The sequence below is a fragment of the Gordonibacter sp. 28C genome (genome assembly GCF_003339845.1).
Classification (GTDB): domain Bacteria; phylum Actinomycetota; class Coriobacteriia; order Coriobacteriales; family Eggerthellaceae; genus Gordonibacter.
This window is the reverse complement of the sequence record NZ_PPTR01000019.1, coordinates 1-45,419: the sequence shown is the minus strand read 5'-3', so window position 1 is coordinate 45,419 and position 45,419 is coordinate 1. Positions and strand designations below refer to the sequence as shown.

The 45,419-nt window shown below is 65.2% G+C and carries 42 protein-coding genes; 26 read left to right on the top strand and 16 right to left on the bottom strand.

Features of this window, described 5'->3' with window-relative positions:
- The 19 genes from C1878_RS15805 to C1878_RS15720 form a co-directional block, all read left to right on the top strand.
- A partial coding sequence (locus tag C1878_RS15805; protein WP_114516677.1) for a SpaA isopeptide-forming pilin-related protein occupies positions 1–3,430 on the top strand: 3,430 nt, incomplete at its 5' end.
- On the top strand, positions 3,427–3,705 hold the full coding sequence (locus C1878_RS15800; RefSeq protein WP_009307248.1) for a protein kinase: 279 nt from the start codon (positions 3,427–3,429) through the stop codon (positions 3,703–3,705). The genes C1878_RS15805 and C1878_RS15800, both read left to right, overlap by 4 nt.
- A gap of 3 nt (positions 3,706–3,708) precedes the next feature.
- Entirely contained in the window at positions 3,709–5,610 is a 1,902-nt protein-coding gene (locus C1878_RS15795; RefSeq protein ID WP_015539644.1) for a hypothetical protein, read from the top strand.
- On the top strand, positions 5,610–7,499 hold the full coding sequence (locus tag C1878_RS15790) for a VirD4-like conjugal transfer protein, CD1115 family (protein ID WP_015539643.1): 1,890 nt from the start codon (positions 5,610–5,612) through the stop codon (positions 7,497–7,499). Before C1878_RS15795 ends, C1878_RS15790 begins: the two co-directional genes overlap by 1 nt.
- A gap of 108 nt (positions 7,500–7,607) precedes the next feature.
- Entirely contained in the window at positions 7,608–7,955 is a 348-nt protein-coding gene (locus tag C1878_RS15785) for a hypothetical protein (RefSeq protein WP_015539642.1), read from the top strand.
- Between the two features lie 7 nt (positions 7,956–7,962).
- Positions 7,963–8,403: a PrgI family protein gene (locus C1878_RS15780; protein WP_015539641.1), complete on the top strand. Its 441-nt coding sequence runs from the start codon at positions 7,963–7,965 to the stop codon at positions 8,401–8,403.
- A gap of 13 nt (positions 8,404–8,416) precedes the next feature.
- On the top strand, positions 8,417–10,957 hold the full coding sequence (locus C1878_RS15775) for a VirB4-like conjugal transfer ATPase, CD1110 family (RefSeq protein WP_015539640.1): 2,541 nt from the start codon (positions 8,417–8,419) through the stop codon (positions 10,955–10,957).
- 3 nt (positions 10,958–10,960) lie between these two features.
- Positions 10,961–12,874, top strand: coding sequence for a lysozyme family protein (locus tag C1878_RS15770; RefSeq protein ID WP_114516675.1), 1,914 nt, complete (start codon positions 10,961–10,963; stop codon positions 12,872–12,874).
- Between the two features lie 5 nt (positions 12,875–12,879).
- Positions 12,880–13,464 (top strand): hypothetical protein, encoded by a 585-nt coding sequence (locus tag C1878_RS15765; protein ID WP_154270805.1) that lies wholly within the window; start codon positions 12,880–12,882, stop codon positions 13,462–13,464.
- Positions 13,461–14,585: a hypothetical protein gene (locus C1878_RS15760; protein WP_226844602.1), complete on the top strand. Its 1,125-nt coding sequence runs from the start codon at positions 13,461–13,463 to the stop codon at positions 14,583–14,585. Before C1878_RS15765 ends, C1878_RS15760 begins: the two co-directional genes overlap by 4 nt.
- Before the next feature lies 1 nt (position 14,586).
- On the top strand, positions 14,587–15,096 hold the full coding sequence (locus C1878_RS15755) for a hypothetical protein (protein ID WP_015539638.1): 510 nt from the start codon (positions 14,587–14,589) through the stop codon (positions 15,094–15,096).
- Between the two features lie 13 nt (positions 15,097–15,109).
- On the top strand, positions 15,110–15,529 hold the full coding sequence (locus C1878_RS15750; RefSeq protein ID WP_021409116.1) for a TM2 domain-containing protein: 420 nt from the start codon (positions 15,110–15,112) through the stop codon (positions 15,527–15,529).
- Between the two features lie 111 nt (positions 15,530–15,640).
- Entirely contained in the window at positions 15,641–22,375 is a 6,735-nt protein-coding gene (locus C1878_RS15745) for an AAA family ATPase (protein WP_035586660.1), read from the top strand.
- Complete coding sequence (locus C1878_RS15740) at positions 22,372–23,091, top strand: hypothetical protein (RefSeq protein ID WP_114516674.1); 720 nt, start codon at positions 22,372–22,374, stop codon at positions 23,089–23,091. The genes C1878_RS15745 and C1878_RS15740 overlap by 4 nt, the downstream gene beginning before the upstream one ends.
- Entirely contained in the window at positions 23,088–24,008 is a 921-nt protein-coding gene (locus C1878_RS15735) for a hypothetical protein (RefSeq protein WP_015539663.1), read from the top strand. The genes C1878_RS15740 and C1878_RS15735 overlap by 4 nt, the downstream gene beginning before the upstream one ends.
- Positions 24,005–24,313 carry a hypothetical protein gene (locus C1878_RS15730; protein WP_021409103.1) on the top strand — a complete coding sequence of 103 codons (309 nt, stop codon included), beginning with the start codon at positions 24,005–24,007 and terminating at the stop codon, positions 24,311–24,313. Before C1878_RS15735 ends, C1878_RS15730 begins: the two co-directional genes overlap by 4 nt.
- Positions 24,310–24,636: a hypothetical protein gene (locus C1878_RS15725; RefSeq protein WP_015539661.1), complete on the top strand. Its 327-nt coding sequence runs from the start codon at positions 24,310–24,312 to the stop codon at positions 24,634–24,636. Before C1878_RS15730 ends, C1878_RS15725 begins: the two co-directional genes overlap by 4 nt.
- Complete coding sequence (locus C1878_RS16490; RefSeq protein WP_147270999.1) at positions 24,630–25,190, top strand: hypothetical protein; 561 nt, start codon at positions 24,630–24,632, stop codon at positions 25,188–25,190. Before C1878_RS15725 ends, C1878_RS16490 begins: the two co-directional genes overlap by 7 nt.
- Positions 25,191–25,388: 198 nt before the next feature.
- On the top strand, positions 25,389–26,618 hold the full coding sequence (locus C1878_RS15720; RefSeq protein WP_021409099.1) for a hypothetical protein: 1,230 nt from the start codon (positions 25,389–25,391) through the stop codon (positions 26,616–26,618).
- A 76-nt stretch (positions 26,619–26,694) separates the two neighbouring features.
- On the opposite strand, the gene C1878_RS15715 is transcribed toward C1878_RS15720, so the two are convergent.
- Together C1878_RS15715 and C1878_RS15710 are read right to left on the bottom strand one after the other, a co-directional pair.
- Complete coding sequence (locus C1878_RS15715; protein ID WP_035586669.1) at positions 26,695–27,111, bottom strand: hypothetical protein; 417 nt, start codon at positions 27,109–27,111, stop codon at positions 26,695–26,697.
- A 26-nt stretch (positions 27,112–27,137) separates the two neighbouring features.
- On the bottom strand, positions 27,138–27,488 hold the full coding sequence (locus C1878_RS15710) for a helix-turn-helix transcriptional regulator (RefSeq protein WP_009307222.1): 351 nt from the start codon (positions 27,486–27,488) through the stop codon (positions 27,138–27,140).
- Between the two features lie 137 nt (positions 27,489–27,625).
- Here C1878_RS15710 and C1878_RS15705 point away from each other — a divergent pair, with 137 nt between their 5' ends.
- The gene (locus C1878_RS15705) at positions 27,626–27,847 is read left to right on the top strand and encodes a helix-turn-helix domain-containing protein (protein WP_035579227.1); all 222 of its coding nucleotides are present in this window, start codon (positions 27,626–27,628) and stop codon (positions 27,845–27,847) included.
- Here C1878_RS15705 and C1878_RS15700 read toward each other — a convergent pair.
- The 6 genes from C1878_RS15700 to C1878_RS15675 all read right to left on the bottom strand — a co-directional run bounded on the left by C1878_RS15700 (position 27,844) and on the right by C1878_RS15675 (position 31,534).
- Positions 27,844–28,122, bottom strand: coding sequence for a hypothetical protein (locus tag C1878_RS15700; protein ID WP_009307220.1), 279 nt, complete (start codon positions 28,120–28,122; stop codon positions 27,844–27,846). The two genes, C1878_RS15705 and C1878_RS15700, sit on opposite strands and share 4 nt — an antisense overlap.
- Before the next feature lie 11 nt (positions 28,123–28,133).
- Complete coding sequence (locus C1878_RS15695; RefSeq protein WP_015539657.1) at positions 28,134–29,411, bottom strand: DNA polymerase IV; 1,278 nt, start codon at positions 29,409–29,411, stop codon at positions 28,134–28,136.
- Between the two features lie 347 nt (positions 29,412–29,758).
- A complete protein-coding gene (locus tag C1878_RS15690) occupies positions 29,759–29,959 on the bottom strand; it encodes a chaperonin (RefSeq protein ID WP_114602528.1) in 201 nt (66 codons plus the stop codon).
- Between the two features lie 263 nt (positions 29,960–30,222).
- The gene (locus tag C1878_RS15685) at positions 30,223–30,513 is read right to left on the bottom strand and encodes a hypothetical protein (RefSeq protein ID WP_021409105.1); all 291 of its coding nucleotides are present in this window, start codon (positions 30,511–30,513) and stop codon (positions 30,223–30,225) included.
- Positions 30,514–30,607: 94 nt separating this feature from the next.
- The gene (locus C1878_RS15680; protein WP_021409113.1) at positions 30,608–30,991 is read right to left on the bottom strand and encodes a hypothetical protein; all 384 of its coding nucleotides are present in this window, start codon (positions 30,989–30,991) and stop codon (positions 30,608–30,610) included.
- A gap of 228 nt (positions 30,992–31,219) precedes the next feature.
- Positions 31,220–31,534, bottom strand: coding sequence for a hypothetical protein (locus tag C1878_RS15675; RefSeq protein WP_015539654.1), 315 nt, complete (start codon positions 31,532–31,534; stop codon positions 31,220–31,222).
- Positions 31,535–31,659: 125 nt separating this feature from the next.
- On the opposite strand from C1878_RS15675, the gene C1878_RS15670 reads away from it, so the two are divergent.
- Genes C1878_RS15670 through C1878_RS15660 form a run of 3 tightly spaced genes read left to right on the top strand, consistent with a single transcriptional unit; the run spans position 31,660 to position 32,808 of the window.
- Positions 31,660–31,863, top strand: coding sequence for a type II toxin-antitoxin system Phd/YefM family antitoxin (locus C1878_RS15670; RefSeq protein WP_009307274.1), 204 nt, complete (start codon positions 31,660–31,662; stop codon positions 31,861–31,863).
- Positions 31,847–32,371, top strand: coding sequence for a hypothetical protein (locus C1878_RS15665; protein WP_021409101.1), 525 nt, complete (start codon positions 31,847–31,849; stop codon positions 32,369–32,371). Before C1878_RS15670 ends, C1878_RS15665 begins: the two co-directional genes overlap by 17 nt.
- Positions 32,368–32,808 carry a hypothetical protein gene (locus C1878_RS15660; protein ID WP_021409119.1) on the top strand — a complete coding sequence of 147 codons (441 nt, stop codon included), beginning with the start codon at positions 32,368–32,370 and terminating at the stop codon, positions 32,806–32,808. The genes C1878_RS15665 and C1878_RS15660 overlap by 4 nt, the downstream gene beginning before the upstream one ends.
- A gap of 5 nt (positions 32,809–32,813) precedes the next feature.
- On the opposite strand, the gene C1878_RS15655 is transcribed toward C1878_RS15660, so the two are convergent.
- The 8 genes from C1878_RS15655 to C1878_RS15620 all read right to left on the bottom strand — a co-directional run bounded on the left by C1878_RS15655 (position 32,814) and on the right by C1878_RS15620 (position 40,727).
- Positions 32,814–34,868 (bottom strand): relaxase/mobilization nuclease domain-containing protein, encoded by a 2,055-nt coding sequence (locus C1878_RS15655; RefSeq protein ID WP_035586674.1) that lies wholly within the window; start codon positions 34,866–34,868, stop codon positions 32,814–32,816.
- A 2-nt stretch (positions 34,869–34,870) separates the two neighbouring features.
- Positions 34,871–35,236 carry a hypothetical protein gene (locus tag C1878_RS15650; protein WP_021409100.1) on the bottom strand — a complete coding sequence of 122 codons (366 nt, stop codon included), beginning with the start codon at positions 35,234–35,236 and terminating at the stop codon, positions 34,871–34,873.
- Positions 35,237–36,464: 1,228 nt separating this feature from the next.
- Positions 36,465–36,749 carry a CopG family transcriptional regulator gene (locus C1878_RS15645; RefSeq protein ID WP_015539653.1) on the bottom strand — a complete coding sequence of 95 codons (285 nt, stop codon included), beginning with the start codon at positions 36,747–36,749 and terminating at the stop codon, positions 36,465–36,467.
- A gap of 5 nt (positions 36,750–36,754) precedes the next feature.
- Positions 36,755–37,015, bottom strand: coding sequence for a hypothetical protein (locus C1878_RS15640; protein ID WP_015539652.1), 261 nt, complete (start codon positions 37,013–37,015; stop codon positions 36,755–36,757).
- Positions 37,016–37,262: 247 nt separating this feature from the next.
- Complete coding sequence (locus C1878_RS15635) at positions 37,263–37,694, bottom strand: single-stranded DNA-binding protein (protein WP_015539651.1); 432 nt, start codon at positions 37,692–37,694, stop codon at positions 37,263–37,265.
- 192 nt (positions 37,695–37,886) lie between these two features.
- Positions 37,887–39,464 carry a hypothetical protein gene (locus C1878_RS15630; protein ID WP_021409104.1) on the bottom strand — a complete coding sequence of 526 codons (1,578 nt, stop codon included), beginning with the start codon at positions 39,462–39,464 and terminating at the stop codon, positions 37,887–37,889.
- Between the two features lie 4 nt (positions 39,465–39,468).
- A complete protein-coding gene (locus tag C1878_RS15625) occupies positions 39,469–39,894 on the bottom strand; it encodes a hypothetical protein (RefSeq protein ID WP_015539649.1) in 426 nt (141 codons plus the stop codon).
- Positions 39,894–40,727, bottom strand: a complete 834-nt coding sequence (locus C1878_RS15620; protein ID WP_015539648.1) for a ParA family protein — start codon at positions 40,725–40,727, stop codon at positions 39,894–39,896. The genes C1878_RS15625 and C1878_RS15620 overlap by 1 nt, the downstream gene beginning before the upstream one ends.
- A 496-nt stretch (positions 40,728–41,223) precedes the next feature.
- Between C1878_RS15620 and C1878_RS15615 the strand changes: the two genes are divergently transcribed.
- From C1878_RS15615 to C1878_RS15605, 3 genes are all read left to right on the top strand, one after another.
- Positions 41,224–42,372, top strand: coding sequence for a hypothetical protein (locus C1878_RS15615; protein WP_114602527.1), 1,149 nt, complete (start codon positions 41,224–41,226; stop codon positions 42,370–42,372).
- 148 nt (positions 42,373–42,520) lie between these two features.
- Complete coding sequence (locus C1878_RS15610) at positions 42,521–43,684, top strand: hypothetical protein (protein ID WP_015539646.1); 1,164 nt, start codon at positions 42,521–42,523, stop codon at positions 43,682–43,684.
- 33 nt (positions 43,685–43,717) lie between these two features.
- The coding region (locus C1878_RS15605) for a collagen binding domain-containing protein (protein ID WP_255417936.1) at positions 43,718–45,419 on the top strand (1,702 nt) is incomplete at its 3' end.

The following is a 45,419-nucleotide window of genomic DNA, read 5'->3' as shown; positions in this document are numbered from 1 at the left end:
CGACGGCGTGGCGCAGACCGCGAGCGACCTTCTGCCCTACGGCACCTACGAGCTGCGCGAAACCGTCCCGCCGGAGGGCTACCTGCTCTCCGACGAAGTATGGCGCTTCGAGATCCGCGAGGACGGCAAGGTTGTGGAGGCGACCACCGAGCAGGCCATCGACGACCAGGTGAAGGCCGCGGAGTGCTTCATCATCAAGGTAGGCACGAAGATAGGCGATGACGTCACCGAGGGCGACAAGGCCGACGCGATACCCTTGCCGGGGGTCGAGTTCAGCATCTACGCCTCCAAGGACTTCGTGGATAACGGCGACGGAACCTACACGGTGCGCGACGGAGCCGCGCCCTATGCCACTATCGTAACCGATGAGAACGGCATAGCGGACACGTCCTACAACCCGCGACCGGACGATCAGCACGGCGCGTTGCCCTACGATGACTACCTGGTGATCGAGACGGGGCCGAAGCCGAATTACGATCCCATAGAGCCGTTCACGTTCTCTGCCCGCGAGGACAAGAAGGTGTACCACTTCTTCGCCAACAACACGTACGTCACTGCGGGCGTCGAGCTCGTCAAGGTGGACGCCGAGTCGGGCTTGCCCGTGCTGGTTGCGGGAACGCAGCTGCAGGTGCTCGATGCGTCTAAGACCCCCATTGTGTGGCACGAGACGTATCCCGAGGCGATCAGCTACGACACTCTCACGGTCGGCGATACGGGCCGCGTGTACCTGCCTCAGAAGCTCAACGCCGGATCCTACTACCTTCGCGAGGTGTCCGCCCCCGAGGGCTACCTGCTCGGCCATGCCGACGTGCCCTTCACGGTGTCAACCACGACGGACTGGGATGATCCGCTTGTGGTCGAGTACGCCAACATGCCCCAGAAGGGCTCTGTAAAGGCGATGAAGGTGGACGCCGAGACGGGCGAGCCCGTACCCGCTGCCGGCATCGAGTTCGACCTCGTCGCCGCGTCTGACATCAAGACCGGCGACGGCGTGGTGCACGTGCCCGCCGGCGAGATCGCCGCGCACATTGTCACGGCCGCCGACGGCACCGCAACGGCCGAAGATCTGTACTTGGGCAGCTACCGCATCGTCGAGACGCTCGCGCCGGAGGGCTACGTGCTCAACGGCGAGCCCGTCGATGTAACGCTCTCATACGCCGGCCAGGAGGTCGAAGCCGCCTACGCCGAGTCCGAGTTCGGCGACGTGCCCCAGAAGGGCATCATCGAGGCCCACAAAGTCGACGCCGAGTCGGGGCTGCCCGTCGCGGTGCCCGGCATCGAATTCCGCGTGACCGCCGCCGCCGACGTGGTGACGCCCGACGGCACCGTGCGCGCCCATGAGGGCGACGTGGTGGCCGAGGTCGTGACCGGGGATGACGGCAAGGCCGAGACGCCGGAGCTGTACCTGGGCCGCTACGAGGTCGAAGAAACGCTCGCGCCCGACGGGTACGTGCTCAACGGCGAGCCCGTCGATGTAACGCTCTCATACGCCGGCCAGGAGGTCGCGGTGACGCGGGCCGGGGCCGTCGTGGAGGACGCGCCCCAGAAGGGCGTCATCGAAATCGTCAAAACCGACGAGGCCGACGGGCGCGCCGTGCCAGGCGCGGTCTACGAGGTGACGGCAGCCGCGGACATCGTGACCCCCGACGGCACGGTGCATGCGAGCTCCGGCGACGTGGTGGCCACCGTCACCACGGGCGATGACGGCAAGGCCGAGACGGATGAGCTGTACCTGGGCGATTACAACGTGCGTGAGACGGCCACGCCCGACGGCTGGGCCATCGACCACGAGACGCACATGGTCGAGCTCTCATACGCTGGCCAAGAGGTAAAGGTGACGCGTACCGTGCTCGAGACGGCCGACGCGCCCACCACGTTCATATTGCTCAAGAAGGCCGAGCTGATCGACGGCGAGCTTGTCGACTATGCAGGCTCGGAGTGGCACGTGTGGGCCGAGGACGCGGCGGGCGAGATAGCGTACGATGCCACGGCCACGACCGGCGAGGACGGCAGCTTCGTCCTCGAGCGCATCCCCCACGGCGACGGGCTCGCCTACTACTGCCAGGAAACCAAGACAGGCGATGACTACATCCTCGACCCGGAGGTTTACGAATTCTCCGTCGACGAGGAGGGCCTGATCGCAGGCGAGCCGGCCTACGTGTTCTTGAACACGAACTACCACAAGCGCATCATCGAGGCCCACAAAGTCGACCAGGACACAGGCGAGCCGGTTGGCAAGACCGGATTCGGGCTGTACCGCTGGATCGGGGAGGGGGAGCCCGACCCGACGTTCGGCGGCCGTCAGGGCTTCCATGGCGTGTTCGCGGATGATCCCGACGGCGAGGTGGACGGGAGCCTGTGGGAGATGGTCGCCGAGGGGACGACCGACGACATGGGCGCCGTCATCTTCGAGGGCCTGGAGTTCGGCTGGTACATGATGGTCGAGGCGGTGCCGAACCCCGATTACGCCGAGTGGTGGGAGTCGGCGGGATCCACCTGGGGACGCTACCTTTTCAAGGCCGACAAGGACAGCGACGTCCGGCAGACGCAGACGTACGGCAACATGGCCATATCGCTCGAATGCAACGTGAGCAAGGCGACCATCGACCGCACGAGCGCGGCGTTCCAGTCGGATGAGCGCGCACCCGTTCGCGTCGACAACGTGGGCAAGGAGCGCTACCGCTACGACGTCGCGTTCGACGCGGGTTCCACCAACGTGAGGGCAGACCAGTACGCGGTCGTCGATCCTTGCGAGTTCGTCAACCTGGGAATCAGGCTCGACACGCTGGTGACGCCTGCAGCCTATGGCGACACCGACGGGTTGGTCAACGTATGGTACCGGACGAACATGACCGATACGTCGGCCGTGTACTCGACCGCCAGCGCGACCGCCGGCAACCCCCCGAACCAGATGGCCGACGGAACCGACCGCATCGGCACGGTCGGGTGGCGCCTTTGGAGGGAGGGCGTCGCCGCCGGCGCCCGCACGCGCCTCGACGTCGACGGGCTCGGCCTCGCCGCCGGCGAATACGTCACGGGAATCATGCTCGAATACGGGTCGGTCGAGGTAGGGTTCCGCACGCTGCAGGACATGAGCTACCTGGTGTACGCAACGGAGCCCCTGGACAACAGCAACGGCGAGGTGGTCATCCCCAACAGCGTGACGAGCCATATCACCCGCAACTGGAGAGACGGGCAGGGGCTGTACGACGACGCGCATGACAACGTGATCACGCGGGTCATCGACACCTTCGGCTTCGCATCCTCCTATCACGGGTTCTCGACGGGCACGGCAGGCAACGGTGGCGCGCTCACCGCGACGGGCGACCGCGTCCCGGCCCTGGAGGGCGTGGCCATGCTCCTCGCCGCGGTGGCCGCCGTCCTGCTGGGCATCTGGGCCACGAGGCGCGAAGAAGGGGAGGGGGCATGAGGAGGGCCCTGGCCGAGCATGCAGAGGACATGCTCCGCTACATGCTGGACAACTCCGACGACGTGCGGAGGATCGTCGTCGGCCGGAAGAAGCTCGTGAGGGACCTGCAGATGAACCCGACAACGGTGTCCGTCGTCCTCGGCTACCTCAAAGAGCTCGGCCTGGTCGAGGTGAACGGCCGCTATGCGGAGAACGGCGCGCAGTTGGAGAACGGGTACACGGTGACCGAGGCAGGATGCGAGTTCGTCGCCGAATCCCCCAAGGCTAGGAGGTAGCGAATGGCATCGGAGGAAGAGGTCGTACGGTTCATCTTCAACGGTGCGAACGAGATGGCCGAGCTGATGTACCAGCTCATCAAGTGGGCCCTCGAGCGCCGCGAGAAGGGGAGGGACGACGGCCGGCGCGACCCCTCGAAGATCAGCGGCCGCATAGCCCCGGAGGACGCGGCGAGCTTCGCCGCCGACCTCGCCGCGGCGGGCATAGGGGCCGAGTACGTGGCGCAGGCCGACGGCGGCCTCGTCTACTCGTGCGACGCCAAGCACTTCGAGACGCTCAAGGCGCTCACCAAGGGCTACGCCGCGAAGTACGACGCCATGCACCCGGAATCCGTTGACAACGTCTACTACGAGACGCTGCGGGACTGGCGCGGCTGCTCGCTCAACGAGTGCTTCGAGGTGGCGTCCACCGTGGAGGTGGCCGCCGTGAACAAGATGCGCGCCGACCTCGCAGCCATGGGGGTCTACTTCGAGGTGGCCCGCCGCCCGGAGAACCTCGGCTACGTCGTCAAGTTCAACGCGAAGGACGCGAGCATGGTGGAGCGCGCCCTGTGCGAGCTCGACCAGGCGTACGGGCATCCCCAGAGCGCCCAGGACGTCGCGCGCGCCGTCGCGGGCTACCTCCCGTCTCCCGCCGAGGGCGTATGGAAACGGGAGGGAGCCCGCTCGACGCTCGAGGCGAGGAACGCCGGCCAGGACGAGGTGCTGGCCGCCGCCCACGTGTACCCGGAGAACGGGGGATGGCACGTTTACGGCGAGGCGGCGGGGGAGCGCTTCGGCGACGGCGTCTACGGCACCGAGCGCGAGGCCGTGCAGGCGGGCGAGCTGCTCGTGGAGCAGAGGGCCGCCGAGCTCGGCTCGAACGTCGAGATCCCGCGCCAGGGAGCTGCCGCGCGCGACCTCGACGGGCGCAAGGCGGGCGACTACACGCTGACCATGACCACGGTCGAGTGGGACCGGGCCGCGAACATCATGGGAGGCCCAATGGAGGAGGACGGCATCCCCTTCTCCCTGTCCTTCGACGAGGCGGCGGAAACCGCTTCGCTCACCTTCGCGTCCGAGCACGCCGCCGGCGTCAAGGCCATCGCAGACCGCTATATCAAATCGTCGAAGGAGAACCTCAAGGACTTCACCACTGCGCGCTTCGAGGATTGGGACGAGTTCTGCGAAGTCGCCGAGACGGGGATGGTGAGGGACGACGCCCTGCAGGCGATCAGGGCGGAGTGGATCGACGTCGGCGATGGCAGGTACAGCCTGGAGGCGTACGCGAACGCATGGGACGCCGAAGCCGTCGTCGGCGTGTCGGTGTACGCCAAGGCCGTCGTGGAATCCGACCCGTCCCTCGAGGGATGGGAGGTATGGGGGAACGCCGACGGGCCCAATTTCGGCGAGCGCGGATTCGATGACCTCGCAGAGGCCATGGAGTACGCGGAGTCCCTGGCGGCGGGGGAGCTCGCCGAGAGGGGCTACGAGGTCGCCGTGGGATCGCGTCCCGAAGCGCCCGCACAGGAGCGCGGCGAAGCCGCTCCCGAGCTCGACGCCCCAGCACGCCAGGAGCGAACCGTGGAGCAGGCGGACTACGTCGTCGAGCCGCGCGACGTCGGCCCGTCGGAAACGGTAGAGACGGTGGTCGCCGCCACCAAGTCGGCGGAAGTGGCCGACGATGCGGGCGAGGCGCACATCGGAAGCTCCTTGGAGGAGATGACGAACCCTGACGGGCTCGATCTGCCGAGCATCGAGCGGTTCGGCTCCGCCGAAAAGCTGGACGGCGCGAAGATCGGCGACGTCCTGCAGGCATGCTCCAAAGACGTGAAGATGATCAAGGCGCAGCTCGAGGCCAAGCGCCAGCAAGGCGTGGAACGCGGGGCGAAGGCGGCCGTGCAATCTAAGGGCGCGGCGCGCTGATGGCCAAGAACGGGAAAAACGGGGTGCCCGTCGCAACGACGGCGCGCAAGCGGGAGGCGAGCCAGGGGTTCATCGCCCTCATGGCCGGCATCTCCTTGGTCGCGTTCGTTGCGGTCAACCATGTGGCGGGCTACGTCATCCCCGTCGCCTCGTCGCGCGGGCCCGCGGCGGCGCTCACGAGCATCCCGGTAGCCCTGCTCGACTTCGCGCGGAGCCCTTGGGCGCTGAGCCTCGACCCGGCCGCCGTGGCCGTCGGGCTCGCGGGGCCGGCGGCCGTCGTTCTCGTGTACCTGCTCGGCGGCAAGAAGGCCGACAAGCCGACCATGGCGGGCATGGAGCACGGCACCGCGCGCTGGGGCGAGGAGGACGAGAAGGACAGGCACGCCGACACGGATAACCCGCTGAACAACATACCGCTCGCCCAGGGCGTCGAGCTCTGCCTCGACCCCGATGCGATAGGGACGCGCCGGAAGGGCTTCGTGGAGATCAACCGCAACGTGATGTGCTTCGGCCCGCCAGGCACGGGCAAGACGTTCTATCTGTTCGTCCCCGCGCTCCTGCGGTTCTGGCGGCCCACCGACCCGTCGAGCATCACGAGCGACACGAAGGGCACGACCGTGAAGCGGATGCTGCCGTACCTCATGAGGCACGACCGCGTGGTGAAGGTTCTCAACACCAAGGATCCGTCCAACAGCCACGGCTACAACCCGCTCAAGTACACGCGCAACGATTTGGAGGTGCTCATCGCCGTCGACACCATCATGGGCAACACCACAGGACGCAAGCCCGATGAGGGCGTCGACGGGGACTTCTGGGAGAAATCCGAGAAATCGGTGTTCGTGTCCATCATCGGAGGCTTGCGCGAGCTGAAGGAGATAGCTCCGGGGCTCGACGTCGAGGTGAACATACCGACGATGGCGGACATCCTGCTCACCGCCGAGGCTTCGAGCGACGACGAGGATCCGAACACGCCCACGACCATCGACCGTTTCTTCGCGCTGATCGAGCATCTGAAGCCGGACAGCTACGCCTGCCGCACCTACAAAGGCCTGAAGCTGGCCGGCAAGGGCCGGACGATGAACTCCATCCTGGTGTCGTGCGCGGTCAGGCTCATGCCCTTCAACCTCCCCGTCATCCGCGAGCTCATGTGGCGCGACGAGATGGAGATCGACCGCATACCCTTCGAGGGCACCAACTTGTTTGTCGTGGCCGACGATGCTGGCGGCCAGCTCGACTTCGTCTTGGCCATGTTCTACCAGCAGACGTTCCGCACCCTCTACAACATCGCCGACAACCTGCCGGGGGAGAGGTTCCCGGTCCCGGTCGTGTCGTTCATCGACGAGATGTTGAACATGGGCAACATACCCTACAAGGAGAGGATCCTCATGACCGCCCGCTCCAGGAACATGCCGATAGTGATGGGCCTCCAGAGCATGGATCTCGCGAAGGAGAAATGGGGCGAGAACATCTTGGGCGCGATCCTCGACGCCTGCGACACGATCGTCTACATGGGCGGCGGCCGCTCGAAGGAGAGCCGCGCGTACATCTCGGAGTCCCTGGGTACCCAGACGGTCTACGAGCACACGGTGAGCGAGACGGTGAGCGCCCGGATCATGGGCAGCAACGATTCCGCTCAGTCGTCGTACCAGTCGCTCGGCCGCCCGCTGCTCGACGAGGCCGAGGTCGACAAGATACCGCGGGAGCAGTGCATCGTCCACTTCTCGGGCGCCGCGCCCCTCATGGTGGGCAAGTACCGCACGCAGGACACGGACGAGTACAAGGACTCGCCCTTCGCGCCCGACCGAAGGGGCGAGGCCGTCACAGGGCCCTTCCCTTTGCAGGAGATGAGGGAGCACAACGCGAGGGTGCGGGCATCCCTTGCCGCTTGACGACATGGAAAGGCCCCGGTCCGTCTCCCACGGTCCGGGGCCGAGAAGCGATCACGGCCGCAACGAGGCGGCTTTGACCAAGGAAATGATATTCGAAAGGAACGGGACATGAAAGACCAAACATCGAAAACGGCCAAGAACAGGGCATCTGCGCTTGGGAAGGCGAAGGCGGCGGCGCTGTCGCTCTTCGGGGCCGGCGCCGTGTGCCTCGCGAGCGCGAGGCCCGCTTACGCCGTGGACGTCAACGGGCCAAGCTTCAACTACATGATCACCCAATACGTGGGGCCCGGCATGACGGTCATGGGCTTCGCGATCTTGGTGGTAGGGGGTTACAACTACTTCAACTACAAGGACGAGGAGGGGCCGAAGGCCAAGGCGGGCTTGGCCGGGATGGTTGGCGGCGGCATCATGGCGGCCATAGGCGGCGGCGCCGTCCTCATGCTCTCCATGAGCTGAGGCCGCAATGTCCTTCACCGTCCCCTACCACCTCGACCCGCTCGACTACGAGCGGAAGGCATTCGGGCCTTTCACGTCTCGCGAGCTCAAGTACGGCGGCATCGGCATCGTCCTCGCCGCAGTTGTCGGCGGCGCGCTCTGGTTCGCCCCTTTGAGCGTGCCCGAGCTCTTCCGCGTGATGCCCGCCATCGCGGTGGCGTTCCCCTTCTTTTACGTGGCCAACACCAAGGCCCCGCCCGGCTACGAGTCGCCGGAGGAGTACATGAGGGAGCGGCTCGCATCCGCGTTGAGCGGGGAGGACGTATACGTGTACGGCTGCGACGACGAGGACGAGTACGAGGTGATGGAAGATCCGCCGGCGAAGTCGCCCAGGGAGAGGAAGGAGTCTGCCAAGCATGAGAAGAAAGAGCGAGAGTACGTCCGCGGCAAAGCGCGAAGCGCACGATAGGGCGGATGCTGCCATGCCGGACGTCGCGGGCCTGACGGTGAAGCAGGCCGAGATGGCGCTCGCCGAGGCGCGCAACCGGGAGCGAGAGCGCCGCGAGTACGAGCGGCGCAAGGCGAAGGGCAAGCCCCTGTCGAAGATCACCCAGGATGCGATCCGCTACGAGAAGTGCTTCGAGAGCGGCGTCGTGAAGGTCGAGAAAGGGCTCTACTCGATAACATGCGACGTGGACAACATGGACTACCGCAACCTCGGCGAGAGCGAGAAGGAGGCGCTGTACGTCCGGCTCCTGCGGGTCTACAACCTGTTCGAGCCGACGACGCACCTGCAGTGGTCGGTCATCGTGCGCGTCGTCGGCCGCCGGTCGATCCTCGACGAGGTGCTCATATCCCACCAGCCGGACGGGCTCGACCGCCTGCGCGACGAGGTCAACGAGGTGCTCACCGACCGCGCGTCGAAGGGCAAGACGGACATAGAGACGCGCCTGCTGCTCACGATCTGCACCAAGGCCGACAACGAGGCCGAGGCCCAGAGCATCCTCGACGGCCTGGTCAAGGACATACGCCCCGACTTCGAGTCGATGGGATCCGGCCTGACGGTGCTGAGCGGCGCGGAATGGCTCGAGATAGTGGCCGGCGTGTTCTGGCCCTCCGACGTCCTCGTGTTCGACTGGGCAACGCTCGTCGACACCAAGACCGGCAAGGCCACGGGGCTCACCACCAAGGACGCCGTGGCCCCGATGTCCCTCGCGTTCGAGCCGCGCATCCTCAAGCCGCGCCCGAACGGCACCACCTCGGTCGTCAAGGACAGCGGGATCTACCGCTGCAACGATTTCTACGCCTCGACGCTGCTGCTGCGCAAGTCGCCCGGCATGATAGACGACAGGATGGTGAGCGTCATCACCTCGACGCCCATGGACATGATGTTCACCATCCACATGCAGCCCACGTCGGCCGAGAGCTCGCGCAAGGCGACCGACGCCTACATCGCCGCCGTCGAGGGCGACACGCACGACCGTGCCAAGGAGGCGCGTCGCGAGAACATGCCGGCGGGCGTCTACATGACCTCCAAGCACGTCGACCGCGCCCAGGACGCGGAGGAGCTCAAGAAAGAGGTGCAGTTCGGAGGCCACAAGCTCTTCTACACGACCATGAGCGCGCATGTGCGCGCCGAGACGCCCGACGACCTCAAGCTCGAGCAGATACCCAAGCTGCAGCGGGCCTGCGGGAGGTGGGGCGTGAGCGCGACGCCGCTGTCGGGGCGCGAGCGGCAGAAGGACGCCATGAACGCGACCCTTCCCATAGGCAAGAACTTCATCAACGCCCCGTCCACGATGACGACCGCCAACGTCGGCGCGCTCATCCCGTTCACGTCGCGCCGCTACCAGGATCCGGGCGGTATCTACTGGGGGGTCGACGCGGAGTCGGAGGACTTCATCATGCTCGACCGGACGGCGCTCGGCGCGCCGCACCAGATGGTGTTCGGGATCACGGGCTCGGGCAAGTCGTTCGGCCTGTGCCGGGAGAACCTGCAGATCCTGCTTCGACGCCCCCGTGCGAAGGTCTACATCGCGTCCCCCGGGCTCGCATACAAGCCGTTCGTTCAGCTCCTCGGCGGTAAATGGTTCGAGGTCGGCGCCGGCTCGAAGGACTACTTCAATGTCATGTCCATCAACATCGACCAGGTGGAGGACGTAGAGCAGGCCATCGCGGACAAGGCGGAGTACCTCATGGGCCAGGTGGAGTGCATGCTCTACAAGGGCGCGGTCATGGACGGCAAGGACACACGGGCTGCGAAGGAGGCGACGCTGCTCTATTCTTGCATCCAGGATTGCATACCGAAGGTCTACGGCCGCTACCTCGACACGCACCGGGCCGAGGACGTCCCCGTGCTCGCGCAGCTCGCCGATGAGCTGGGCGACATGAAAGTCCCCGTCGCGCGCGACGCCGCCCAGGCGCTCAGCCTCTTCACGACCACTACGGCAGTCGGCGGTCAGTTCAGCCAGCGCGACGGATCTCCCTTCGACGACGATGATTGCAGGCTGTTCGGCGTCGGGTTCCGCAACGCCGGCGACATCATCAAGGCCCCCGCATTGTTCGCCTTCACGGACATGTTCTGGAGGCAAGCCGTAATGAACAAGGTGAAGGGCTATGAAACGTGGGTGCTGTTCGACGAGTTCCAGACCTTCATGGACTGGCCGATCGCCGCGCAATATTTCTTGAAGGCGTGGATGGAAGGCCGCAAGTACGACCTGTACCAGACGGGCGCCACCCAGAACGTCTTGGCAGTGCTCGAGAACGCCAAGGCGTCCCGCGCCCTGGACAACTCCGGCGTCGTCACCATGTACAACATGGCCCACGACGACGCGAGGGAGCTCGCCGAGCGGCTTCACATGTCCGAGCGGCAGATGCGCTACACGGTCAACCCGCCCGAGGGCCACGGCGTCTTGTCGGTCATGGGGTCGGTCATGCCGTTCAAAGACTCTTGGCCCAAGGGCACCGAGACGTACAAGGTGTTCACTTCCAAACCCAAGGAAACCAAAGGGCGAGCGATGTAGGCCATGTACGTCAACATCGGACATAGCGAGGACGTCATCGCCGCCTGGCAGGACGACGCCAGGCCGGAGGACTCCGCGACGTTTGCGGGCGACGCGCCGCAGAGCAACGCGCGCAGCGCCGATGCGGCGGCGCTCGAGACATCGGGCATCAGCTTCGCGGCCGGCCCGGCCGCGCCGGCCGGCACGATGTTCGACTCCAGGCTGTCCCCCGCCCCTCCCGGCGCGGCGGCGAGGGCCGCCGGCGCGCTGCAAGGGGCCGGCGCGCAGGCGTCCGCCGTCCCGGCGAGCCTTGGCGCGGCAGGGGACACGGGCAGCGCCGCGCCGCGTCCGGCCGTACCCGCGCCGGCGGGCTTCGAGTCTGCGGGCGCGCCCTCGCCCGCCGCCGGGTCCCCGTCCCCTGGGAGCGCGGGGACCGCATCCGGGAGGGCTGCGGCCCCCGCCGCGCTCGGGATCGCCGGGACGGCGTGGGGCTACTTGGAGAGCACCGTGGACGACGGCCGCGACACGTCGTCGGAGGCCGGATCCGACATGTTGGTCGGAGGCGCTTCCACCGTCGCGCGCAGGGCCGCGAGGAGGCCGGGCCGGGCAGGATCGGGACAGGGCCCGGCCGGGCCCGCGGGCCGCGCCGGGCTGCCCGGCGATCCCGCGCGCCCGGCCGGCCGCGCGCCCGGCGGCCCGGGAGCTGCGGGCGTCCGCGGCGCCGGGTCTACGGCCGCCGCCGCGCGCTCCGCAGCGCCGGCCACGGCGTCCGGCGCTGCGTCGTCGGGAGCTGCGGCGGGCAAGGCCGCAGCCGGCGTCGGGCGCGCGGCGGCGGCGAACGCCGGCAAGGCCGCCGCGGTCGGGGCCGGCAAGGGGCTGGCCGCGGCCGCGGCCGCCGTCGGCGCGCCGACGGTCGCGCTCGCAATGGCCATGCTCGCGGCGCTCGCGCTCTGCGGGCTCGTCCTCTGCATGTGCGGCGCTGGCGCGTCCTCGACCCAGGCGAGGGCCGTCGGCCTGTCGGAGGAGGTGCAGGCGCTGAGGCCCTACGTGTCCTACTACATGCACCAGGAGGGCAAGGGGGAGTTCGTCGAGCTCGCGCTGGCGGTCTGCCAGCATGAGAGCGGCGGTGCCGGCTGGAAGATAGCCGACCACGACCCGTTCCAGTGCGCCGAGTCGACGGGGGCGTCCCGCCCGGGATTCCCCGATGCCGGCACTGTCGCCGACCCCGTGACGGGTGCGGACGGCGACGACTGGTGGTGCTCGGCCAGCGTCAAGCAGGGCTGCGCGTACCTGTCCGACAAGCTGCGGCTCTGGGGATGCGACGACCCTTGCGACCTCGAGGCGTTGAAGAACGTGCTGCAGACGTACAACTCGGGCCCTGGCTGGCATGCCTACGCGCTGTCCAACGGCGGCAGGTGGAGCGAGGATCTGGCGCGAAGCTACGGTATCGGCACGCCCAACTACCCCTTGCGCGTGCTGGAGCATTACGAGGTGTCCTACGGAGCGTCGGGCGACGGGGCGGCCGTGGCCGAATGGGTCAAGGCGCGCGAGAACAAGTGGCTGGTGTACTCCCAGGATGCGAGCCTGCGCGTGGATCCCGACAGGACGGGCGCCACCGACTGCTCGGGCATGTGCAGGGCGGCCTACCTAGCCGTCACCGGCATGGACATAGGCTGGTACACCGGCGACCAGTCGCTCGGAGGCAAGGAGATAGCCTCGGGGTCGAGAGGGCAGGGCGTCTCCGCCTCCCAGCTCGAGCCGGGCGACCTCGTGTTCTGCAACTTTAACGGGTACAACCCGACATGGGATCACGTCGAGATGTACGTGGGAGACGGGCAGCTGATGGGCATGGGCCACGCGCCCGGCCCCCATTACTCGGGGGATGTATCGAGCTATGTGGCGAACACTTACAACTGGCAGGTTAGGCGGTACTTATAGTGAAGATGAAGCACGACAACCTATGGAGGGCGAACCCCGACACGGCCGAGGAGATGGACGAGATCGAGCGCCGGCGGAAGCGGGCCATGCGCACGGCGATCACCCTCCTCGCCCTGGCCGTCGCCGTCAACGTCGCCGTCAACGAGTTCTCATGCGTCGGCCCGTCCCCTTCCAAGAGGGACGCCGCGCCCGCCGTCCAGCAATCCGCGCCGGACGACCGGGGGGGAGCGGGGCAGGCCGGCGCCGATGCGGACGGCGAGGAGCCCGCCTTGTCCTTGGACATCGCCCCCGATCAGGCCGAGGCAACGCGGGTCGACCAGGATGCGGTGCGCGCCGCGCTCGGGGCGTACTGCAAGGAGAAGGGCATCGAGGCGTCTCGCGCGTACGTTTCGGCCGTGCTCAGCTTCCCGTCGTCGACCGCCTCGTCCTACCTGGAGGTGGAGCTGCTGGATTCCGACGGCTCGAAAGCGGCCGACGTAGGCGTCGCCTACTCCCTGGACTACGGCACGTGCACGGTCGTCCCCTTGGAGTCTTTGACCGGAGGGTCTGAGAAGCCCGAGCGCATCGAGCGCGGGGGCGATGCTTTATGAGGCGCGCGCCGGCGTACGAGGGTGCCGTCGCTCCCGATCCCGTCATCAGCCATCTGTCCGCAACCGTAGATCGTGCAGCCCGGTGGAGGCGCGTGGTCTTCCGCACGAGTTTGGCGGGAGCATGCGTCCTGATCGCGATGCTCGCTATGATGATCCTCGCGGATACGGCCTACGGCGGGTGGATCGAGGATCTGACCGGCCTGTCGATCTCCGGCATAGTCAACAACTTCTTCACCGCCCTCGGCCTCGGCGACGGCGTGGCGGCGATAATGCAGTCGGCGTCCGACACCTGGCTGTCGCAGCTCGCGTCCTACAAGTTCGACGTGGACGCCTCGCGCGTCGCCGACGTCATCGCCGTCATCAACAAGGCGGCCGCGCCGGTGGGCGAGTCGCTCATCATGGTGTTCCTTTTCCAAGGGGTGTTCAAGAAGGTCACGGCGACCGACGGCAGCTTCATCCATGGGGAGGGGCTTTACGAGCTCGTGATGATGCTGGTCAAGTTCTTCTTGTACAAAACGCTGATCGACCTCGCGCCGCTGCTCATATACGGGATACTCCTCGCCGGCGACGGCATATCGAACGCCATCTCCCAGTACGCCCCGGGCGGGTCGGCCGGCGTGTCCTTCGACCAGGCGGCGCTGTCCGCGGCCGTCAACTCCGCTCTCGGGCAGACCGCCGGCGACGCCTCCGGCAACGCCGGCATAGCAGGGGCGCTCGGCTCCTACATCGGCAGCCTGCTCCTGCTCTACCTCGGCGCTCTCTTCTTCTGGGTGATGTCGATGATCGTGTCCTTCGCGGGCGAGGCCGTGATCCTGGCCAGGTTCGCCGAGGCGAGCGTGCTCACGGGATTCTGTAGCATTCCCGTGGCGTTCCTTCTCAGCGAGGAGTGGGCCGAGGCCGGCAGGATGTACTTCAAAGAGATCGGCAGCGCGGCCATCATGATCGCGGTCGTCCAGGCGGTCGTCATCATCACGCCCATGATCCTCGAAGGGGTGATCGTGACGTCGGGCGGCGACATCTGGCAGATCATCCGGGGAGGGCTCATCTACACGGCGACGCTGCTGGTGGTCGTGCTCGGTTCGACGATGACGACGTACAAGGTCGTCGGGAAGATGATGTGACATGAGGCATGGATCGAAGACAGCCGCCGTCGTCGCGCTCGCCGCGGCGCTCTCCCTTGCCGACGCCTCCCAGGCTTGGGCATGGGGGTACGGTGCGGCGCTGGGGCAGGACGGCATGACTCTCGACAGGCTCGTGAGCGAGGTGCTCAAGCCCATCGTGCAGCTCGCCGGGTACGTCCTCACCGCATTCGGGGCGTACCGGTACTTCCAGAACCGCTCGGACGACGGGCCCGCGGCGCGCCAGGCGCTCGGCATGCTCGCGACGGGAGGGGTCATGGTCGCCTTCACGGCCTACGACCTCGGCCGTGGGAGCCTGAACGGCTTCATGCGCGAGTTCGCCGTTCCGGGCCTGATCGCGCTCGGCACCCTTTGGATGATCAACGGCTTCTACGACTACTTCTTCCACTCGGACGACGCAGTGGCCGCGAAGAAGGGCCTGCAGGCCGCCGTGTCGGGCGGCGTCATGGCGCTTATGGGCGGGGCTTTCGGAACCATCTCGTTGGTGTACTAGATCGGAGGCGGATATGGGCGAGTGGGTCACATTGGCCGACGGGTCGAAGCTGTTCTGCCCGTACCCGTTGGAGCAGCGGCCGCTGCGGGAAGAGGAGTCCGAAGAGCCGAACTCGCAGAGCTGGCACGTCGCGCTCGCGCTCGCCAGCGTCCTGGGGTTCACCGGGGCGCACAGGTTCTATACGGGCAAGATCGCTACGGCAATCGTATGGCTGCTGACGGGAGGCCTGCTCGGGCTCGGCGCGCTCGCGGACGTGGCCGCCATCGCGGCCTCGCGCTGGAAGGCCGCGGACGGGACGCCGCTGCGCCGCAGGGCGGCCAAGGGGAGCCTCGCCGCCGCGGGGATGGCCGTCGGCTGGGCCTTCGTCGCATGGATGACGACCGCGGCGGCGGTCGCGTTGACGGCGCTCACGGTCGCGTTGATGGCGGCTTGAGAACCAAGGTATTGGAAAACTGGAAAACTTGAATAGTCGAGTTTTTGAAAAAAGGGAGAAAGACATGGCCGAGCACTACACAAAGGCATCGATAGGTGAGATAATGGCACCGTGCCCGAGCGCGAGCCATCTCCCAAATCCAGGCGGCGCGCGGGCGGCGAGAAGCGACACGGGACCGAAATCCCGGATTCACAACGGAATAAGGATCGAGCGATGAGCGCGCAGGGCGGCGCAACGGGATCCGTGCACGTGAACGTGTTCGGCGGGCCCGGCTCCGGCAAGTCGACGATGGCGTACGCCGTCGCGGCGGAGCTCAAGGCGCGCGGCTACACGGCCGAGTGCGTCGGCGAGGTGGTCAAGGACTGCATCTACGACGCTGCGCGCGGCGACCAGGAGGCGGCGCGCCTGCTGGACGGCAGCGTGGAGAGCCAGGAGGAGCTGTACCGCCGGCAGTCGGCGCGCGAGCGCCGGCTCGACGGGCTCGTGCAGTTCGTCGTGGCGGACTCGCCGGCCATCATGGGCCTCGCCTACCTCGCCCCCGACGCCGACGAGGACAGGGCGGCGAGGCTGGCGGCCCTCGCGCAGGACGAGTTCGAGGCACAGGAGTCGGTCAACGTGATCGTCGCCAGGGAGGGGGCGTACGACCCCCGCGCCCGGATACACGCCGAGGACGAGGCCGAGAGGATCGACGCGGACGTCCTGGCCCTTGTCGAGAGGGCCACGGCGGGGCGGTACGAGACGGTGGGCCGCGGCGACGCGGGCAAGGTTGCGGAGATGGCCGTCGAGCACGGCTTGGCAGAGAGGACCGGAGATGATGAACTACGACGAGCTTTACAGGGAGCTGGAGCGGGACGCCAGGGAGGCGGGCCTGGAGAAGGAGCACCTGGAGTGGCAGCTAGGCCTCGAAGGCTGGGCGAAGGATCCCGTGGCGGTGGCGATGCGCGACTGGCGCCTGCAGCACGCGCCGGAGACGCTGGAGGGCAAGAGCGAGGAGCAGGTCGGCAGGGAGATGGCCATGGTTCACCTGCTGGCGGAGTCGCGCAGGACGGCCGCCGCGCAGGCGTGGATGCGGTCCCCGCAGAGCTCCCAGGCAAAAGACGCGCAGCAGAAGGCGGCGCTGATGAACGCCGCCGCGGCGGCGGAGAACGAGGCCATGATCTCGGAGATACCGGACATAGCGATAAGCCTGTAGCGGCGCGGCGCCGGCCCTCCAGGCGCGGCAGGAAGGTGATGGAGGGCCAGATGTCGCTCGACCTGCTGTTCGAGCCGTCGGACGCCGCCCCCGTGTTCGAGCCGGCGTCGCCGGCCCCCTCGCCCGAGCGGGCGGCGCACGCCGCATCGCCGGAGAAGGGCACGGCGGCCACGGAGCCGTCCCGCCGTCCCATCGGGGACGCCTCGCCGGCTCCTTCCCGCACGAGGATCGCGCGGAACATCGAAGCGGTCATGGTCGCGAAGGAGCTCGAGCGCGAGGGCCGCGAGGCGACGCCCGAGGAGGCGGCCAGGATGCTCTCGTTCGTCGGGTGGGGCGGCCTCGCCGAGGTGTTCGACGAGACGTCGGACGCCTACGCGGCCGAGCGCGAGAGGCTCAAGGCCGGCCTCACGGAGAGGGAGTACGCCAAGGCGCGCGAGTCCACGCTCACCGCTTACTACACCCCGATCGAGGTGGCCCGCGCGGTGTGGGACTACCTCGCCATGGCCGGGTTCTCCGCCGGCAACGTGCTCGACCCGGCCGCCGGGACGGGCCGGTTCGCCGACGCGATGCCGGAGGGCATGGCCGGCCTCGCCAGCATCACCATGGTGGAGCCCGACCCGGTGTCCGCCCTGATAGCGCAGCACGCGCACCCCGGCATGGCCGTCCAGTGCAAGGGCTACGAGGCGACGACGCTGGCCGACGACTCGTTCGACGTCGCCGTCACCAACGTCCCCTTCGGCCAGTTCTCGGTCTACGACCGCCGCCATGCCGGCGAGGGGATGCTCGTCCACGATTACTTCTTCGCCAAGTCGCTCGACCACGTGCGCCCCGGCGGCCTCGTCGCGTTCATCACCGCCTCGGGAACGCTCGATAAGAAGTCGAGCTCCGCGAGGCGCGAGCTGGCGGCCAGGGCCGAGCTGGTCTGCGCGGCGAGGCTGCCCGACAGCACGTTCAGGGCGTCGGCGGGGACGACCGTGACGAGCGACGTCGTCGTGCTGAGGAAGAGGCACGAGAGGATCTCCAATGAGGAGGCCGCCGGCCTCCCATGGGTCGGTACGGTGGAGCATTCGGACGGCGTGCGGGTGAACCGCTGGATCGCGGAGCACCGGGAGGCCGTGCTCGGCGAGCTCGAGGTCGTGTCCGGCCCCTACGGCCCGCAGCTCGCCTGCAAGGGCGACTGGGCCGAGGCGGCCGCCTCCCTCGCGGGGAGGCTCATGGAACTCGCGTCCGGTTCCTACGAGGAGCGCCCGCTGCCCGCCGCGCGCGGCGGCGCGGCCGCCGCCGACTTGATCGAGGCCGACCCGTCCGTGCCGGACGGCTGCTACGGCGTCGTCGACGGCGCGCTGTGGTACCGCGAGGGCGACACCATGCGCCTCTACGGCGGGCCCAAATCGCAGGAAGCGCGGATCCGCGCCTTGGCGGGGCTGAGGGATCTTGGCAGGGAGTACCTGGCCCTGCAGTCGGCCGGGGCCGACGACGAGCCCATCGAGTCGGCGCGCACGGCCTTCAAGGCGGCCTACGAGCGGCTCGTGGAGAAGCACGGCCGGCTCAACGACAAGCCCAATGTCATTGCGATGCGGGGCGACGCCTACGCGCCGCTGCTGTCGTCGTGGGAGGATCCCGTCGACGGGGAGTGGGAGCCGGCCGCCCTGTTCGATCGGCGCACCGTCCGCCCGGTGCCGAAGCGGCGCACGGCGGCCGACGCCGCCGAGGCGCTCGCCATGTCCCTCAACGCGGTCGGCCGCGTCGACATGGGCTACATGGAGTCCGTATCCGGGCTCGCGCCCGAGGCCATCCGCGCCGGCCTCTCCGGCCGCGTGTACTACGACCCGGCCCTGTCGGCCTTGGTGACGGCGGAGGAGTACCTTTCGGGCAACGTCCGGGTCAAGCTCGACGAGGCGAGGCTCTACCGGGGGGACGAGGACATGGAGGCGAACGTCAAGGCGCTCGAGTCGGCCCTGCCGCCCGACGTCCCGGCCGAGGAGATCTCCCTCGAGCTGGGGGCGACGTGGGTACCGGCGGCGGTGTACGAGCAGTTCGCCTACGAGGTGTTCCAGCTGCCCAGGAGCCACAGGGTGGAGGGCTCCCGCGACCAGATCTCGGTCGCGTACTCGCCCGAGCTGTCCCAGTGGCGCATATCGAACAAGGGCAAGGTGTACGGCGCCAAGGTCGACCGGGTGTACGGCACCCGCGCGCGCAACGCCCTCGACCTCATGGAGGCGTCCCTTAACCTGCGCGACGCGGTGGTCAACAGGACGATGTACGACCCGGCCGCGCGGAAGACCGTGTCCGTCGTCGACAGGGAGGCCACCATCGCCGCCCAGTCGAAGCAGGACGCCATCGCCTCGAGGTTCCGTGACTGGGTATGGGAGGACGGCGCGCGACGAGCGGCCCTGGTCGCCGAGTACAACCGCCGCTTCAACTCCCTTGTGCCGAGGCAGTTCGACGGCTCGCTGCTGTCGTTCGAGGGGATGGCGGCCGACATAGAGCTGGCGAAGCACCAGAAGGACGGGGCCGCGAGGATCGTGTTCGGCGGGAACTCCCTGCTCTGGTACTGCGTCGGCGCGGGCAAGACCTACACCATGGCCGCCGCATCCCAGGAGCTCAAGAGGATGGGGCTTGCCTCAAAGCCGCTGTTCTCTGTGCCGAAGCACCTGGTAGGGCAGTGGGGCATCGAGTTCATGCGGCTCTACCCGCAGGCGTCGATCCTCGTGGCCACCGACGCCGACTTCGAGAAGGACAACCGCAAGCGCTTCGTGGCGCGCATCGCGGCGGGCGACTGGGACGCGGTCATCGTGTCCGAGACGCAGCTCGCCAAGATCCCGTTGCCGCCCGAGCTGGAGGCCCGCTACATCGAGGAGGAAAAGATCAGGATCGAGGACGCCATCGACCAGGCGAGGATGTCTGACGACGCCGCGAAGAGGCTCACCGTCAAGCAGCTCGAGGGGCGCCGGAAGCGCCTCGAGACGCGTCTCGAGAAGACGCGTAAGCACGACCAGGACGACATGCTCGACTTCACCGACCTGGGCATCGACCGCATCTTCGTCGACGAGGCCCACCACTATAAGAACCTGTTCACGGAGACGAAGATGCGAAACGTGGCCGGCCTGCAGGCCGGCGACAGCCAGCGCGCGTCCGACATGCTCTACAAGACGCGCTGGATCAACGAGCGGACGGGCTACAAGGGGGTCGTGTTCGCGACGGGGACGGCCGTGTCCAACAGCATGACCGAGGTCTACAACATGCAGCGCTACCTGCAGCCGCAGACGCTCGCGCTCGCCGGGCTGAACGGCTTCGACGCATGGGCGTCGATGTTCGCTCGGAAGACCACCTCGCTCGAGCTCAAGCCGGAGGGCTCCGGCTTCCAGGTAAAGACCAGGTTCTCGTCGTTCACCAACTTGCCCGAGCTCATCACGATGTTCGCCTCCGTTTGCGACGTCAAGACCGCCGCCGACATAGCGCTGCCGGGCATCCCGGAGGCGCGGCGCGAGAACGTGGCGCTGGAGCCGTCGCCTGAGCAGGTGCGCATGGTGGCGGAGCTCGGCAGGCGGGCCGACGCGATCAGGTCGGGATCCGTCGACCCGGCGAGCGACAACATGCTCGTCGTGACCAACGACGGTCGAAAGCTCGCCCTCGACCAGAGGCTCGTGATCCCCGACCTGCCGGACGGGGACTGGTCGAAGACCTCCGCGGCCGCGCAGAAGATCTGGGGCATATGGAGGGACAGCGAACCGGCGCGCGGCGTCCAGATCGTGTTCTGCGACCTGAGCACCCCGAAGCCCGAGGGCTTCAACGTGTACGACGACCTGCGGGGCAAGCTGGTCGACATGGGCATACCCGCGGGGGAGATAGCCTATGTTCACGACGCCAAGACGGAAAAGGCCAAGGCCCGTCTCTTCGAGGCCGCGCGCTCCGGCGAGGTGAGGGTGCTCATGGGCAGCACCCAGAAGCTGGGCGAGGGGACTAACGTCCAGACGAGGCTCGTGGCCCTCCACCACCTCGACTGCCCGTGGCGGCCGTCCGACCTCGAGCAGCGGGAGGGGCGCATACTGCGCCAGGGCAACCGGAACAAGGAGGTCGGCATCTACCGGTACGTCACGAAGGGGACGTTCGACAGCTACATGTACCAGACCGTCGAGCACAAGCAGCGGTTCATAGGCCAGGTGTTCGGCGGATCCGGCGCAGCATCCCGCAGCGCCGATGACATCGACCAGGCGGCGCTCTCCTACGCGGAGGTCAAGGCGCTCTGCGCCGGGGACCCGGACGTGAAAGAGCGCCTAGAGTTGCAGAACGAGCTGCCCCGCCTGGCCAGCCTTGAGCGGGCCCACAGGAGGGACCAGGCGGAGCTCCGGCGGCTGCGCGACGAGGTGTGCCCCGCGAAGATAGCCTCGGCCGAGGAGGCGATCGAGAGGCTCGGGGGCGACGCCGCCACGGTGAAGGCGCGCAAGGGCCCCGAGGGCGGCTTCCCCGGCATGACCGTGATGGGGGCGTACTGCGAGAAGAGGACGGACGCGGCCGATGCGCTGAGGGCTGCGCTCGTGGCATGCGCAGAGTCGTACGGCGAGGCCCAGGTGGTCGGCTCGATCATGGGGCTGGACGTGACGGCGACGTTCCAGGCGGGCACGGGCTGCTTCCGCGTCGGCGTCGGACACGCGCCTGCCATGACCTTCGAGGGGGCGGACAGCGGGATCGGGGCGGTCACGAGGATCGAGCGAGAGGCGAGGAACATGGAGCGCTACGCCGCGTCCGCGGCCGAAAGGCTCGAGCGGGCCCAGGCGGAGCTTGCCGCCGCGAGGGAGGGCGTCGGGAAGCCCTTCCCGCAGCAGCGGCGCCTGCTGGAGGTAAAGCAGCGCCTCGCCGAGCTGGACGCCAAGATCGGCGAGAAGGGACACGATCCCTCCCTGGCCGCCGTGGCGGAGGCGAGCGAGATAGGAGGCGACCAGCTCTCGCTCGAGGACTCCGGGCTCGTGCTGTTCGACCGGGCGGAGCTGATCATGGTTAACAGGGGGATAGACAGGGGCTGGGACGTCTCGGTCTACGCCTACGAGGGGCTCGACGCTTCCGCCATGGAGACGGCGTCCTACTTCGCCACGCCCGTCATGGGGGTCGGCGCGGAGGACAAGGGCTTGAGATGGGACGGGATGGCGAAGGCCGTCGAGGCGGGGGAGGCCGCCTACGGGGCGGAGGACGTCAGGGGAGCGGTGCGCGAGGCCGTCGAGCTCATCGCCAAGTGCTCGGACGGGCTGTCCTCGTCGGACCAATGCCAGCTCGTAGAGCTGGCCGGATCCGTCGCGCTGCGCGGCGGGCGGCCGCTAGCCCTGGTCAAGTCGCTGGCGGCCGACCGGGACGCCAGCGAGGGCCAGCCCAACGGCATCGGGTTCTACGGGCTCGTGCGAAACGTCCGCGACGCTGCGCTGGCGTCCATCGACGCCGGCGGGGACTTCGTGGCCGTGGGGAAGGACGTCTCGAGGGCCATACTGGGCGCGAGCATGCCGTCGGCGAGGGCCGCCTGGAGCATCGCGTCCGACATCGCCACGCGCACGGCCGCATCGGCCGCGGAGAAGGGGCTCCGGTGCCCTGCCAGGCACATGCTGGCGAGCGGGGCCGAAGGGGCCGCCCGCGCCGCCGCCCCGTCCAGGGGGGCGGGGAGATGACGGCGTGGTCGCGAGCGGGCTCGTCCTACGTGTGCGAGTGCCGCCCGGGTTACGAGGCGGTCGTCGAGCTGTCGGGCGCGTGCGCGTACGCCGCGCCCTGGGGCACGGTCGAGCGGGCGGAAGGGGCCGTGCTCACCGTCGTGGAGCAGGCGACCGGCCTCGCCGTAGCCAAGCGGCTGAGGATAGCGGGGGCGACGTCACCTGGCGACGTCGACGACGTCGCCAGGAGGGTGTCCGATGCGCGCATCGGCGAGGAGGCGGCCAAGGCCGAGGATCTCGCGACCAGGGGATGGCACCTCGACGGGCCCGCCGGCATCCTCTCGGTGGCCGCGCGGGGATCGCGCGCCGCAGCGGAGCACCCGCTGTCGCTCGGCCGCCTGGGCGGCGCGCCGGGGGGCGCGCCCTGCTTCGCCGTCGCCTCGGCCGGCGGGGACGGCTACGCGGCGTCCTGGCTCCCGGACGGCGCCCTCGGCTCGGCCGCCGTGGAATCGGGCCCCTGCCCGACGCCGTCAGAGGCGCTCGCGCGCCTCGCCGAACGGCTCGTCGATCAGGGAATGCCGGCGGCGGGCGGCGAGGACGACGACCTCGCACGCTACGAGAGGCTCTACGCCGGCGACATGGAAACCTATAAGAGCACGAACCTGGACGAGCTCATAAGGGCGTGCCGTGCATCGGCGCGCTACGGGGCTGCCGAGAAGGGAGGCGGTGGGCGATGACGTCCTTGCCGACGACGGTGGCCGACGCCACGGCAGAGGCCGAGCGGGTCATAGAGGAGTGCCGGGAGGCCGGCGATGAATCCCGCCTGCTGTCCTGCATCGCGGCGACGGCAACGTACGATCCCGGCACGCGCCGGGTGAGGACTTACGGGCCCCTCAACGCCGCCCTGGCGTGGGCCCACGGCGCGGGATCCGGCTGGTGCCGTCCGGCCGAGGACTGGGAGAGGGACGGCCGCGCCGTCGCCAGGGCCGACATGGCCGTCCCCGTCCTCGTGAGGGGCGCCTCCGGGATGGCCCTCATGCGACGCTACCCGTACGAGGCGACCGAGGGCGACGGGGCGGTGACGGAGCCCGTATGCGGCCTCTCGTGCGACAGGCGGGCCGTCGAGGACATCCTGTCGTCGGGCGAGATAGACTGCGCCGGCGCGTACGGCATGGTCGAGGCGTACTTCGGCATGGGGGACGTCGTCGCCCCTGCGGGCGGGGGTTTGGGCCAGGAAGGGATGAAGGAAGTCATCGCGAGCTTCAAGGCGGCCGCCTCGGCGGTGCATCGGGCCTACGAGGGGAGGGGAGGCTCGTACCGGCCGAGGCGCATCGAGCCCGCAAGGCCCCTGCCCGTCCCGGCCGAGGTTCTCGCACCGTCGGAGGTGCTGGACGGCGAGGGCGTGCTGGACGCAGGCTGGGATGGGTACGTGCGCGTCGTGAAGCCCTTGATCAACCTGCTGGCCGCCAGCTACGCGAAAGGGGGCTACGACGCGGGGTGCGCCCTCGAGTGCTTCCGCGCCGCTGCAGCCGAGATCAAGGGAGGGGCGTCTGCGGAGGACGCGTGCGCGCTGATGCGGCGGTACCTGCCGGAGCTTGCCGAGGACTGCCAGCTCGAGGCGGAGATAGCGAGAGCGACGGAGGGATTGAGATGACGGTCGACGGGCTTTACTGGGATGAGGCCGGCAGGGCGGATGTCGGGATGATCGAGCCTGGCGACACGGTCTACTGCATATGCCGCGGCGCCGATGGCTTGTTTTCCGTCTCGAGCGGCGTATGCGTGGATCCGCCGGTCAGGTTCATCGACTTCGGCGACGGCGCGCAGTTCCTCGGCGTCGCCTCGACGGTCGAGCCGTCGGCTCTGCGCAGGTTCGGGCTCGTCGGTTCCGTGTTCGTCTCGAGGCGCGCGGCCGATCGCCGCGCAGCCGAGCTGAACGCGGCACGGGAAGGAGAAAGATGAGAAGAGGCATCGCAGCCGACGCGCCGCTTTCCGACGCCGGCGAGGAAAGGCTGTCGGAAGAGGATCGGAGGGCGCTCAAGATGATCGAGGAGCTCTTCCCCGGAGAATACCGCGCTGCGAAGCGCGAGGTGGCGGCAGCCATCGCGTCTGACGCGCCGTCGAGCTTGGGCGGGCTCGCGGCGATCCTGTCGCAACGGGGGAATCCCGACGGCGCGGTGCTGGCAGGGAGGATCGTCGAGGCGCTGCTCACCGACAAGGCGACGCTGATGGACGCGGCGAGCATGCTGTACTTCAGCGACGGCAAGGTGGTCGACGTATGGTGACGGTGCGGCGCGAAAACACAACATGCGATATTCGCGGAATCGGCGCGTATGGTATCATTGTCGCTCAGGAAAGGAACCAGGTGATGGATTCCGGCGGGACGCCGGGAACGAACCCCAAAAAAGAAAGAAACCGCAGACGGCGGTTTCGTGATATTGGAAGAGCTCTTTGTCGTTGCTCTATTATCGCTGACCGGGAGAGGTGTGTCAACCCCTCGGTTTGCTGCGTTGCAGGCAACCGCATCGGCTCGCAGCCGTCACGATTCCGCGCCGGACGACCAGAAGGCGCAATGGAACACAACCGCAGCACCACTACCTTCATCTTCAAAGCAAGCAGCCACCACGGGCTCTCGACCCCGTGGTGGCTGCTTGCTGCCTTTTCCGGCATGCGCCGGCCATGGGCAAAAAGCCCGGTCTGCGCAATCCGGAACCGCGTGGCCAACCAGGATGCGCGTCGATCGAGGATCTCGGCCGACCGTCCAGATTGGACAACATGGCGGTATTGCGGCAAAAGGAAGCTGAAAGGAGGTGATGCGGCAGGGGGAGCGACGGCTTAGGAAAACAACGAGGCCCCGGTTCGCCCCCGAGGCCCCTGCGGTTTCCGAAAACTCGAAAACCAAAGACTTTTGATAGAGGTGGATTGTACCACCCTTGGGTAGTTATATGCAAATCTGCCCCGGAAAGCCCTCATATCGCCCCATACGACGGCGTACGGGGCCGGTTTTCGAGAGTTGCCGAACCCGTGCCGCCAGGGCATGGAACGACCGATACGGGACATACAGCAGCACATAGATTACGTCGGCACGCTTGCCGAAGAAGAACCCGATCCCAAGACCCGCTGGCAGCTGCAGAAGCGCGTTGCGGCGAGCGTCTGGCAGAGGGACGCCAAGGCGTACTACGAGGAGCAGGGCGCGGAATTCTTTGATTTCGGGCAATGGCAGCTCGACCAGGCCTACGCGAGCTACCTCTACCACGAGTCCATCAAGCGATACCGCAAGCGGCAGGGCGACAGGCAGATCCTCGCGCGCCTCGACGAGCTGAACAACGTCCCGCGCGAGGACGGCGGGTACAAGGTCACGGGCGCGCGCCGCAAGGTCATCCGCGCGATCGTGGGGCTCGCCACGTCGAGCGGCGTGCTCTACTGCAGCTACGACGGCCTGGCGCGTGCGGCGCGCGTATCGCCGAGGTCGGCGCACTCGATCCGCGCGGAGCTCGAGCGCCTGGGCGTCCTCAAGCGCGTCCGCACGGGGGGCAGGGCCGAGGACGGATCGCGTCAATCGAACAAGTACATCGTGAAGTGGGACAAGCTGCGCGACATCCTCGGGATCGCGTGCTGCTATGCGTCCAATTGGCATGGAGAGCTCCAGAGAACAGTTGAGCGCAAGCCCTTCCATAACGTGTACTACAACTACGAGGGATACGCGCACTACAGCAAGTCGGCGCGCCAGAAGCGCCGCGAGCGCCAGCGCGCTCGCGAGCATGCGGCGCTCGCGGCGCAAGCGCCGAAAGTGGATAACCATGTGGAGAAAAGCGCACCAGAAAAAAGGACGAAGGCCATGGGGCTTGAAAACGAAGCTAGTGATCAGGGTTTTTGCGCACTAACCGATCTTAAAGAGCGTAAAACATCTAAAATCCTTCAACCTGTGAGATCTCTCCTGTCCTATTGCCGCCGCATTGTGGAAAAGCGTACGCCGCTCCGCGGCTCCTCGGACGCCCGCCACGAGGGCGGGATGCCGGAATCGCTGCGCGATACCTTGGACAACCGCCCTGCGGGCGGCACAACCTGGTGCTTCGACGTCTCAAAGCTCTCCCAAACATCCCTACAAAGACTCGGCCGAGTGGCACCGGGAAGGATCGTACCCCTCTTGGCCGAGATCGACCAGATGACGCGCAGCAACCCTTCGCTCGAAACACCGGAGGACATGCAATGGCACGCCGAGGAGCTCCTGCACATCCTCGCAGATGCGGACGGCATCCCCCGATGACCGAAAGGCATCGGCCGCATCGGCACGGCTTCGCCGTGCGGCAGTGAAAAAATGATCTGCCTCCCGGTGCCGGCAGTCAAGGGGAATTTGGGAATCCTTGCCTGCCCTCTGTCTTACCGACCGAACGGATCCCAACCGCCCGGCGGCTCGACGCACCTCGCCTGGCTATAACGTTGTGGATGGCGGCCTCGATGTTCGATGCCGCGTCGCCCCCGAGCCCAGCAATCAAGAGCGCCGAGCGTTCGGCGATCGCCTCTATCAGGAGCCCGCTGTCGTTTCGATCAGCGCTGCAGGCGGGGCTCGCGCCTTTCTCCGGTCGAGGCGGCCGGATCGCCCCGGATCTCGCCTGCAGGGCCATCCTGCCTATCTCCCTATGCAGGATCGATTCCACTACGTAGACGTCGGCCTCGTCTCCGTACGGCGCGAAGAGATCGTCGGCCGCCTCGACGATCCGGTTGAGGGAATCTGGGATATGACCTGCGCTTAGATTCAATTCGCCAACCCGCTACTGCTCGCTTTTCATTGTGTCTTCGGACCGCCCTCGCCGCGCAGCTTCGCCCTCGCGGCGTCGCTGTAAGGATTGCTCATGTGATGGAGGTTCTTCGGCACGCTGATGTAGACCCCCTCGCCGATGCTCGCGATCTCATCGTCCGGCACGAAGCCGAGCACGTCTGCCACGTCGCATCCTTCGACGCCGAGCGCTCGGAGCGCCTTGATGAGGGCGTCGATCGTAGTCCCCCTGTAGGCGACCACCTTCCCCGTTTTCAACCTGGATACGTTGACGTTCGTTATCCCGGTCGCAGCTGCTATCTTGTCGAGGGATATGCCGTGCTGCAGCATCAGCGCCTCGAGCTTCACGACTATGGCCATGGGCTGTTATCCATGGCAGGCCTTGCGGATCCTGGGTCCACGAGTCGCTCCTTTCGCGACTATTTCATTTCCTTGCTGAGTGCTAAACATTATATATATTGAATAAATCATTGCATATAACAAATGAGAATGGGGGAATGGATGACGTAGAGCTTAACAAGCGAAGGAAGCGACTTGGGAATGCCGTCCGCGTCGAGCGGGTGGAGCAGCGGCTATCCCAAGAACGCCTGGGCCGGATGGTCGGCACCAACCAGACCTACATCAGCCTGCTCGAGGCAGGCGAGATAAACGTGACGTTCAACAAGCTGTGTCGCATCGCGGAGGCCTTGGAGGTAGAGGTGTCCGACCTGGTGCGCTAGAGTGCCCCGGCGTTGCCGGGCACGATCTCCTCTACGTACCATCGGCCGTCGTCGCTATGCCAAAGGTGCTTTGTCCTTCCGCAGATCTCAACGGTATAGCGGATCCCGTGGCCGCCGACCTTCATGCTCGCCGCGCGCCTCGATTCGAGCACGCGATCCACGACAAAGCATCGTCCGTCTCCCCAGTAGATCGCCAGCGGTCGCTGGCGGCCGTCGGGGTCGATGTCCACCACGGCCTCCACGTAGGTCTTCTTGCGGCTCTCGATTCCATGCATTTAGCAGCTCCTCACGAGTGGAAGAAGCTGACGGGGTGGACGGTGTTGTCGGCCTTGGCGTCGACGCTGGCCGCGCCTTCGTCGACGAGCTGCGCGCCCCATACGACGCACTTGTTGCCGTAGCGACGGCGCAGGTCGTCGACGGAGGCGTCGAGCTCGCGCATCTCGGTGCGGCGGGGAAGCGGGTCGAAGAGCGACGCCTGCAGGTCGGCGTCGGCAGGCTCGAGGTCGGAGGCGCGCACGTGGATCCCGCGCAGGGGATGGCTCGCGTCTAGCGGCTCAAGCTCGCGTAGGAGGCCCCAAGCGGCGCGCGCTACCTCGAGCGTCACGTCGGTGGCCACCGGCAGCTTGCACTGGCGCGATCGGGTGCAGAGGTCGTCCGCGGCCCTTGCGCCGACCGACACGGTGCGGGCCCTGGCGCGGCCCTCGCGCATGCGCTGGGCGACGCTCTCGGCGAGCATCCAGACGTACGCCTTGGCGGACTGCGGGTCGCATATGTCCCTGGGGGCCGTGAGCCCGTTGCCGTAGCTCTTGATCTCGCGCATGACGTCGGCGGCGTCCCGGTCGTAGGGCTTGACCTCGGTAGCGTCCTGCCCGCGCGCGAAGCCGCGCAGCACGAACCCCATCTTGCCGAGCCTGTTGCGCAACAGCTCGTCCGAGGCGCACGCGAGCTGGCCTATCGTGTCGATGCCCGAGGAGTGCAGCTTGCGCTCCGTGGCGGGCCCTACGTAGAGCAGGTCGCGCACAGGGGCCTGCCATACGACCTCGCGGTAGTTCTCCCGCGTTATCACCGTGACGGCATCGGGCTTCTTGTAGTCGCTGCCGAACTTGGCGAAGATCTTGTTCCACGACACCCCGACCGACACGCTGATGCCGAGCTCGGCGACCATGCGCTCGCTTACCTCGCGGGCTATCTCGGCGGGGGAGAGCCCGAGGCACCGGCGGGTGCCCGTGACGTCGAGCCAAGCCTCGTCGGGTCCGAAGGGCTCTACACGGTCGGTGTAATCGTAGTAGATCTCCCTGGCTCGCCGCGACACGTCCATGTAGAGCCGGTAGTCAGGGGGCACGACGACGAGGCCGGGGCATGCCTTCCGCGCCTCCCACAGCGCCATCGCGGTCTTGACGCCGGCGCGCTTGGCTATGAGGTTCTTCGCGAGCACGATGCCGTGGCGCGCCTCCTCGTCGCCGCCCACCACGACGGGCTTGCCGCGCAGCTCGGGCCGTGCCTGGCACTCGATCTGCGCGTAGCAGCAGTTTATGTCGCTGTGCAGGACGTCGCGGTCTGGCATGATGACCTGTTACCTCCGTAATAGAGAACAAATGTTTGATACAATTGTAGGCCCGCATGGGTGCCGGAGGCAATCGAACAGTTTGTGGAGTGTTTGGGATCCTAGCCGCTCCGGCTCTCGTTGAGGCGCTTTCGGATGCCGTCGTGGATCGGGTTGCTCATACAGTGGAGCTCTTTCGGCAAGCTGACGTAGACGCCTCTTGCGATCGTGTCCAATTCATCGTTCGGTACGTAGCCGATCGCATCAGCCCTTGGAGTGGAAATATGGGAGCTGTTCGCACCTGCAGATGTTGTCGATGAGGTAAGAAAGGGGAGGGGCCGGTAGGGTATCGCTTCCTCGTCGTGCGGTCAGTAGGCCTCCTCGCGCTCGCAGGGAAGGTCGAGCCACACTCCGTAGTAGCGCTCCTTCACCGTGTCCACGTACTCGCCGTCGTACTCTATCGTCACCAAGCGCACGTTGTTCATTCCCGCGTATCCACGAACCTTGGTCTTGGCATCGCGCTCCGGAGTCCCATGGTAAAACTCGCGGTTCGTCATCTTTCCGGGCATTCCGATCCCCTCTTCCGATGAGTGCATTTTCTGTCATGTAATATGATCGGAGCATGTAGTATCATTTTTAAATATGGCATCATTTTGAAGAACAGAGCCTTTGGTCGAGCCCCTGCGCTCCCCGTGTTCCCATAGTCTCGGCTTCCCAGACTGACGGCATGTCGGATACGCGCACCGTCGCCATCCTGCCGCTCTCCCCAGGGCGCAGATTCAGAAAACCGTGGAGATCGAGCGGTATCTTGATCAACGCAGATTCTCGTTCGTCATCGATTTTCTTGCTCATGCACCTGGGCGATATGTGTGCGCAAGGAAGGGTAGTCGTCCAGATTTCCAGGATCTCTCCTTCCACGGGTGTGCAAGTATCGCGCGGCCGTGAGGAAGAATGAGGCCGTGGAAAAGACGGATCCGACTGCGAACACGAGCAATAGGAGCAGCATGTGAGGAAACAAAGGAAGACTCCATCCGCTGTTGGCGACGAGCATGTAGCCGATGGCGATCGTCCCCATCCAGAATACGAAGGCGCTCATCGATGCCTCGACCAATTCTTTCTTCACAGGTGCTTGCCCTCTCCTCGTCATTCTTTCCATTCCCATGTCTCCTATCTACCGCCATGCCACGCATGATCGTAATGGCGTCCCGCTTCAAGTGTCAGCGCACGTGCACGAGCAGCGGACACAGCGGCTTCATGCCTTTCTTCTTGCGGCCTGCGTTCAAGCGCTCGGCCTCTTCAACCGCCTTCTTGATCGAATTGAGCCTGCGGAAATACGTTGTGCGCTTCAAGCCGAGTTGCCGCATCCCTTCTTCTACCGAATGGTTCTGCTGCCATGCAAGGTACTCGGCGCAGGTAGTCTCATTATTAAATATGGAATCATGTGGGAGCACCACGCCCTTGCTCGGACGGCCTGCGCGCCGCGTCCTCATGGTTTCCGCGTCCTGGACGTCCGGCATGTCGGACACGTGCACCGTCGCCGTCTTGCCGCTCGATGAAACTGCGCAATCGACCTTGATTCCCAGCTCGCGGGCAATGGACATGAAGTGATCGAATTCCTCTCGCCTGAACCCGCTTGCAGTAAACGTGCATTCGGTTGGATGCATATCCAAACGCTCCGATCTCGCAATTAATTATGGGACTAGCATACGCGATTAGAGTTCGAATTTCAATATTAAAATTGGGACGGCCGTGCGAAATTGATAACACATATTATGTAAACTTAGGCTAACTTTTTACGCGCAGCGGCCTTCGCCGGCCTTCCCTCCGCGTTAAAGAACGTGAATCCGGCTGAGGTAGTCGGATATCATCTTCCCTTCGCCGCTTCGCTCGCAAGAGAGTATCTCCTGCCCGTCCTCGTAGAGGGCAGAGTAAAGGGTTCCCCCGGCGTTGGCGAACCTGTGGAGCGCGGCGCACTTGCCCTCGGCGGCGCGGGAAGCCGGCATGATCGTTCCGACGAACTCATGGGGGCTGTCGTCGCCGAATCCCGCAGACAGCCAGGTCTGGGTTTTATCGGCGCGCATTTCTCGGACATCTTTGAAGTCGCTGCTTTCTTCTGACGTTTCGTAGCCGGCTTCGCCGATCATGGGCCCTCCTCTTCCTATGTGCTGTCGTGATCGATAATACCAGCAATTCGAAACGAATTAATACCTTGAAGATAGCTAATTTGGTACAATCGTGAAAAGACCGGGCCTGAAATGTTGGAGGATCGATGGCGAAGGCTGTGCCCCTGTCCGAGTTCCGCGTGAATTCGGCAAGGATACTCGAAGGGCTCTCCGAAACGAGGGGGTTCGCGTACCTGACCAAGAACGGCTACTCGGTGGCTGTCGTGGCGGACGTGGAGGAGTTCGAGCGCATGTACGGCTACGCCATCGACCATGGCTACAAGGCAGGTCGGGATGAGCAAAGCGAGTGATTTGGGGTACTGGGTCAAGGATCACGGCGGCGTGGTTTTCGCGGCCATCATGGTCGTCGCCCTCGTGGCGATGTTCGTGGCCGCCATCGTTGTATCCTCGCAACAGCCCGAAGCGGAGCCCGAGGACACGGTGAGCGGAGGGTACGTGGGATCCTGGTACCATGTCGAGTACGACAAGGCGTACGTGCTCACCCTTAACGGCGACGGCACGGCGCGCTACTACGACAAGACCCTGGTGCAGCCTTTGATGTTCGGAAAATGGGAGGTAGGCGAGAACATGAAGGTCTCGTTCTTCGAGCCGGAAGGCGAGCAGCCCAACGCGAGCGCCGGCGAGGAGTTCGCGTTCTACACGACGCCTAACGAGGACGGATCCATCCCGTCCTCGCCCGCTACCCTGTCCTACAAGGGATCCTACTCGTCGTCCCAGATATGGCTGTTCTGGCCCAGCAAGGCGGCTGCGGAGGCGGAATGGGCCGAGCGCAACCCGAACAAGGCGGCGGTATCGTGAACGTCGCGGTGATGACGGGGGCTTTGGGGTACAGGGAGTACAACACCACCCTCATGACCATGGACGGGTGGACGGACTCGAGGGGCACGGACAGGCACCCGACCGTGGTTGACGAGAGGGTCAACGTCGGATCCTTCATGTCCGGCGACGACCATCTGTACGCGGACGTCTACTGCCATGACGACGAGGTCGAGAGGATCGGCGCGAACCCCGACCCGAAACCCGAGCGCGAGCCCGAGTTCCTCGTCAGGAAGAAGCTGCTCGACAAGCGGTACCTCGGCGGCCTGCTCTACCTGAAGGTCGGGGAGCTCGTCGTCGTCGACAGGCTGAAGGACGTGCTGCCGATGGAGGCCCCGCAAGGGGGCGGCGAGGTAGAGGACGCCGAGGTCGACCTTTATTGGGACGAGGCCGCCGAGGCCGAGGACGCCGAGGTCTGACGTCCCTACCGCGACGCGCCCCTCCCTTCCTTGGCCGCCACGTTCGCCGCGATGTTCCGGCTCTTCGCGGACTGGTAGGCGGCCTGCTTGGCCCTCGACGCCGCCGCGCTCCTCGAGACGGCCTTCTTGCGCGCCTCTTCGAGGTGCCTTGCGTGGATCTCGGCTGCGAGGCGCGAGCGCTGGCCGCGGGATTCCTGCCCCTGCGGCTTGGGCCTGACCGCCTCGCCGCCCGCCGCCTTGCGGGCCGGCGGCTCCAGGCCCGCGACTGCATATGCCGCGTCCCGCGCGCCGGAGACGCGGCTTAGGTTCCTCGCCGCGTCGAAGTAGGCCGCCTCGGCCGCCCCAATGGAGCGCTCCATCCCCTCGGCCTTGGAAAGGACGTCCGCGACGCTCTCGCCCCTGGACTCGGCGATGCCCTCGAGGGCCCTCTCGGCGATCGTTCCGGCCTGGACCGCGCTTGCGTCCTCGTACGTCCAGGCCGCCTCGCTCTTGCCGCCGACGACGCCGCGCATGGCCTCGACCGCTTCCGCGTATCGTGCGACGTCGCGCGCCCACGATCCTTCGACGAGGGCGTCCTGCAGGGCCGTCTCCCTCGACGACATGATCCGCTCGGCGGCGAGCACCGCGGCGCGCCATCCTTCCGTGCGGTCGATGCCGTTGCTGCGCGCTATGGCGGCGATGCTCTCTATGTTGGCCACGCCGAGCTGGCGGCCCTGCCTCAGCAGCGACTCGGAATACGACAGCACCGCTTCGTCGCCTATGCGCTTGCGCGCGGACGCGAGGTCTATAACGGCTTGGGCGTACATGACGCTCTTTATCTCGCACCGGATCCGGGCGGCGGCCGGATCCTGGTTCCTGGCGGCTTCTTCGAGCTGCAGGTTGAGATGCGAGAGGGTGCGGGAGTACGATTCGCCGTCGACTATCCCGTAGATCTCCTTGACCTTGGCCGCGCGCTCGAGCGACTTGATGTTGTCGAGGTGCTGCCAGCGGGATCCCGCCTCCTCGTGCCATACGAGCCTCTCGGTGCCGAGACGGCACTCGACCTTCCCCCGCCTCCTCACGAGGGAGACGTCGTACGTCGCCGGCGTGGCGTCGACGTCGGGGAGGGATACGGACTCGGACGAGTTCCGCTTGATGGCCTCCCCTACCGCGACGATGCCGAAGTTCAGGCCGAGCTTCTGCTCCTTGGCCTTGCGCCCGTTGGAGTCGCAGTACGTCAGCGTCCCTCTCCTGGTTATGGTCACGCTCACGCCCTTGTCGGCGAGGGCCGCCTTGAACTGGTCCCAGCTGCTGGCCGTCCTGCACGCCTTGGCGACGGCCTTCCTGATGGACTCCTTGTAAGGCACGAACCCCTTGGCGAGCATCGCGCACTCCTCCTTCGTCCTGCAGATGCGCATCGTCTTCAAGGGATCTTCCCTGGCGTCGGACGTCCTCATTTTCGGCAACGGCGCCAGGCTGTACTTCTCGGCGAGCTCCTGCGCGACGTTCGCCTGGCGGGCGAGGTCGTCTTTCGCGAAATGCCATTTCCTGCCCGTCTGCGTGTTGAGCGCGTTGATGCAGATGTGCGCGTGGGGTATTCCCTGCAGGCCCTTCTTCAGGCGCTCGTGGTTGTCGTCGTGGTAGACGATGGCGGCCGTCGCTCCGGGGCCGAACGCCTTCACCACCCACTCCTTCGCGTACGCCCTGAGCGTGTCCAGATCGATGCCGTCCTCGGGGTCTGGCGCGAGCACGTAGTGGCGGTAGGTGACGGCCTTCCCCTCCCTTCCGCCCGTCCTCCTGTCGCATCCGGCGGCACGCCTGAGGTCGTCCATGTACCGAGCCCAGTCGCCCTGCGCGCTCGGAGGGATCCCGACGAAGTCCTCGGCGAGGGCGCGGTCGAACTCCGCGCCGTGCCCGTCGTGGAGGTAGCCGGCTATGCCCTTCGCCGCCACGCGGAGCGTGTCGGCCTCGCTTATCTCGCCCATGCGGCGCTTGCGCCTGTCGTCCTTCGACCCCTTGCGCAGGTAGTCCATGACGCCGGCGCAGCCCGTGTGACCGGTTATGGTCTTGAGCATCGGCATCGCTAGCGCTCCCCCGCTGCCCGGTCGAGCATCAAGGAGGCCTCCATCAGCCGGTCGCTCCATCCCTGCAGGGCCTTGGCCGTGGGCGCTAGCGAGGCTCCGATAGACGCCGCCTCGAGCTCCCACGCCACCGATTTCATCGCCCTCGAGGCTGATTCCAGATCGGCGTCGGCGGCACCTTGGAGGCCGGCGGAGATGAGCTCCCGGACGTAGGAGCCCCGCACCCTTGAGGCGTCGGGCTTCCCCGCCCTGCGCGCGTAGTCGGCGCAGTCGCGGTCGAGCTTCGCGCTCAGGTCGGCCGAGAGCCTGACGTTGAGGTAGCCGCCGTCGAGCGCTTCCTGCTTCTTGTAGCCTTTGGATCGCGGCAACCGGCTTCCTTCCTTCAATGCGTTTCGAGCGCAGCGAGCGAGCGTTAGCGAGGGGCGGCCCGGCCGCCCGTCGGCGCAGCCGACCCGTGCCTGTACGGCCCGGAGGCTTGCCTCCGGCTTACGCGCCGCGTGCGGCGCGTTCCAGGGTTCGGGGCGGAAGCCCCGTGCACGTTGTAACGCAGAATTTATTTTGTGTTACAACGTGCGTCTCTTGCTAACCTCCCTACAGAGTTTAACGTGCTGCGCGGCCTAGCGCAAGCGCGGGTTCGGGCCGATGGGCGCGGGTGGCTTTGCACAGGCTTTCCCATGAAGGGACCCTACGCGGATCCCGTAATGGAGGAAGGGTGTGTGAAGCCACCCGGTGGATGCTCGGGGCGAGCATCCACCGGGCCGAGCGGAGCGCCTTCTGGCGCGACGCGAGGCCGACGTCGCGATTTTCGGGAGCCGGCCTCCTGGCGGCGAAACGGCGGCGCGGTCGTTGCCGCGCCGAGTGTGGGCAGGCGCTCGCGGCTGTCCACACTTCCGGCGAAGCCGGCATTGCAGGTTGGGGTTTCCTCTTCCTGGTTTCAGGGTCTTTCAACGTCGACAAGGCTTTCCATAATCGAGCGGTCTTTCGATTGTGGAAAGGCGTACTCGCCTGTTCGTGTTCCAGGGTTTCGGATTGGTTGGTTGGCTTAGTTTGGAGGGCGGTCGATCTCGAAGAGCCCCGCTGCTGCGGCCCTTTTGCCCGGCTCTTAGAGAGCCGGGCAAAAGGGCTTCGGGCCCTAGCATATTGGCCGCGCCGTCCGCTCAGAGCGGCCGGCGCGGATACCCTTCTTTCTCGCTTTGGCGTTTAGGGGTTCTTGGTTTTTGGAGCAAGAAAGCGCGCCTTCCCACAATTCGGTCGCCGCAAAGAGCGCGGCGATTTTTTCCACAACGCCGATCCCGGCGCTACGGAATTAATCCCTAGCGGTTCCTTCGCGCATCGGCGTTGTGGAAAAAACCTAATCGGCCGAATTATGGAAAGCCTTGTCGACGTTGAAAGACCCTGAAACCAGGAAGAGAAAAACCCCGCATTGAAGGAGAGGATGGCCGCCCCAAAAATGGGCGTCTAAACGACGGAGGGCCATCGCAGGCCCTCCGATTCCGCCTTTGCCGATCCAGGAAGCTTGCGAGGGCGAAAGGCTATATAGAAAGGTTCTCATTGCCCCCGCCGGAGCAATGAGAACCAACAAGACACCGCAACGTTTTATCGGGATGCGACCGTCTCGTACTTGTCGAGGTATTCAGCCAACGCATCGCGGTATATCTCGGAGGGCTTTACGCCCCTGCTCTTCGCTATGCGGTTCGCTCTCTGCACCTTCTCGCACGGGTAGACAACGGTGACGCGCTTCTTGCCCACTGCGTCGAGGTGGGAACCGCTGTACACCTGTCCGTCCTCGTGTGGGTAGTCTCCGCGCTCATAAGCGGCGGCGCTCTCTTCGATCCATTCGTTGGTCAAACCATACTTGGCCGCAAGTTCATCTACGTTCATTGATTTCACCTCTCCATCCTTAGCTCTCGGAGCGTCTTGGCGCTCGGCGGGATCATCGCGTGGTAGACAAGGAAGCTGTCGATATCCTCATCGTAGACATAAACGAGCTCGATGAATCTTCCTTGCGTATCGAACCCTACACCGACCCACTCGCCGCTCTCGCGGCGCGTGTAGCTCACCATCCCTCGCACGGCATCGTAAACGTCTTGGGGTTTTATCTCCGGATGACGCTGCTCGATTCTCGGGTGTATGTCGATGTGGCTCATTGCCGTCCTTTCTGCATGGTATGAATAATATCATACTATTTACTCTTTTTCCACCCGCCGCCCTTGCTCCAAGGATGCGCCGCTAGTGTCTCGGCCCAGTAGTTCATTTATCAGCAGCCGTTCATCGACGTGGTATTTAGGGAGGGGCATCCACCAGCACCACGCCGGACGATTGTCTTCATCATCACTTGGGCGAGTGCTCTGAACATGCAACAGGATGTTAGGGATCAATTTGTAGCGTCCATGATTAAAACGGGATGTCTTCGTCGTAGACGGATGCTGTAGAATCAGGCGAAAGGGACGACGGGATGGCTGCGAATTCCGCGTTGGCGTCGTAGCCGTCGGTCTTATTACGGCTGGACATGAACTCGAGCTCGTCGACGATCACCTCGATCTTGCTGCGCTTCTGGCCCTCGCGCTCCCACTGGCTCCAACGGAGCTTGCCCTCGATGGACACTTTGGTGCCCTTGCTGAGGTAACGCGAAAGACTTTCGGCGCGCGCGCCGAACATCGTGCAGTCGATGAAGTTCGGATAATCCTCCCACTCGCCCGTCTGCTGGTTCTTGCGACGGTCGTTGACCGCTACGCCGAAGCCGAGCACGGGAAGCCCGCTCGCGGTGGAGCGAAGCTCGGGATCGCGCGTAAGGTTGCCGCTGATGATAACTCGGTTAATGCTCATGGTCTTCTTCTTTCAGATTTGGCTGTCTTACGAGATGCCCGGTCTGTTCTCATAGATGCCGAAGTACCCCCTTCCATTCGTGAATAATAACGCAACAAGAAAGAGTGACGGTTAGTGTCCTTCTAACCGTCACTCTTTCTTGTTGGAAACAGGGGCGCAGGGGGCGTAGCCCCCGCTGAACCGCCGTGACGGCTATGGGATGACGTCGAGCACCGTGCCGAGCACCGTGCGCAGACCCTCCCCGAACGAGGCCCCGTTCGACGCCGCGGTGAGGATCGCGCTGGCCAGCAGGCTGAGGGCGGCCACGACGACCAGCGCCACGGCACCCCGCCCTACCGTGTACGCTACGGATTGGGCCCTGGCTGCCATCGTCGGCTTGGGCGCGTCGGGGTAGACGTGCCGGACAACCACCTCCCCCGATCCCGTCTGCACGACGTTCCCCCGCGACGCCTTCAGCTGCGCGTCGATGCGCTGCAGATCCGCCTGCCACGCGGCGGCGTCCTCGAGCCTCTTCGCCTTGACGTCGGCGAGTTCCGCCAAAGCCGCGCGGAGCCTTTCTTCCGCGTCCTCGGCCGTACCGGCCTTCGCCTTCGCGGCGGCGAGCGCTGTCTCGAGCTCGCTCGAACGCGCCCGGGCATGCTCAAGATCCTTCGCCAGGGACTCCGAGTCGAGGGCGGCCTCCTTGGCGGCGTTCTCCGCTTGCGCCGCGCGCTTTTCGGCGGCCTGCAGCTCCTCCGACAGCCTGTCCGCGAGCGAAGAGCGGCGCGAGAGCTCCGATTCCGCGTCGTCCAGGAGGCCGGCGAGCCGTTCCCGTTCCTTCAGGACGTTGGCGTACAGATCCCGCTCGTCGGAGATGTTGGAGATCAGCTCGGACATCCCGTTGTCGAGTTGCCGTACCCTCCTCTCCGCTGCCTCCGTCTTGCTGCGCGCGGTGTAGAGCTCGTCGGTAAGCGCGGACACCTTGTCCTGGAGCATGGAGAGCGCTCGGGCTGCTTGCTCGCTTTCGGAGCTTGCCGACACGAGGTCTTGCTCCGCCTTTGCGCGTCTCGCCTCGCTCCGCTCGAGGGCGGCCCTGGCCTCCTCCGCCTCCGTCTCGGCGGCTCCCTTGGCGACGGCGAAGGAGGCGGCGTCGCGCTCGAGCGAGCCCAGCCGGGCGAGCGCCTCGTCTCGCGCCGACGCCGCCTCCTCCAGCTGCGCCTCCGCCTCGGCCCTGGCCGCGGTTTCCACTGCCACGATGCCTTCGAGGCGGGCGCGATCCTCCCCCGCCCGCTCCAGCGCCTCCGTAGCGGCTCTGAGGGCGGCCTCGGATTCTGCGGCTCGCTTCTCCGCCTGCTCGATCTGCCGGTCCGCCTCCCGCCGGCCGGCTTCCGCCTCGTCCCTCGCGGCGGCCGCCGCGGCGAGCTCCGCCTCAAGGGCGTCGGTATGCCGTCTTTGCGCCGCAGCGTCCCTCTCGAGCGCCTCTGCAGCCATCCTCGCTTCGGCGACGATAGCCTCCAGGCGGCCGTCGGAGGGCGCTTGCGGCGCAGGTGCAGGATCCTCCTGCAGCCGAGCGGGTTCCGGTATCGCGGCGGGGGATCCCCCGCCGTCGAGGTACTCCGTGGCGGCGGCCATGTTGTCGGCGCATGCCATCTCGCTACCCGGTTTCGGCTTGGTGCCGGCGGCGAATATGAGCACCTGGCCTACTTGGTAGCTCTCGCCGATGCCGCCGTAGTAGAGGTCGCGGTCGGTGATCGTGGCGAGCACGTGGCCGCGGTATCTGGATGTCTTCACGACGTCACTTCCCGTACTGGCCGAGGGACTCGGGGTACTCGTCCTTATGGGCGGCTATCCACGCATCGAGCGCCTCGCGTATGACCAGCGAGCGGTTCAGCCCGTCTATGCCCTTGAGCCGGTTGAGGGCCTTGTTCTGATCCTCGGTGATCATGAAGCCGTACGTCGTATACGATTGCTCGCCGCTCTCCCTCGAGGAGGCTTGGCTTACCTCGCCGGCGTCGGCCTTCTTCGGCGTTGCGCGCGCGGCCGGTGCCCGGCGCTTGCCCGTTGACGGCTTCTGCCCCTCTTCCCCACCCTTGCGCGGCTTCGAGGGAGAGGGGGCTTCCGCCCGGCTCGGCGTGACGACCTCGGGTTCTGGCGGTGCCGGCTGGGATGCCTCCTTCGCAGCGGCTTCCCTTGCTGCGGCGAATCGGTTCGAGGTTGCCATCAGATGGCTCCTTTCTTTCTAAGATCCTTCACGACCGCTTCCAGTATCGTATGTTCGTTGGATTTGGGATGTTCCAGGTTGATTGGCTTCGACTCGACTTCGGTGTCCTTGTAGGCTACGCGGTACGGGATGACGGTATCAACGAGCAGACCGCCCATGTCTTCGCGCGAGCGGATGTAGTCGAGCATCTCGGGTGCCAGCTTGATGCGCTTGTCGTAGTTGCAGACCACAAGTCCCTTGGTGACGTCGGGGATGCGGAGCTCGGTGCACAATTCCTCGCCCCACAAGTATTGGAACATCTCGACGCCGGTGAGCCCGTTGTCCGACACGTCGGTCACGAGCACTATCGAGTCCGCGGCGAAGAAGGCGTTTTGGTTAACGAGGCCGAGCCCAGGGTTGGTGTCGATGATGATGTAGTCGTACCGGCCGAAGAACTCGCTGTTGTCCTGCAGGTAGTAGCCGAGCAGCCTGATCCGCTCGCCTTTTGCCGCGAGTTCGAATTCCGTTTTGAACAGCAGGATCGAGGACGGCATCACGTCCAGGTTCGGCAGGTCGCGCAACGGGGCGCGGATCACCGCGTCCTCCGGCGGCGTGCCCTGGTTCGTGAGGACGTCGGCAAGGGTGGTCATGTCCGGGTCGGCAATGTCGATCCCCAACCCCTTGGAGGCGTTAGCCTGGGGATCGGCGTCCACGACAAGCACCTTATAGCGCTCTGCGAGGCAGCCGGCGATGTTGTCGACGACCATGGTCTTTCCAGCCCCGCCCTTCATGGCTCCCACCGTGACGACCCATGCGGGGTTCTTCTGGGACGTCGGCGCCTTGGCCTTTGCCATTCCCTGCCTCCTTGATTGATAGAGAACTCAAAAACTTGAATACTAGAGAACACGAGTAAAGTATACATCAAGAAAAAGAGTAGTCAAGAACATGAAAATATGAAAACTTGAAAACACAAGAACTAAAAAACAATAAAATATGAAATTGTAAGAACTAGAAAATTCAAGTAATAGAAAACTTGTTAAAGCGAGGTATAGAGTTCTTGAATACTCGTGTAATTGAGGAAACATCCCACTGGCAACGTTAGTGAAGATCACGAATACTTGAATAATGTAGAACACGAGTACTTGAAAAATTGAAAATGAGAAAATACAAATACTTGAATACTAGAATATACGAATACTTAAATCTCATAATTAAATATGAGACTTCTATACCGAAATGCTAAACATGTAAATGATGCTGCAAATAATATTTCGCAGGTTAGGCCTTGAAAAACAGCCCTGGGGGGGGGGGTATCATGGATTAGTGAAAAGCGCATAGAAAGGGTGAACGATGGCGACCCAGGAAAAACCCGTCTCCAACCAACTGCTGAAAACGGCTGCCGCGCTGGCCTCGATCCTGCTCGCGGCATCGCTGGCGTCGCCGCCGGCCGCGGCCCTTGCCGCGGGCGACGGGGACAGGATCGCCAAAACGTTCACTTACATGGAAGCGTCCGGCATGCCGGAAGGGCTCGTGCCATCGTCTATAGAGTTCGGCGGCAATGCCTACAAACTCGAAAAGCAAGGCGAACCCTACGTTGATGAATCGTACGAGCGGCAAACCGCCGAACTCGAGCATGACACGACCGTGGAAGCGGGCGTGCTCGATGTTAGCTACGCCATCGCCAGCATGCCGGCCACGATGGACGCGTCGACGATCGATCCACTCTACGAAGGGGATCTGCCGCTTGACAGCGTCGAGCAGATCCCCGTCTACCAGCTCCGCACCCGTCAGGTTGACCGGCCGGTGGACTATCCCGGGCTGCCCACCAACGACGTCGATGCGACGATACCCGCGTACGCGGACTTCACCGTGACAAGCGGCGATGGCCCCGATACGACGACGACCAAGACCCTGGCCCTCTCTGACGTCGAGTTCGAGGTCACGGCCACCGACGACCTAGGGCTCCCCGTATCGTACACGGCCCATGCCAACTACCGCGGCACCGAGGACTACCTCGAGACGATCGCCTACACCGTCATAGGCCATTACAAGGGGATCGCGACGGAGAAGGACAGGCGCATGGCGCTGGACGTTACCTACTACCACGAGGTTCCCGAGCCTGCACCCGCACCTGAGCCGGAGCCGGAGCAGCCGTTCGATGTGATCCCCTACGTCGTCGGAGCGGGGGCGACAGGTGCCGTGCTCATCGCCGTAGCGGTGGTCTGGAGGCGGCGCGCCCGCATCACCAAGACGTTTGACGACGGCAGCGTGGTGGTGCTCGCGCGGGTCAAGGCTGTGAAAACAGGCGACGGCGCGTGGAGCGTCCGCGTGCCCGACAGGCTGGAACGCGGGCCGAAGGAGCTGCGCCCGACGCAGCGGATGATGAGGTTCCCCTCCATCGCGATAACCCGCGACGGGATGGTTCTGCGGGAGTCGGCTCCCGTGAAGGTCATGCAGTTCGACGACGGGGGTGGGGAGGCGAAGCTGCAAGAAGAATGACGAACTAGGCCCCGATGCCGGGGTGCGCATGGCTCTCCGCCCGGTCTGTCCATGCGCCCCCCGGCATCGGGGCCGCCGATCGGAGGGATACGAACCCTGCGCTAGGCAAACAGACTGGGCATAAGACCGGGCGAAAGGATGTTGGGACATGAGCGAAAACGAAAAGACCGAGAAGCTGGAATATCAAACGGAAGAGAAGATCGAAGGGCTGACCGAGCCGATTGAGGGCGAGAAGGATATCGAGTCCGAGCCTGCGCAAGGGGAAACGGTGGACGGCGGGGGTTCGCCCAAGCGCAAGCGCCGCATCGTCGCAGCGGCCGTCCTCGGCGTTGCCGTGATCGCGCTGTGCATTGCGGGCATCGTGGGCGCTGCAACGCCCTCGGAGGCACCCCAGCCCGAAAAATCCCAGCCGGAGCAAGAGACGGTTGCGCCTAAGAATGACCAGAAGTATTCCCTCGCGGTCAAAATCGAAGCCGAAGGGTGGACTGATACCGCGACTAAGGCGACAGTGCGCGTCGAAGCTGCGGCCCCGCACGGAGAGATGGAACCTATCGAGCGCGAGGTCGAGTGCGGCGAGAATATCGTCCTTGTAGAGGCCGATGAGTTCGTGAAGGACGCCACTTACAAGGTGTCCGTGTCCAAAGCCCCCGTGCTTGAAGACGGATCAACCTACACCGCAGGGGAGCCTTTCGAGCTTAAAGCCCCCTCTGATGCTGCTGCGAGCGCGAGCAACACCGTAAGGTCGCTTGGCCTTGAGTGGGATAACGAGCGCGAAGACGCTATGGTCATGTTCGAGACGGTTTCAGCCGATGAAAAGAAGATAATCGTCAACATCACTCTCGCGCCGAAAGCGCTGGCCGACATGAGTGCCGAAGAGGTCGAGGCGTCGGCAACAGCCCTCGAAGCGGCAGGCAAGTCAGACGCCGCCCAGGCGGCCGTGCAGAGCGCCCCTGCCACATCGGGTAATGCTGTGCAAAGCGGGGGGACCGGAGGTGGATCGACGTCCGGGGGAGGTTCCTCGGAACCTGCTCCCGCTCCTGCTCCCGCTCCTGGGCCCGACCCTGCGCCGGCTCCTGCTCCCGAGCCGGATCCTCCGGCGCATGTCCATAACTGGATTCCCGAAACGACAGAGAAGACTATTTACCACAATTTCTGTGGGATTTGCGGCGCTGATATTCAAGGAAACGAAGCGGGTCATCTGAAAAACCATGCCCTAGCAGGGGAAGGCGTTGGCAACGCCTATCCGTCTCCTGTAGGGACGGAGACTGTGAACACTGGCCGCTACTACTGCTCCTGTGGGGAGTGGAAATAGAAGAATCGAAGGCGAACGAGATGGGAGAGGGCAATGATAGACAACTTGCTGAAAGAAGGAGGAGGCATACTGCGTCGCCTGCCGTCCGCAGCGATGGCTATCATGCTAGCGGTGACGCTGGCGATACCACAGGGATTGGCCTTAGCCGATCCTGCTCCCGTCTCTGAAGATGTTGAAGCCTTCGGGCATGCAAATAGCGAGGCACAGCCGGTAATCTCGGAATCTAACACAAGTACGGAGATGGCAGATAAGGGGGATGGGCTAGAGCAGGAAGTTACCCCTGATCAGGAAACGCAGCCTGATAACCCAAAGGAAGAAAACCCCGTGTCGAAAGAGCCGGATGAAGATTCGGAATCTATAAAAAATGAGGCCTCTGACGTTGAAGAGGAAGCCGAGCAGCCTGTAGATCCGCTTTTGTTGGCCAGTCAGGCTCCACCGGTCATGGGGTCGATCGCGCGTGACCTATCGACCATAAGTGGCACCGCAAGCATGGTGTGTCTCAACCCTGGGCCGACGAACGACCATTACAACCGGTTCGGTATAACCATGCCCGACGGCCAGTATTTGATTGGCCACTGCATGGACTATGGACAAGCGGCGCCAGCCGATGGCACTTATAATTTCACAGGGGTTTGGGATTCTGGAGCTCGTGCTTACAATGTGACGCTTGACACAACCGGGGCAAATAAGAATCCAGGATCTTTAGCGCCTTATCCGTGCCAGCGGGTAGGGAACTTCTACTGGACGCCGAAAGGATCTGTTGAGCTCTACAAGAGCTCAACTAAGCCTGATATGACGAACGGCAACCCGGTTTACAGTCTCTCTGGTGCAAAATACGATGTTTACCGCTCAAACGATGACGGTTATGTACTGACATTGACGACTAATGCATCTGGTTACGCATCGGCCTCCGGCCTGCCTTATGGCAACTACTATTGCGTTGAGTCGCAACCACCAACGGGTTTCTTTAAAGATACTAGCCGACATTACTTCGATGTATCAGGCAATGCTGTTATTAGAGCGTCTGATGTGCCGTACGACGATCCGGTAGGTGCGTTGCTTCATAAGGCAGACCCGTTGACCGGAGGCACCGCTCAAGGGGGTGGAACGCTCGGAGGAGCGGAATTCACCGTAAAATACTATGCGGGTTACTATTCTTCCGATCCAGCTGCACAAGGGATAAGCCCTATGCGCACGTGGGTTATGCGTACGGATTCTGACGGTTTCTGCTATTTTGACTCATCGTATGTGGTATCCGGCGACCCGTTTTATATTGGCGCTGCTGGCACACCGACGTTTCCTTTAGGCACTGTGACCGTCCAGGAAACTAAAGCGCCGGAGGGATACGTGCTGTCCTCTGCGGCGCGTCCGAACGACGTATTCGTGCAGCGCATTACAATGTCGGGTATTGAGGGGAATCCGGCTGAGGTCTGGAATGAGCATCAATTCCTGGACGATTCTATCCGCGGCGGCGTAAAGACGACGAAGCTCGATGGCTACTACCAAAGCGCGACCGCGCAGGGCGATGGAACAATGCAAGGCGCGACCTTCGCCATCAAAAATGCATCAGAGAACCCCGTCGTGGTCGGAGGCGTCACATACGAGCCGGGCAAGGACGTGGCCACCATCACCTCCGGCGCCGACGGCGTGGCGCAGACCGCGAGCGACCTTCTGCCCTACGGCACCTACGAGCTGCGCGAAACCGTCCCGCCGGAGGGCTACCTGCTCTCCGACG

What these genes read in the sequence shown, in the direction of transcription:
- C1878_RS15800 (WP_009307248.1), top strand. Translation starts at nt 3,427, where the DNA reads ATGAGGAGGGCCCTGGCCGAGCATGCAGAGGACATGCTCCGCTACATG.
- C1878_RS15795 (WP_015539644.1), top strand. Translation starts at nt 3,709, where the DNA reads ATGGCATCGGAGGAAGAGGTCGTACGGTTCATCTTCAACGGTGCGAAC.
- C1878_RS15790 (WP_015539643.1), top strand. Translation starts at nt 5,610, where the DNA reads ATGGCCAAGAACGGGAAAAACGGGGTGCCCGTCGCAACGACGGCGCGC.
- C1878_RS15785 (WP_015539642.1), top strand. Translation starts at nt 7,608, where the DNA reads ATGAAAGACCAAACATCGAAAACGGCCAAGAACAGGGCATCTGCGCTT.
- C1878_RS15780 (WP_015539641.1), top strand. Translation starts at nt 7,963, where the DNA reads ATGTCCTTCACCGTCCCCTACCACCTCGACCCGCTCGACTACGAGCGG.
- C1878_RS15775 (WP_015539640.1), top strand. Translation starts at nt 8,417, where the DNA reads ATGCCGGACGTCGCGGGCCTGACGGTGAAGCAGGCCGAGATGGCGCTC.
- C1878_RS15770 (WP_114516675.1), top strand. Translation starts at nt 10,961, where the DNA reads ATGTACGTCAACATCGGACATAGCGAGGACGTCATCGCCGCCTGGCAG.
- C1878_RS15765 (WP_154270805.1), top strand. Translation starts at nt 12,880, where the DNA reads ATGAAGCACGACAACCTATGGAGGGCGAACCCCGACACGGCCGAGGAG.
- C1878_RS15760 (WP_226844602.1), top strand. Translation starts at nt 13,461, where the DNA reads ATGAGGCGCGCGCCGGCGTACGAGGGTGCCGTCGCTCCCGATCCCGTC.
- C1878_RS15755 (WP_015539638.1), top strand. Translation starts at nt 14,587, where the DNA reads ATGAGGCATGGATCGAAGACAGCCGCCGTCGTCGCGCTCGCCGCGGCG.
- C1878_RS15750 (WP_021409116.1), top strand. Translation starts at nt 15,110, where the DNA reads ATGGGCGAGTGGGTCACATTGGCCGACGGGTCGAAGCTGTTCTGCCCG.
- C1878_RS15740 (WP_114516674.1), top strand. Translation starts at nt 22,372, where the DNA reads ATGACGGCGTGGTCGCGAGCGGGCTCGTCCTACGTGTGCGAGTGCCGC.
- C1878_RS15735 (WP_015539663.1), top strand. Translation starts at nt 23,088, where the DNA reads ATGACGTCCTTGCCGACGACGGTGGCCGACGCCACGGCAGAGGCCGAG.
- C1878_RS15730 (WP_021409103.1), top strand. Translation starts at nt 24,005, where the DNA reads ATGACGGTCGACGGGCTTTACTGGGATGAGGCCGGCAGGGCGGATGTC.
- C1878_RS15725 (WP_015539661.1), top strand. Translation starts at nt 24,310, where the DNA reads ATGAGAAGAGGCATCGCAGCCGACGCGCCGCTTTCCGACGCCGGCGAG.
- C1878_RS16490 (WP_147270999.1), top strand. Translation starts at nt 24,630, where the DNA reads ATGGTGACGGTGCGGCGCGAAAACACAACATGCGATATTCGCGGAATC.
- C1878_RS15720 (WP_021409099.1), top strand. Translation starts at nt 25,389, where the DNA reads ATGGAACGACCGATACGGGACATACAGCAGCACATAGATTACGTCGGC.
- C1878_RS15710 (WP_009307222.1), bottom strand. Translation starts at nt 27,488, where the DNA reads ATGGCCATAGTCGTGAAGCTCGAGGCGCTGATGCTGCAGCACGGCATA.
- C1878_RS15705 (WP_035579227.1), top strand. Translation starts at nt 27,626, where the DNA reads ATGGATGACGTAGAGCTTAACAAGCGAAGGAAGCGACTTGGGAATGCC.
- C1878_RS15700 (WP_009307220.1), bottom strand. Translation starts at nt 28,122, where the DNA reads ATGCATGGAATCGAGAGCCGCAAGAAGACCTACGTGGAGGCCGTGGTG.
- C1878_RS15695 (WP_015539657.1), bottom strand. Translation starts at nt 29,411, where the DNA reads ATGCCAGACCGCGACGTCCTGCACAGCGACATAAACTGCTGCTACGCG.
- C1878_RS15690 (WP_114602528.1), bottom strand. Translation starts at nt 29,959, where the DNA reads ATGCCCGGAAAGATGACGAACCGCGAGTTTTACCATGGGACTCCGGAG.
- C1878_RS15680 (WP_021409113.1), bottom strand. Translation starts at nt 30,991, where the DNA reads ATGTCCATTGCCCGCGAGCTGGGAATCAAGGTCGATTGCGCAGTTTCA.
- C1878_RS15675 (WP_015539654.1), bottom strand. Translation starts at nt 31,534, where the DNA reads ATGATCGGCGAAGCCGGCTACGAAACGTCAGAAGAAAGCAGCGACTTC.
- C1878_RS15670 (WP_009307274.1), top strand. Translation starts at nt 31,660, where the DNA reads ATGGCGAAGGCTGTGCCCCTGTCCGAGTTCCGCGTGAATTCGGCAAGG.
- C1878_RS15665 (WP_021409101.1), top strand. Translation starts at nt 31,847, where the DNA reads ATGAGCAAAGCGAGTGATTTGGGGTACTGGGTCAAGGATCACGGCGGC.
- C1878_RS15655 (WP_035586674.1), bottom strand. Translation starts at nt 34,868, where the DNA reads ATGCCGATGCTCAAGACCATAACCGGTCACACGGGCTGCGCCGGCGTC.
- C1878_RS15645 (WP_015539653.1), bottom strand. Translation starts at nt 36,749, where the DNA reads ATGAACGTAGATGAACTTGCGGCCAAGTATGGTTTGACCAACGAATGG.
- C1878_RS15640 (WP_015539652.1), bottom strand. Translation starts at nt 37,015, where the DNA reads ATGAGCCACATCGACATACACCCGAGAATCGAGCAGCGTCATCCGGAG.
- C1878_RS15635 (WP_015539651.1), bottom strand. Translation starts at nt 37,694, where the DNA reads ATGAGCATTAACCGAGTTATCATCAGCGGCAACCTTACGCGCGATCCC.
- C1878_RS15625 (WP_015539649.1), bottom strand. Translation starts at nt 39,894, where the DNA reads ATGGCAACCTCGAACCGATTCGCCGCAGCAAGGGAAGCCGCTGCGAAG.
- C1878_RS15620 (WP_015539648.1), bottom strand. Translation starts at nt 40,727, where the DNA reads ATGGCAAAGGCCAAGGCGCCGACGTCCCAGAAGAACCCCGCATGGGTC.
- C1878_RS15615 (WP_114602527.1), top strand. Translation starts at nt 41,224, where the DNA reads ATGGCGACCCAGGAAAAACCCGTCTCCAACCAACTGCTGAAAACGGCT.
- C1878_RS15610 (WP_015539646.1), top strand. Translation starts at nt 42,521, where the DNA reads ATGAGCGAAAACGAAAAGACCGAGAAGCTGGAATATCAAACGGAAGAG.